The organism is Pseudidiomarina mangrovi (genome assembly GCF_003999375.1).
Classification (GTDB): domain Bacteria; phylum Pseudomonadota; class Gammaproteobacteria; order Enterobacterales; family Alteromonadaceae; genus Pseudidiomarina; species Pseudidiomarina mangrovi.
In genome coordinates this window covers 1-57,671 of the sequence record NZ_RJLC01000009.1, presented here as the reverse complement: position 1 = coordinate 57,671, position 57,671 = coordinate 1, and the positions used below count along the sequence as shown (strand labels likewise).

Sequence of the window (57,671 nt, the reverse complement as noted above, 5' to 3'; positions counted from 1 at the left end):
GCAATCATTGGGATCACCACCGTCACCACAAAGATATCCTTGTAAGCCTGTTTATGGGTTAAGCCCATTAAGGTGAACAAGGCAATCACTGCGCCTGAATGCGGCAGTGAATCTAAACCACCCGCGGCAATGTTAGCAACCCGGTGTAGCACCTCAGCAGATATGCCCGCCTCGAGATACGCCGGCGCCAGTGCCGACATAAAAATCTGTAAGCCACCCGAAGCTGAAGCCGTTACCCCAGAAATTAAGTTAGCGGAGAAAAACACCGACAGTAATGGCGGCATAGGTAATTCCAGCAACCATTGAGCAAAGCTATGAAAACCGGCGGTTTGAATGACCACGCCACCAAAGCCAATCACCGCTGCGGTGTTAATAAGCGGCAGCAACGAATCATCAGCACCCTGCCCCATAGTTTGCATAAAGTTTTGCCGCGCCGGTGCGAACAGCACATAACAGCTCGCCACCCCTGCCAATAATGCCATGCTGGCCCAGATCACCGGCTGACTGGCAGCGAATAGCAGCCATTGAGCTTGTACCTCAGCCAGTTGTAACAACCGCGGTAAAACGATGATCAACAGTACCACCGCAATGGGTAGCAACGATTTGCCGAGCCCCGGTAATTGCTGATCAGCACGCGGCGCTAAGGCGGCCATTTGATCGTCTTTGGCATGGCTCTGATAGCCTTCACCCTTGGCTTGGGCCTTGCGCCACTGCTGCTGCAAGTACCACATACCCAGCACCGCCATAATCGCACCAGCAAGCAAGCCATACCAGCCACCGGCAAATAGGTCGGTGCCTAGGCTGCGGGCGGCAATCACGTTGTGAATAGAAGGGGTACCGGGTAACGCAGTCATAGTGAAGGTACCGGCACCAAGGGCAATGGCGGCGGCGTATAAACGCCGTGGTAAATTAGCTTGGCGCATCAAGGTGACGCCAATCGGGTACATGGTAAACATCACCACAAACACCACCACCCCACCATAGGTCAATAGTGCGCACACCAGCATAGCAATCAGCAAGGTATGTCGGGCTCCGAGTCGAGCGGTGATGCCCATGGCGACGCCTTGTGCGGCATGACTGGCAGCCATCACGCGACCAAACAGCGCGCCACATAAGAACAGCAGTAAAAAATTGCCGGCGAAGGTAAATGCCCCAGATGGGCCAGTTGGAAAGTGTTTAAGCAACACATCGGCAATCGGTATGGCGTTGGTGAAGCCAATCAATAGCACCGAAATCAGTACCGCAAGGAGAATATTGACGCCTTTAAGCGCCAACCAAATCAGCAGGGCGACCCCTGCTATCAGTCCAATATCACCGAGCATAGGGTCGTATCCTTAAACTGTTGGGTTAGAAGGTATCATCGTTGTTATCGTCGTAATCCATATCGTCTTCGAGGTCGTCTTCTTCGCCCCAATAGGTGCCCCAACCGTCGTAATCCACCCCGGCCATATCCGCAATTTTAGCCACTTCTTGGGTTTGCATATCGAGCAGTTTGGCATCGAGGCGTACTTCACTCACAGCCACAAAAGCAAACCACCGTGAATTGTCGTCGAGCTCAAACTCATCGGCATCATCAACGTGATAACCGGCTTTGACTAATTCCACCGCAGCCTTTTCAAGCTTGGTGAAATCCGCACTGGCTAAATGATGTTCAATCACAAACAGTTCATCATCGGGCGCACCATCGGCTAACAGCGCTTCAATGGTTTCTTCACTTTGCGCACGTAGCGCAGCAATATCAACGGCCATAGTGGTTATCCTTGGGCTACCTGCTGATCGAGTTGTTGAATAGTCTGTTGCATGAGTTGATGGCAATGCGTCACCACCTGTTTCACTGCTTCATTATCATAGCCGCTAATCGCAATAGGTGGCAGAAATTCAATGATTAATTTGCCGTTATTCCAACGGTTCAGTTTCACTTTGCCATGCAAGTTAGAGACACAAATAGGCACAATGGCGACACCAGCCTGCGCCGCAGTGCGAAATGCGCCGGTTTTAAATGGCAGCAAGCCACGGCCATAACTGCGCGTACCCTCGGGGAACAACAAGATAGAAATACCGCGTTGCTTAATGGCATCGGCGGCTTGGTCAATAGTGCCGCGGGCTTTGCCGCTGTTTTTGCGGTCAATCAAAATATTACCGGCCAGCCAATACATTTGGCCGAAAAACGGGATCCAAATCAGGCTTTTTTTGCCGATACTCTGGGTGTGCGGTGGCATGGCCCGCGCTAGGGTGAAGATATCCCAGGTATTTTGGTGGTTAGCGATGTACACGTACGGGCCGCCAGCAAACAACCCATCAGGAATACGCACATCGAGTTCAAGCCCAATCAGCTTGTGCATGCGCCCATACCAATGCGCCGCAGTGGTGGTGTTATCGGCATGAAAAGGCCGCAATAAAAAGCGCAGAACCAAGGCGGTACTGGCGGCAATAACAAACAAACCCAGCAGTAAAATACGGACGACAGCTAACATTCAAATCCCTCACTTTAGATGTCGCCCATTATACCGATAAGGCGCGTTAAAGAACGTCCGATCAGTCCTGATTTTCTACCGTAATGGCATCGACCCGCTGCAAACCACGCGGTAGTTTATTGCCACGGCGGCCGCGTTCACCGCGGTAATGCTCCAAATCGGCTGCTTTTAAGGTCAATTTACGCTTACCAGCCAGTAAAGTAATAGGCACACCGTCAGCAACTACCGCCGCGGCTACCACATACTCTTCGCGTGATTGCGCTCGCAGAGTTGGAATACTGAGCATCTTGTTGCCCTTGCCTTTTGCCAGTTCCGGCAAATCTTTGACCGGGAATATCAGCATACGGCCTTCATTAGAGACCACCACCAGTTGGTCGGTATCATGATTGTGCACTAAACACGGCGGCAAAATTTTCGCGCCTGTCGGCAAATTCAGCACCGCTTTACCGTTCTTGTTACGGCTGACTAAATCGCCGAAGCGGCAAATAAAGCCATAACCGGCATCGGAGGCCAACAACATGGCTTGGTCATCTTTTGCCATTAATACCTGATCGACGGTTTCACCAGCCACTAAACTGAAGCGCCCGGTGAGCGGTTCGCCTTGGGTTCGCGCCGATGGCAATAAATGCGCCTCACAGGAGAAGCTACGCCCTGAGCTGTCAAGGAACACCACTTGCTGGTTACTCTTACCTTGGGCTGAGGCCAAGAAGCCATCACCAGCTTTGTAGGCTAATGTTGCGCCGTCTACGTCGTGCCCTTTGGCAGCACGTACCCAGCCTTTTTGCGATAGCACCACAGTGACCGCTTCAGCTGGAGTTAAATCACGCTCGCTTAAGGCTTTGGCTTCTTCACGTTCTACCAGTGGCGAACGTCGCGCATCACCGTATTTTTCTGCATCGGCCAAAATTTCTTTACGCATCAGCGTTTTCAAGCGTCGGTCAGAGCCCAACAACAACTCCAATTGGGCGCGCTCTTCGGCCAACTCATTTTGTTCCGCGGTCAGCTTCACTTCTTCGAGCTTGGCTAAGTGGCGTAATTTCAATTCTAAAATAGCTTCGGCCTGGGTATCGGTCAGCCCGAAGCGCGCCATTAACTCGGCCTTTGGCTCGTCTTCATAACGAATGATAGCAATCACTTCATCGATATTCAGATAGGCAATCAACAAACCTTCAAGAATGTGCAAGCGCGCCAACACTTTATCCAGGCGATACTGCAAACGACGGGTAACCGTCTGCTGACGGAACTGCAGCCATTCTTGCAAAATAGCCAGTAATGGCTTCACTTGCGGGCGCCCATCGAGCCCCAACATGTTGAGGTTAACGCGATAATTCTTCTCTAAATCGGTGGTGGCGAACAAATGTTGCATCATCTGTTCAATATCAATGCGATTCGAGCGCGGCACGATGATCAGACGGGTTGGGTTTTCATGGTCTGATTCATCGCGCAAGTCCGCCACCATCGGCAGCTTCTTGGCTTGCATTTGCGCGGCAATTTGCTCCAATACCTTGGCGCCAGAGGCTTGATGCGGTAATGCGGTAATCACCACTTCGCCATCTTCCAGTTGGTATTTGGCGCGCATACGAATAGTGCCGCGGCCACTTTCGTACATCTTAATGATGTCTTCGGGCGGAGTAATGACTTCGGCATCGGTTGGATAATCTGGCCCACGTAAATGCTCCATCACCTCGGCCAAGCTAGCACTTGGCTTATCCAGCAACAGTGCGCAGGCATGCGCCACTTCACGGGCATTGTGGGGTGGAATATCGGTGGCCATACCGACCGCAATACCGGTTACGCCATTGAGCAAAATATGCGGCAAACGGGCCGGCAACATGCGCGGCTCTTTCATGGTGCCGTCAAAGTTCGGTGACCAATCAACAGTGCCCTGACCTAACTCGCTCAACAGCACTTCACTGAAGCGCGACAAGCGTGATTCGGTATAACGCATGGCGGCAAAGGATTTCGGATCATCCGGTGAACCCCAGTTGCCCTGCCCGTCAATTAACGGATAGCGGTAAGAGAATGGCTGCGCCATCAGCACCATGGCTTCGTAACAGGCACTGTCACCGTGCGGATGGAACTTACCCAACACGTCACCCACAGTACGGGCGGACTTTTTATATTTTGCCAGCGCCGACAAGCCTAATTCAGACATGGCGTAAATAATACGCCGCTGCACCGGCTTCAGGCCGTCGCCAATATGTGGCAAGGCACGGTCCATGATCACGTACATGGAGTAATTGAGGTACGCATCCTCAGTGAAGCGGCGCAGTGGTAACTGTTCGATATTTTCTAAAGACATTGCAGCGCCTCCTTACAGCTCGGCCAAATCAACCAGATTGCCTTTGCTTTCCAGCCAATCACGGCGGTCGCTTGAGCGTTTCTTGTTGAGCAGCATATCCATTAATTCCTCGGTAGCAACCGCGTCATCGACGGTGAGTTGCACCAAGCGGCGGGTATTCGGGTCCATGGTGGTTTCGCGTAATTGCAGCGGATTCATCTCACCTAAACCTTTGAAGCGTTGCACGTTGACCTTGCCTTTGCGGTTTTCCGCTTCAATACGGTCTAACACACCCTGCTTTTCATCTTCATCAAGGGCATAAAATACTTCTTTACCCACATCGATACGATACAGCGGTGGCATTGCCACATAAATATGGCCGTGCTCAACCAATGGCCGGAAGTGCTTAATAAACAAGGCACACAGCAAGGTGGCAATGTGTAAGCCATCGGAGTCGGCATCGGCCAAAATACAAATTTTGCCGTAGCGTAGTTTGTCTAAATCCATGGAGTTGGGGTCAACGCCCACGGCCACGGAAATATCATGAATTTCTTGTGAGCCGAGAATTTGGTCCGACTCGACTTCCCAGGTATTGAGGATTTTTCCGCGCAGTGGCATCACCGCTTGAAAATCACGGTCACGGGCCTGTTTAGCAGAGCCACCGGCCGAGTCACCTTCCACTAAAAACAATTCGCTGCGAGCGTTATCTTGGGTGGCACAATCGGTGAGTTTGCCCGGTAACGGTGGGCCTTGAGTGACCTTTTTGCGCACCACGGTTTTGCTGGCTTTTAAGCGCCGCTGAGCGTTGTTAATACATAAATCAGCAATTTGTTCGGCTAAATCGGTGTGCTCGTTCAACCATAAACTAAAGGCATCTTTCACCACCCCAGAAACAAACGCGGCTGATTGGCGTGACGATAAACGTTCTTTGGTTTGCCCTGAGAACTGCGGATCTTGCATCTTTACCGACAAAATATAATTACAGCGTTCCCACACGTCTTCTGGAGTTAAGCGCACGCCGCGCGGCAATAAGTTGCGGAATTCACAAAACTCGCGCAAGGCATCAAGCAAGCCCTGCCGCAGACCATTTACGTGGGTACCGCCTTGTGCCGTCGGGATCAAGTTAACGTAGCTTTCCATCGCCCCTTCGCCGCCTTCTGGCAGCCAAGTCAGCGCCCAGTCAACGGTTTGCTCGTTGCTGCTAAACGCACCAATAAACGGCTCTTCCGGTAGGGTTGGATACTCGCGCACCGCTTCTACTAAGTAGTCGCGCAGACCGTCTTCGTAGTACCAGGTCTGCTCAGTGCTATCGACGTCGTTACGGAAAGTGATGCGTAGACCTGGGCATAACACCGCTTTGGCGCGCAGCACATGAGTCAGCTTCAACGCGGAAAATTTCGCCGAGTCAAAATATTTCGGATCAGGCCAAAAGCGAATGGTGGTACCGGTGTTACGCTTACCAACAGTGCCGGTCACACTCAATTCCGATACTTTTTCACCGTTTTCAAAGGCCATTTCATAGATGTTGCCATCGCGCTTTACCAATACATTCACGCGCGTGGATAAGGCGTTGACCACCGAGATACCGACGCCGTGTAAACCGCCAGAAAATTTGTAGCTCTTATTGGAAAATTTACCACCGGCATGCAACTTGGTCATGATCAGTTCCACCCCAGGTACACCTTCCTCTGGATGGATATCAACCGGCATACCACGGCCATCATCTTGTACTTCAAGCGACTGGTCAGCGTGTAAAATAATGGTCAGCTCGCGAGCATGGCCGGCAAGTGCTTCATCAACACTGTTATCGATGACTTCTTGACCTAAATGATTGGGACGGGTGGTGTCGGTGTACATCCCCGGGCGCCGGCGTACCGGCTCAAGTCCGTTTAGAACTTCAATGGAATCAGCTTTGTAATCTGACATGCGCTCTTCTTATTATTTTCAGGTGTGATTCACTATGCCCATATACTGTTACAGGACGTGAAGAAACTCAAGCGCAGCGGGTAAGTAGCGCACAAATCCCTGAAAACTATGATCGCCACCTTGCTCAATGATCATGCGCTGCTGCTGATAGTATTTTGCTGCCAAGCGATAGTCGAGTGTTTCATCACCGCTTTGCAGCAACACCAACAACTCAACACTGGGTAAAAACTGTTGTTCAGCCTGCTGTAACACTAAACTATCCGCCGGCCCTAAATGGTAATGCTCACCAGTGTATGGGTGCTGACGCTGCTGCAGCTCAGTGGGCATCCATTGATAAGGCTGCACCGCAGGGTTGATAAGCACCGCGCGGGCGTGAGTACGACCCAAAGCATGTAAACGGCTGACCGCATAATGGCTCCAAAAGCCACCGAGTGAGCTGCCCATCACCGCGCTGATTGGCTGTTCGCTGAGCACTTTATCGATAGCCGCCCGCTGTGCTGCCATGGTGGCTGGTTGTTGCTCGGCAATCACCGTCAGCGACAGCTGTTTAGTGGCCACAAAACGCTGTAGTTCTATGATTTTCGCCGATTGCGGCGAGCTTTCAAAACCGTGGATATACAACAACAAAACGCTTAGTTCTCCTGACTATAGCCAGCTTGTTGAATTGCCCGCAACCAATCATGTAAAAACTGATTAACCTGCTGCTTTTCGTCACTGTGATGCATCTGTGGATTAGGTTGTGGGTAGCGTGATTGCAAGCGCCCGACACCTTGGCTACGCACCACTTCGGCCAGTTGCGCGTCATGATACAAGCGCACATCCAGTTGCGTTTCGCGCAGCCCCGGTAGCTGTTGTTGCAGCGCTTGCTGCTGAATACGAATTTCAGTGGTATAGGGTGCATCGTCGACTAGGGCAATGGCAAAACGCAAGTGATGGCCTATTTTTATCACCCGTGGGCGCTGCTCTGATAAGCCCTGCACCAACCCTTCTAAGGCGGCATAGTTCACCGCTGCTAAGCGTTGCAAAGCAGCAAGGTCAAACTGATAACGCTGACGGCGCACATCTCGGGTCATGATGTAAATAAGCTCGTACGATGAAGTTGCAGCCATTGTAAGCCAATCACGCTGGCGGCGTTGTTAATTTTTCCTTGCGCCAGCATCTGTTCCACCTCAACCCGCGGCAACACATGCACGCGAATATCTTCGTGTTCAGTGGCAAGCCCGCCCAGGGTCGCAGCTTTACTGCTATCTACCTCGGCCAGAAAAATACTAATTTTTTCAGTACAACCACCTGGGCTGGAATAGTAGGTGAGCGCGTAGTGCATGGCTTGCGCCCGTAACCCCGCCTCTTCAAACAATTCGCGGTGCGCCACGGCCTCGGCGTCGGTATCGCCAGCATCAATCATGCCAGCGACAAATTCGAGTAGCCATGGGCTGGTTTCGTCACTCATTGCGCCTACTCGGAACTGTTCTAATAAAACCAGGGTGTCGCGCTTAGGGTCATACGGAATCACCACCGCAGCATGACCACGTTCCATCAATTCACGCTGGAACACTGCTGACCAGCCGCCCGCAAACAGCTTGTGCCGCAGCGTATAACGAAAGATACTGAGAAAGCCTTTACGCTCGGCGCGGCGCTCGATGATCTCGACATCCGCCAGATTGAATTTTTGCACAGGTAAGCCTTTTTTAGTCATTAGACGTTCTATGTACTCTGTTTACCGCGTCATAGATTATCAGGCATTGTAAATAAATAGGGTCTCATCACATAATTAGTTACACTTGAGCCCAAACTGTTGCAACTATCACACTGAATCAAACCCAAATGCAGAGTAAACTAGTATTCATTCAGTTGTGTATGTAAAATGATTGCACAGCGTTTTGCAATCCATTGCTTATTGATTATTCAGGAACCCTATTACCATGAAAAAGCACGTTTTATCAGCTCTTATAGGTTTGACCTTTGCTGCCAGCACCAATGTCGCATTCGCAGACGACCTGGCGCAGGTGTTTCAATTAGCCCTGCAAAACGACCCAACACTGCAGCGTGTCGACGCTGAGCGCCGCGCCGCCCAACGCGGCATTGACATTACCAAAGCAGGTTTTTGGCCGCAAATCGGCTTCTCTGCTGGCTATGAACGCAATCAATCAGAGCGTGGTCAATTTGTTGCTGCCGACCAGTTCACCATCATTGATTCCACCTCACGCGGCTGGAGTGCTGGGGTAAATCTCAGCCAAACCGTGTTTGATATGAACGTTTGGGACAACGCGGACATTTCTGAGAAACAAGCCTATCAAGCTGAAGTTAACTACTTAAGTGAACGTCAGCAGTTGATGCTACGCGTGGTTAATGCGTATTTCACCGTGCTTGAGCGTCAAGATGACCTTGAGTTTGCCGAAGCTGAGAAAAAGGCTATTGAGCGTCAGCTCGAGCAAACCAAACAACGTTTTTCAGTCGGTTTGACCGCTATTACCGATGTGCATGAAGCGCAAGCGCAATTTGATAATGCCGTAGCGCGTGAGATTCAAGCGCGCAACGCCATCGAAATCGCACAAGAGAGCTTACGCGAAATCACCGGTCGCTATCACCAAGATTTGTCACGCTTAGATACAGCTAAGTTTGCGCCGCAATCTCCGCAACCTAGCGAAGCACAAAGCTGGGTGACTACCGCTGAAGATAAGAATCTACAGTTGCTGGTGCAGCGTGTTGCTGTCGAAATCGCCGACCAACGTATCGACGTAGCGCGCAATGGTCACCTGCCGAAAGTATCACTGTCAGCCAGCTATAACACCAGCGACGGGCGCTCTGAGTCGGGCGGTATTGTGAACAATTCGCCACGTTTAGATGGTAACTCAATTGGCTTGGAACTCACCGTACCGATTTTCAGTGGTTTTCGTACCAGCTCACAAATCGACCAAGCGCGTGAGAACTTTGTTGCCAGCAGTCAGCAATTAGAATTTGTGCGCCGCAACGTTGAACGTAATGTGCGTAGCTCTTTTTACGACGTAGTAGCCTCAGTTGCCACCATTAAAGCCTTGGAGCAAGCGGTGATCTCAGCCGAAAGCGCGTTGAAAGCCACGCAAACTGGTTTTGAAGTGGGCACTCGGACCATCGTTGACGTGCTAGATAGCACGCGCAACCTGTTCAATGCGCGCCGTAATCTATCAACAGCTCGCTATGGCTACATTCGCCAGTATTTGAACCTCAAACAGGCTTCTGGGCAGATCACTGAACAAGACCTGGTAGCGATTAACGCAAGCCTGACCCGATGAATGTTATTGAAAAACCAAAGTTCGAGCCTAGGTTTTTACTGCCAAAATATTGGCTGACCTGGCTCGGCGCTGGCTTTTTATATCTGATATCGTGGTTACCCTACCGCTGGCAGTTGGCTCTTGGGCGAACTGTCGGTCGGCTGTTTTATCGCTTTGTTCCCAAGCGAGCGGCTATCGCTCGGCGCAACCTCGAATTATGCTTTCCAGATAAATCAGCCGAGAGCATCGAAGCCTTAGTTAAAACCAATATGGAAAATACCGGTATTGCTTTTTTCGAAACCGGTATGGCATGGTGGTGGCCGAACTGGCGCATCCGCCGCAAATTGCATGTACATGGTGCTGAACATATTCATGCGCCGCTGCAGCAAGGCCAAGGCGTACTGATGCTGTTGTTCCATTTTCTCAGTCTCGAGTTGCACGCCCGTATGCATGGTTTTGTGCAACCCGCGGTGGGCTTATATCGGCCGCACAACAATGCGGTGATGGAATTTCTGCAAACTCGTGGGCGTAATCGTTCGAACAAATACATGATCCCGCGCACCGATGTACGCAGTATGCTGCAAGCCCTGAATCAGGGCGATATTGCTGGTTATTTGCCTGACCAAGATTACGGTCGCAAACGCACCGTATTCGCACCATTCTTTGCCGTTGCTGAGGCGAGCACCACCACCGGTACCCTGTTATTTGCTGGCAACGCCAATTGCGCAGTGGTTCCTACCACCTGCTTACGACGTGCTGATGGTAGTGGCTACGACATTCACTTTTATCCGCAGTTTGACAACTTTCCCACCGGCGATGATGTCGCCGATGTTACGCGGGTGAATAAAATGGTGGAGTTTGCGATTAATCAAGCGCCAGAACAGTACATGTGGGTGCATCGTCGCTTTAAAACCCGTCCTAATCTTGATGATCCCGACTTGTATCGCTAAAAACTTGTATCGCTAAAAAACTGCTGCCATAACTGCTGCACCGCCGCACGCTCGGCGGTAAACGCTTTGCTGGTCAACGCCGCTTGGTTATCTAGCGCTAAGCGGTGCACCTCGCCACGATAGGCTAAATATGCCTGCATTAATTGCTGTGCCGCAGCGGCAGTCAATAGCTGGCATTGTGCCGCCTGCTCTAAAATGCGAATGTTATCGGTGTAGGTGGCCAATTGCGGGTACTGCGCACTGAAACGCAACACTAAATATTGCACCAAAAATTCAATATCGGTAATTCCGCCGACACCTTGCTTCAAATCAAACTGGTCCGCCCGACTCTGCAACAGGTGTTCACGCATTTTACTGCGCATCTGTAACACCTCAGTACGCAGAAGCTGCTGATCGCGTTGTTGTTGCAATAACTCACCGCGAATATCTCGTAAACGCTGTTGCATGCTCACCGAGCCATACACCGGACGGGCTCTCACCAATGCCTGCAATTCCCAGGTCCAAGCATCTTGCTGTAGGTAACTGGCGTAAGTCGATAGTCGCGTCACCATCAGCCCTGATTTACCATCGGGACGTAAGCGCAAATCGATATCGTACAAGGTACCAATCATGGTTTTGGTGGTAAAAATATGCAGAACCCGTTGCGCTAAGCGAAGGTAAAACTGCTGAACTTCTAGCGGACGAGCGCCATTGGTTTCCAATTCATAGTCAGCATCACTGATAAATACTAAATCCAGATCAGAGCCATAGCCTAACTCTAAGCCACCGAGTTTACCGTAGGCCATCACCGCAAACCCGGTATCGGTGACATCTCGTCCCGGCGGTGCACCATGCTTCTCGACCAATTGCTGCCAGGCTAATGACACGACCCGCGCAATCATTGCCTCGGCCAGATAACTCAAATGATCACTGACTTTCATCAGCGCCAATTGCCCGGTAATATCTGCCGCTGCCACCTTTAACTGCAAAACCTGCCGCGCTTGCCGCAGCGCATTCATTTGCGCTTCTAAGTCGTGCTCATGCTCAGGAATACGCAGCAGATATTCATCCAACAATTGCGGGTATTGCTGAAACTCAGGCAGCTGATACAGCTGTTGCGGCACAATCAATTCATCAAGTAGCAACGGGTAATTAGCCAAGTGATTGCTCAACCACTGACTGGCGCTGCACAGCTTGAGTAACTGCTCGCGGGCACCTTGGTTTTCTAACAGCAGCTCAATGTATGCGGTACGTGAACTAATCTTTTTCAATAATTGCAGTAGTCGCTCCAGCAACAACAGCGGCTGCTCGCTAACGAAGGTACGTTGCAGCAAGATCGGTAGCAGCTTAGCCATGGCTTTGCGACCACGCGGGCCACTGCCACGTTTGCGTAGCTCCTGACGTAGTTGCTGAATTTGCTGCCAAGCCGCCGCGGCGTCTGTTGCACTGAGACCATGTTCAACAATAATGGCTTGGCCCGTGTCATCATCGGTCATGTCTTGCCACAACAACTGCAGCGGACCAATCTCCTCGTCGTCGGTCACTTCGTTACCAATGACCTCACGGAACTGCACATGTACTCGTGCCATCACCTGCTCGACCTGCACCAGCAGTTGCGGCCAAGTGCTGCCCATTGCCTGCGCCACACGCTGCTGATTCAAACTATCGGTGGGTAAGGTTTGGGTTTGCTGGTCATCAATTTGTTGTAGCACGTGCTCAAGTTTACGCAGAAAACCGTAGCTCTCGAGTAACTCGTCGACGACTTGCGCACTTAATAACTCCAGTTCGCTAATGGCGGCATAGGCCTGATAAAGCGATTGGGTTTGCAGTTGGCGCTGCTGCCCACCACGGATCAACTGAAAAACTTGCGCAATGAATTCAATTTCACGAATACCGCCAGCACCCAGTTTAATATTGTAGCGTTGGCCGAGCCGTTTACTCTCTTGGGTAATCAGCTGTTTCATGGTGCGCAGTGAATCGATGGCGGAAAAATCGATATAGCGCCGATACACAAAAGGTCGTAATAAGCTATGCAGCTCCTGCTGTTGCTGACTGGTGGCGCCAATTAAGCGGGCTTTCACCATCGCATAGCGCTCCCAGTCGCGACCCTGCTCTTGGTAGTAGTACTCAAGCGCCGCCAGACTGGCTACTAAAGGGCCAGATTGACCAAACGGACGCAAGCGCAAATCAACTCGGAATACACGACCATCAGCAGTCACAGTATCTAATAGCGCGACCAATGCCTGTGCTAAACGTGTGAAGAACACGCTGTTTTCAATTGGCTTGCGGGCATGATCAGTCTCGCCCTGTTGCGCATAGCAGAAGATCAAATCAATATCCGAGGAGAAGTTAAGCTCGCCGCCACCGAGTTTGCCCATACCAATCACGGCCAGCTGTTGTGGCTCACCTTGCTCATCACGCGGGCAACCAAAGCGCTCAACAAAGCGCGGGAGTAGCCATTGCTGGGCGGCAATAATAAACGCATCAGCAGACTCTGTTAGATGCCTTAAGGCCTGCTCTAACGGCAACCAACCGAGCAAATCAGCCGCAGCAATTTCAGCATACCAGCGCTGTCGCCACCAGCGTAATTGCTGCTGCGCACTGGTGTCATCGTTGCAGCCAGCAAGCGCCGCGGTTAATTGCGGCAAGTAGCTATGGGTGTTAGTGATGGTGCCGTGTTGCTGCAATTGCTGCAGGGCGTCGGGCTGCTGTTGCAGCACCCGTTCAATAAACGGACTGACCTGACATAACCAGTCCTGTTGTGCCAGCGTCAAGGTCATTTAAGCTTCCCAGTATGGGTCTTGCTTTAAGGCTGCGCGGCGCGAATGTTCTAGGGCATACAGCAATGATTCTAATTGCACGGTCTGCCAATTCAAAAGGCGGTCGGTGTTCACTTCATCAGTGTCTTTGATGGCCTCACGCAATAATTTCAGCGCCATAATTTCGCGAATACCACGCACCATGTCCAACCACGGCGCACGAAAAGCTTCGCGGTCGTCGGCATCAAACAGATAGCCCAAACAGTAACCCAGTTGCAGTGAGCCTTGTAACACCGGTAAATGCTTCAAATAGTGCTCAGGGCGCAGTTCATCCTGACGGTTGAACAAAGTGATCACTTGCTGCCAATCGTCACGCAAGCGCTGCGTCGCCCACGGTTTCAGCGCTAGTTCCATGAGCTCTGGATGACGCGGCTGTTGCTGGCAGAGTTCGCCGAGTTCCAACAAGGTCAGCTGATAATCATCGCGTTTACTGAGATTTTGTACCAGTTCAAGCTGTACCGCATGTTGCTGCTGCTCGACAATGTAGTCATAGAGCTTTTGATGCTCAGATAAAGCACGATGATAAGCACCATCGTCAGCGGTCAGCTCGGTTAAGCCATCGTAGCGACTCAACCAACCGAGGTGGCCGAGCATTTGCTCTAGCCGCACAATGTGATCATTCACATCTAGTTCCAACGCTGCGAGTTGCTGCAGCACCACCTTGCATAAGCGAATGCCATCGGTGATCCCGGCGACGGCGCGCACCGAGGGCGTTTCATTGAGGCAGGCATCGTGGTGCTGCCAAAACTGTAAGCCATAGGTCAGGGCGCGATACAAGCCTTGACCGACGTTGTCGCCATGCAGTTGTTCAACGAATTCGGTTTGTGGCCACGGTTCCAAAGTGGTTTTACCAGCTAGTAGGTAACCCCGTGCCGCTTTACTGAGCGTACCGGTGCGGGCATGCACACGAGTGATAAAGCGCCGTGCCATTTTATAAGCATCAGTCAGTTCACCACCCTGCACTTCCAGTTCGATCTCGGCGATACCACGTTGCTGATCACCGACTTTGATCAGGCCTTGATCAAAGGCTAATTCAATGACCCCATCCTGACTCGGAATTCGCCAACAAGTGCGGGTAAAATCGGTACTGAATATTTCCTGTAAATCGGCTTGTAGTTCAAAAGCTGGAAAGTCATCCGGCCAAATATCTTGGCTGAACAGACTGAGGTCTGGACGCTCTTGTTCAATGGGCACATTAAATTCTGGCCGACTGTGCAAGCCACCCATCACCGCACCAGCTAATTTGACCGTTTGTTCTAACTGGTCACCACGGCGACGGATGCGTAAGCCAATACCGGCCTGACGCAAGCGCAGGTCGGCCGTATCAAAATAGCGATTGGACAGTTCCATCTGTTCACCATCAAGATCCTTGGCCAGCTGCTGGCAGAGTTTTAAAACCTGCTCAGCTTGGCTGCTATCAACCAGCAATTTCAATTCCGCTTCTTGGCTCACAACGGGTCCTTTTGAGGTGTAAATTTCATGTTCCATACGGTACTCGCAGGAACTCAACGGGTCAACTGAAATGGGCTTGACAGTGCTGCGCAAAAAATGCACCGTGGGCGCGTTGAATAGAACTGCGAAATTTTGTTCAAACGGGCTTTACGCGCGCTAAAAAAGCCCTATACTTGCGCGCAAAATCTATCCTCTGCAGCCTGCCGGCTGAGTCTTTCAGGAGATGCTATGTTCAATGCGAGTGACGTACTTGCAACGCAGTACACCGGAGCCGACCTAGCTCGACTTCAACGCGCCATCACCGATAATTATATGGTCGATGAAGACGCCTATCTAGAACAACTACTTACCCTAGTTCCTAGCGATGACGAGACGGTTAAAGCAGTGACTGCTGAGGCCGCCAACTTGGTCAACCAAGTGCGTGAGCGTGCCCACAACGGTGGTATTGAAGCATTCTTACAAGAATACAGCTTAGATACCAAAGAAGGCATCATCCTGATGTGTTTAGCTGAAGCGCTGCTGCGTATTCCCGATAGCGCCACGGCCGATGCCCTGATTCAAGATCGCTTGTCTGGTGGTGATTGGCAAAAGCACATGGGTCAAAGCTCATCGTGGTTGGTGAACTCAGGCTCGTGGAGCCTTGCGCTGACCAATGGCATGATTAACCCCGATGGCCAACCCATGGCGACACCACGCGGCGTATTTCGCCGTTTAGTGAAGCGCGTGGGTATGCCGGTGGTGCGTCAAGCAACCTATACCGCGATGAAAATCATGGGCTCCCAGTTTGTGCTCGGGCGCACCATTGAAGAAGCATTGAAAAATAGCATCAAAAACCGCGATAAGGGCTATACCCACTCTTACGATATGCTCGGTGAAGCAGCGTTAACCATGGCTGATGCCAAGCGTTACCATGCTGACTACGTCAACTCGATCCAGGTAGTCGCGAAGCAAAACTTCAATAACCCGAAAGCACCGCGGCCCACTATTTCTATCAAGCTATCGGCGCTGCATCCGCGCTATGACACCGCCAATAAAGCGCGGGTCATGGAAGAGCTCTACAGCAGTGTGTTAGAGCTGGTTAAATTAGCCAAGCAAGCTAACGTTGGCGTGAGTATCGATGCCGAAGAAGCCGACCGCTTAGAGCTATCGTTAGAACTGTTTGAAAAGATTTATCGGAGCGGCGTCACCAAAGGCTGGCCGTTATTTGGCTTAGTGGTACAAGCCTACTCAAAACGCGCGTTGCCGGTGCTGTGCTGGATCACCGCTTTGGCCCGTGACTGCGGTGATGAGATCCCGGTGCGTTTAGTGAAAGGTGCTTATTGGGATACTGAAATCAAGCATTCTCAGGTGCACGGTTTACCGGCTTATCCGGTATTCACCCGTAAAGCTAACACCGACTTATCGTATTTAGCCTGTGCGCATTTCTTACTGAGCAGTGCCACCGATGGCGCGATTTACCCGCAGTTTGCTACCCACAATGCGCAAACCGTAGTGGCTATTATGAATTTGAACAAGCAGCAACGGGCACTCGAGTTCCAGCGTCTGCACGGCATGGGTCATGACTTGTACGATACCCTGCTGGAGCAACAGCCGAATACCACGGTGCGCATTTACGCCCCGGTCGGTGCGCATAAAGACTTGCTACCCTACCTGGTGCGCCGCTTGCTTGAAAACGGTGCTAACACCTCGTTTGTGCATAAGTTAGTGGACCCGAATACGCCGGTAGACGAACTCATTCAGCACCCGCTCAGCACGGTTGCCAACTACCCTACTTTCTACAACAGCAAAATACCGCTGCCGTCGCAGATTTTCAGCGACCGTAAAAACTCGTTAGGATTGAACATGAACATTCACTCACAAGCAGATGATTTCTTTGCCGCGGTTCAACAATACACCGACAGCCAATGGCATGGTGGCCCCATCGTCAATGGTGATGTGATTGATGCGCATCACCAAGTAGCGATTCATAGCCCACAAAACATGAGCCGTCATATCGGAACTATGTGTTTTGCCGATAAAGCCTTGGCTGAACAAGCCTTGCAAAGCGCCAACGCGGCTTTCCGCCGCTGGCGTGATACCGATGTTGAAGTACGTGCAGCAGCACTCGACAAACTAGCTGACCTGCTCGAAGCGAATCGTAACGAGCTGATCGCTTTATGTACGCTTGAAGCCGGTAAAACCCTGCAAGACGGCATTGACGAAGTGCGTGAAGCAGTGGATTTCTGCCGCTACTACGCCGGTCAGGCACGTACCTTGATGGGCAAAGAAACCAAGTTACCAGGGCCAACCGGCGAAACCAACGAACTATTCTTGGAAGGCCGCGGTACCTTTATTTGTATCAGCCCATGGAACTTCCCATTAGCCATTTTCTTAGGCCAAGTGGCTGCAGCTCTTGTCACCGGTAACTGCGTAATCGCTAAACCAGCAGAACAGACTGGCTTTATCGCCTTCCGTGCTGTGCAGTTGGCTTTAGAGGCTGGTATCCCAGGCGATGTGTTGCATTTCATTCCAGGTAGCGGCGCTGAAGTTGGCTCGTTCTTGGTGTCACAAGAAGAAATCGGTGGCGTGTGCTTTACCGGTTCAACCTATACCGCACAGGCCATTAACCGCGCACTGGCCGCACGCACTCGTGCCATTGTGCCATTGATTGCCGAAACAGGCGGTCAAAACGCCATGTTGATCGATTCCACTGCACTACCTGAGCAGGCGGTTACGGACATTGTTGGCAGCGCCTTTAAGAGCGCCGGTCAGCGCTGTTCAGCGTTACGGGTACTGTTCGTGCAAGACGACATCGCCGACCGCGTTATCGACTTGCTAAAAGGTGCTATGGCGGAGTTGAGCGTTGGCGACCCGATGTTGCATGAAACCGATGTGGGCCCAGTGATTGACGGTGTCGCCAAAACCAACCTTGAGCGCCACGTTGCCGACATTACCCAAGCTGGCCGCTTAATTGCTCGCGCTAACATGCCTGAGTACACTGAAGGCGGTATTTTCGTGGCGCCAACCGCCATCGAAATTGACAGCATTCAGCAGTTGGTGAAAGAAAACTTTGGCCCAATTTTGCACGTGATCCGCTACAAAACCGACGAATTGGACCAGGTGATTGAGAGCATCAATAATACTGGCTACGGCTTAACCTTCGGTATTCACAGCCGTAACGAAACCTTCGCGATGGATATTGCGCGCCGCATGGAAGTCGGTAACGTCTATATCAACCGTAACCAAGTCGGTGCTGTGGTTGGCGTGCAGCCGTTCGGTGGCCGTGGTATGTCAGGTACTGGCCCGAAAGCTGGTGGCCCGCACTACCTAACCCGCTTTGTCACCGAGAAAACGCGCACCAACAACATTACTGCTGTTGGTGGCAACGCAACCTTGTTGTCACTGGGCGATTAAAACTCGCCCAGCTCGTGGTCGTACAGTGATGAGCTGCCATCAGCAATGGTGGCAGCCAAACTGTGAATACGCGGCATGATGCGGGCAAAATAGAACCGCGCCGTCTTCACCTTACTACTTAATTGTGGGCGCTCGCCCTGCAATGGCTCGGCAGCTGCAGCCATACGCAACCACATATAGCCATAGCAAACATAACCAACCAAATGTAGATACTCTACCGCCACGCTGTTGATGATGTTCTCATCACTGTGCACTTGGCTCAAAATCTGCTTGGTAACGCGCTCAAGCAATGTCACAGCATCGGCTAACTGCTGATATTCGGAGCTCAGCTGCTGGCTTGGTTGTGCCAACAACGCGGCGATATCGGCCAGTAACGGCTGCAGTAATTTGCCACCCGAACCGGCTATTTTACGCCCTAATAAGTCGAGCGATTGAATACCGTTAGTGCCTTCATAAATCTGCGCAATGCGGCAATCACGCACTAGTTGCTCTTGTCCCCACTCACGCACAAAGCCATGACCACCAAAAATCTGTTGGCCGATAATAGTGGTTTCGAGGCCGGTATCAGTGATAAAGGCCTTAGCCACTGGGGTTAATAGCTGCACTAAATCATCCGCACGCTGACGCTGGGCGTCGTTACCGCTGTATTTGGCAATATCGAGCTGCTGCCCAACATAGGTTGAGAACGCCCGACCGCCTTCCACAAAGGCTTTCATGGTTAACAACATGCGGCGAATATCGCCATGCACAATTAATGGATCCGCTTCTTTGCTGGTCGCTCGAGTAGCTTTTGCGCCGCGCCCTTGCAGACGGTCATTGGCATATTCTAAAGCATTCTGATATGACCGCGCGGCCGCACCAAGACCCTGGATACCCACCCCCAAGCGCTCGTAGTTCATCATAGTAAACATCGCTGCTAAGCCTTTGTGCGGCTCGCCAATCAACCAACCGGTGGCACCATCAAAGTTCATCACACAGGTAGCCGAGGCATGAATCCCCATTTTGTGCTCAATTGAGCCACAGCTCACCGCATTTCGCTGGCCTACGGTACCGTCGGCTTGTGGCAAAAACTTTGGTACCAAGAACAAACTAATGCCTTTAGAGCCAGCCGGGGCATCGGGTAACTTAGCCAACACCAAATGAATAATGTTATCGACTAGGTCGTGCTCGCCGCCGGTGATAAAAATCTTGGTACCGCTGATGTTGAAGCTGCCATCGGCGGCCGGAATCGCTTTACTACGAATAATGCCTAAGTCAGTCCCAGCGTGCGGCTCCGTCAAACACATGGTACCGGTCCACTCACCACTGATCAGTTTCGGTAAGTAAAGGTCTTTAAGGCTATCACTGGCGTGCAAATCGAGCGTCATGATGGCGCCGGCGGTCAAGCCCGGATACAGCGAGAAGGAGATGTCGGCCGAGCAGAGAATTTCTTCGTATTGCGCTGAGATAGACTTCGGCAGACCCATGCCACCGTACTCTGGATTGGCAGTAACGCCAACCCAACCGCCTTCAGCAAGTTGGCGGAAGTTTTCTTTGTAGCCTGCAGGAGTGGTGACCACGCCATCACGAAACTGCACCCCCTCTTCATCGGCAGCACGGGCATTAGGAGCAATTAACCCCTCGGCGAGTTTGGCACTTTCGTCAATGATAGCGACCGCGGTTTCCATATCCAAGTCGGCCAATTGGGCAAACTGGGCCCAATCGTCTTGCACACGAAACACCTCTTGCAGCACAAATTGCATATCTTCACGGGGAACACGATAGTCAGCCATCACAACACCTCTAGCAGTAAATCAAACAGAAGATTTAAACAGGTGTTTTAATAACAGATCTATTAGGGTCTTGTCCAGTCTTCCAAGGCGGGTTGTTGAAAAGCCACCATGTTTCGCGACAGTACCACATGGGTTGGGGTAATTTGCATGATAGTAAGCCCCTGCCAGACTTCGCCTTCTCGTAAGCGTTGACCTGAGAAGGTGACATTGCGGGCGCTATCGCGCGATGAATACTGGTGTGAGTCGTAACTAAAGGATGGGATCTGTTGGCGTAATTCACCGGCTAACTCAGCGATAGCAGGGAGCACCGATTGTTGTGTGGTAAGCGGCTGATCGCTTTTCTGTGCCGCCACAGCCTCTTCAAATGCAGCCAACAGCTCTGGCGATACCTGCTGTAAGTCAATACCTTGCTGCACATCGAGCTGCGGTTGACGCGGTTGTTGGCGTTGCTCGATGGGTTGGGTCACATCAGTACTGACTATTTCCCACTTAGGTGCCTTGATAACCGTGCCACGACCCAGTTCATAGCGCCCAACCGGCTCATCCACAGCCACCGGCAATTGACTGGCCGGCTCGATAGTGCGAGTTGCTCTCGACCACGAGTAATAACTGCTTACCGCCAACACCAACAGCACCAGCACCGCCACCCACCACCATCGTGCCGGTTTACTGGCTGGGGCAGAACTCAACCAAATTGGGGCTGGTTGTTGTAATAACGGTGATGATTGCTCACGCAGCGCTTTTAAAACCGATGACATAACAAGTTATTCCTCTACACGCGACTGAATACGCGGTCCAGTAGTGAGTAATTGGGCACTCAACCATGCCAAGGTTGGACCATCTAACTGCTCGGTGATGGGCAGCCCAGCTTGCACTTGAATGGTGCGTAACTGCAGTGCTAACGATGCACTACTATCGGCGCCAAAGCGCGCTAATCCGCGCGCCAGCCACTGCTGATAAATACTTTCATCAGCATTTAAATAACCCGGTGGTAACTGCCAAAACAACACGTACTCACCGTTCCAGTTGGCATCGGGGGTTGCCGCTGGGTTACTAACCAACTGCATGCTGCCATCGGCAAGCCGCAATAACACGGGGTAATTGATCCGTTGCAGCTGATCAAAGCGCAAGCGCCCTTCTAAACAGCCGAGTTGATAGTCTTCTACCCATTGGCACAGCGGTTGATCAAGCGGCGGCTTGGGTAATTGCCAGCTGCGCGTCAAGGCGAGCAGTGGATCAGTACTAGTCGGTTGTTCGATCTGATGACTTAGCGGCTGGCTCACACTGCTGGTGGAACTGTCACTGGTCGCCAACCATTGTGGTAATTGCCAGCCCACCACCGCTGTGACAGCAAGCAGCGCGGCGATGCCTGTATAGCGCCGCCAAGCTGCGTTTTGACCAGCTGGCGTAGGGCCATCTAATTCTTTACTGGCGAGGCGAATATGCCGTGCCGAGACCACCTGTTGCTGATCATTGTAAGCAGCCAATAGAGCTCTATCACAAAGCAGGTTCAGACGGCGTGGAATACCCTCACTGTATTGATGAACACAGGCGATGGCTTTGCTATCAAATAGTCCGCGTTGAGCTCCGGCCACCTGTAACCGGTAATTAATATAACGTTCAGTATCCGCGGCTTGCAGCGGCAGTAAGTGATAACGCGCGGTGATTCGTTGCGCCAACTGACGTAATTCGCGGCGTCGAAGCAAATCTTGCAGCTCTGGCTGACCAATCAGAATCACGCGTAGTAACTTATCCTGATTAGTCTCTAAGTTGGTTAATAGCCGCAATTGTTCCAGCACTTGCGGTTGTAGGTGCTGCGCCTCATCAATCAGCACCACACACTGCTCACCCTCAGCATGCGCTTTCAAGAGGAACTCGCTGAGCTTATCGGTGAGCTTTTTGTCGGTGATGTTACGCTTTGCGTAGCGAATACCAAACTCATCGCACAATGTCGCCAGCAATTCTTGCTGATTAAGCATGGGGTTAAGAATAAACGCGGTTTTGGTCTGTTCTGGCAGTTGCTCGAGCAAAGCACGAGACACCGTGGTTTTACCGGTACCCACTTCACCGGTAAGCAAAATAAACCCACCACTGCCACGTAAGCCGTAACTTAAGTGCGCCAGCGCCTCCTGATGCCGTTCGCTCAGATACAAAAACTGAGGATCAGGCGCAATCGAAAATGGCGTTGTATGTAAGCCAAAATAATTTAAATACATGCTCATAATAATAACGCGGCTCAATAATCAGATAACTCAGTGTAACGACTGACTTGCATCAGAGCCAGTGATTCGCGATCATCAACGAAATATTTAGGAGCATGCTGTGGAAATTTATCTGGTTGGCGGTGCTGTTCGTGACACCTTGTTGGGCTATCCCGTGCATGAGCGCGATTGGGTAGTTGTGGGTGCGAGCCCAGAAATGATGCTGAACTTGGGCTATCGTCAGGTCGGTAAAGATTTTCCGGTGTTTCTGCATCCGCACAATAACGAGGAATATGCCCTCGCCCGTACCGAGCGCAAAAATGGCCGTGGCTATACCGGGTTTAGCATTGATGCCGACGCCAACGTCACCTTGGAGCAAGATTTACAGCGCCGTGACTTGACCATTAATGCCATAGCACAAGCCCATGATGGCCAACTGATCGACCCCTATGGTGGTCTCGCTGATATCGCTCAGCGCCAACTGCGGCATATCTCACCGGCCTTCGCCGAAGATCCACTGCGCATTCTGCGGCTCGCTCGATTTGCCGCGCGCTTTGCTATTGATGGCTTCACTATTGCTGAGCAAACACTGACACTGATGCGGCAGTTAGCCGCGGCCGATGAATTGGCTGAGTTGAGTTGCGAACGGGTCTGGAAAGAAACTGAACGGGCGCTAGCGACCAGCTCTCCAGTTGTCTATTTTGAAACACTCATTAGCGTTGCTGCGCTTACGCCTTGGTTTGCCGAGTTACAAACTGGCCACGCACAACCCGCATTTATCCGCGCCTTAGTCGCTGCCACGACGCTAACTGACAGCGTGGCTATCCGTTGGGTCGCCGCGGTAAGCACCTTGAACTCAGCAGCAGCGCATGCTCTCAACCAACGCCTGCGGGTGCCCACCGAACTTCAGATACTCACCGAACAAGCCCAACTCATTAGCGTACAGCAACTCGAGCAAGCACCAGCGGAATTGATTTTACAGCATATGAATGGTGCTGATTGCTGGCGTCGACCGCAGCGTTGGCCTCAGTTACTGATGATTTGGCAAGCACAAGGCTTATCAACCAGTCGTGTCCAGGTGTTAAGCCGTGCCATGCAGCAATTACAGACGGTGAAAGCCAGTGATTTGATCGCCTCTGCAGCAGCGGCTGGCCAAGTATTACAAGGCACAGAGGTGGGTCTGCGGGTCAATCAAGAGCGCTTGCGGTTACTGCAACAAGCACTCTAGCGGTTGGCGTTAGATCAGGCCGTAAGCCAACAGCGCAAATAATCCTGCGCCGAGCAATAAGCGGTAGATAACGAACGGTAACATACCCATACGGGCAATAATTTTTAAGAAATAGAAGATACAAACATAGGCTGCTACAAACGACACCAGCACGCCAACCAAAATCGGCTGCCAGCTGACTGGCTCAGCTTGCAGCACGAGTTTTACGCCATTATAGCCGCCCGCCATAATGATCACCGGAATCGATAGTAAAAAGGAAAAACGCGCGGCATCAACTCGCGTTAAGCCCAGTAGCAGGCCAGCAGTCATGGTAATGCCCGAGCGTGACGTACCAGGAATCAGCGCCACAGCTTGTGCTATGCCAATCAATAGCGCCTGTTTCACCGTCAAGGCATGAATACCAGAACGTTCACTGGCCCGCGCATCGGCATACCACAACAGTAAACCAAAGCTGATGGTGGTGGTGGCAATAACCGCCGCTGAACGGCCATAGTTTTCCACCAGCCCACTGCCGAGCAAACCAGCTAAACCGGCAGGAATAGTTGCCCAAATCAACAACCAAGCGAGCCGACTGTAGGCATTATGCTGACCACGAAATGAACCGACCCAGCCAACCAGTAACTCGCCAATGTCACGGCGATAATACATCATCACTGCTAACAAGGTGCCAACATGAACTGCCACATCAAACGCCAAGCCTTGATCAGCCCAACCGAGTAACTGTGACGGCAAAATTAAATGTGCCGAACTAGAGATCGGCAAAAATTCGGTCAAACCTTGAATAAGCGCCAATACAATGGTTTCGAATAAACTCACGGGCCTACGATCCTTAAATGCGGGAGTACCAAAAATTCAAACTCAAGCGGCTGTATGCGTTGCTGCAATGGGTAATGTGCCCACAACTCGGCATAACGAGTACCTGTTAGCGGGTGTTTTTCTGCCGGCAGAATTTCAGCCAACGGCCACAACACAAAGGCGTTGGTGAGAATTTCATCACGCGGTAAATTTACCGGCTGTTGGCAGACCAAATCATCATACAGCAACATGTCGATATCCAGTGTCCGTGGGCTAAATTTTGCCGCCTCACTGCTATGGCCATGCGCAAGCTCAGTGGCTTTACAAAATTCATGAATCGCTGTGACTGGCTCGTCACAGCTAAATTCGACCACGCAATTATAAAAGTCGTGTCCAACAAAACCGACCGCAGCACTTTCAAATACCCGTGAACAGGTAATAGGCCGTTGTGCCGATGCATAACGATCATGCAGCGCGCGTAGGCCTGCATTAATATGCTGCTGGCGCTGACGGTTACTGCCTAAGCCAAGTACCACTCGTGCCATATTAACGATGACGCTCTATCATCACCGCCACTTGGCGTGCTGCCGCAACAGCTTGGGGCTTGGCGACTTTAACTGATACTTGGGCTACCTTAAAATCGTTCAGCACAATAGCTGCGATGCGCTCTGCCACTGTCTCAATCAACTGCCAGGGTTGACTGGTAATTAACTGCGCGACCGCAGTGCTAACGCGATCATAATCTAACGCATCGCTAATTTGCTCGCTGGCTGCGGCGGGGCGATTATCCCATGCCATGACCAGATCAATGATCAGTGGTTGTGGCTGCTCATGCTCAAAAGCATAAATACCAACCATCGCATCAACCTGTAGCCCTTCAATTATTACCTTATCCATACAAAGACTCGTTGGTGTAATCATGGAAAAAAAAGCGTAATGCACGTATGCTAAGTGGCAGCATAGTAACGGAAACTTAGCTGGAAACAAACTAAATGGGCGCGCTTATCATCCTTGCCATTATTGTCGCTTACCTTATCGGCTCGATTAGCAGTGCGGTATTGGTTTGTCGGCTATTTGGCTTGCCCGACCCGCGGCGCAATGGCTCGAATAATCCAGGCGCTACCAATGTCTACCGATTAGGGGGGCGCTGGCCAGCTTTTCTCACCTTAGCCGGTGATGTTTTAAAAGGCATGGTGCCAGTATGGGCCTCATACTTTCTTGGTATCGAGCCATTTTTCCTCGGCATCATTGGGGTGGCGGCCTGTCTCGGCCACATTTTCCCACTCTACTTCGGCTTTCGTGGCGGTAAAGCAGTGGCAACCGCACTCGGCGCTATGTTTCCGGTCGCGACCGAAATGGCTATCTTGTTGATCATCACCTGGCTGGTGGTGTTCCGACTGAGCCGAGTATCTTCGTTAGCAGCCATCACCACAGTATGCTTTGCACCGTTTTATGCGTATTGGATTAAGCCGCAATATACCGTGCCAACCATTATGATCGCCCTACTCATTCTCTGGCGTCATCAGGCTAATATCGCCCGCCTGCGCAGTGGTGAAGAGCAGTCGTTTAGCAAGAAACGCTAGCGAGTTGATCCAATGGCCAACGTGGCCGCGTGATAATACTTAAGTCGTTTAGCTCACCAGCGCGCAAGCGCTGCGCTCCAGCATAGGCAATCATGGCACCATTATCGGTACAAAACGCTGGGCGCGGGAAATAAACCTTACCACCAATTTTTGCCGCAAACTGCTGCAGTTTTTCTCGCAGTTCGACATTCGCGCTAACTCCACCTGCTACCACTAGACGCTTCAAGCCAGTTTGCTCGAGCGCTCGACGACATTTGATCACTAAGGTATCTACTACCGCATCTTGGAAAGCACGAGCAATATCAGCGCGGGTTTGTGGGTCAGATGGATTTGCCGCAATGGTATTAGCGGCATGGGTTTTCAGCCCACTGAAGGAAAAATCAAGGCCCGGACGATCAGTCATTGGCCGCGGGAATTGATACTGTTGCGGCCGGCCCGTAGCAGCCATAGCCGCTAGGCGTGGCCCGCCTGGATAATCTAAACCCATCAACTTAGCGGTTTTATCAAAGGCTTCACCAGCGGCATCATCAATAGATTCGCCGAGCATCTCATAGCGACCAATACCGTCTACCCGAACCAATTGGGTGTGACCACCCGATACCAATAGCGCGATAAACGGAAATTCTGGTACATCATCTTCTAGCATGGGGGCCAATAAGTGGCCTTCCATATGATGCACACCCAGTGCCGGAATGCCTAAGCCAAAGGCCATGCTGCGGCCGACACAAGCGCCAACCAATAAGGCGCCCACCAAGCCCGGCCCGGCGGTGTAGGCGATGCCATCTAAGTCGGTCGTTTTGAGCTCGGCTTGTTTGAGCGCAGCAGCGATAAGTGGCAGAATTTTGCGGACATGGTCACGCGATGCCAGCTCTGGCACCACGCCACCGTAATCGGCATGCAGCTTCACTTGAGAATACAGCTGATGGGCCAATAAGCCGCGCTCTGTATGATAAATCGCGATGCCGGTTTCATCGCACGAGGTTTCAATGCCTAACACATGCATGCCGCTCTCCTTCAATTCGAGCGGCTATTCTACTGAGTTTTATTCCAGATCAACAGTAGCACTGCTCAATGCACTGGGGCCATCATCGACGGCATCGCCACTCAGTTTGATCCGCAAGCGTAAATCGTTGGGTGAATCGGCGTGTCGTAATGCATTTTCAAGGGTAATTTGTTCGGCTTTGTACAAGTCGAACAGCGCTTGGTCAAAGGTTTGCATACCCAGCTCGCGGGAGCGCGACATGATATCTTTGATTTCACCCATGTCATGGGTGGCAATTTTTTCAGCAATAATAGGGCTATTCAACAGTACTTCAAATGCAGCGGCACGACCGCCATTTTTCTTCGGCACCAATTGCTGCGCCACAATGCCACGTAAATTCAATGACAGGTCAAACATCAACTTATGGACTTTGTCGGCCGGTACTAACTGCGCAATACGCTCAATCGCCTGGTTGGCGTTGTTGGCGTGCAATGTCGCAACACAGAAGTGACCGGTTTCGGCAAAGGTTAGGGCGTACTCCATGACTTCTTGTGAGCGAATTTCACCCACCAGAATCACATCAGGTGCTTGCCGTAGCGAACTTTTCAGGGCGGCTTCGAAAGACTCCGTATCAGTGCCTACTTCGCGCTGCGTGACCATACACTGGCCATGTTCATGAACAAATTCAACCGGGTCCTCAATGGTTAAGATGTGCCCCTTGCTATTGTGGTTGCGATGGCCAATCAGTGCCGCCAAGCTGGTCGACTTACCGGTGCCTGTGCCACCGACGACCAGCATCAAACCACGTTTGCTCATGATCAAGTCGACTAAGATTTTCGGCAGTTTGAGCTGCTCTACGGTGGGGATTTCGGTGACAATTCGACGCACCACCATACCGGCGCGTTCACGTTGCCAAAAGGCACTCACACGGAAGCGCCCGATGCCCTCACGAAAAATCGCAAAGTTCGCCTCTTTATGCGTCATGTACTCATCTAAATGCGCTTCACCAAGTGCTTCCTTGACCACTGCCAATGCGGCGCTGTCACTCAGTTTTTGATCAATCAGCGGAATTAATTCGCCGTCAATTTTTGCACTGGGTGCCAAGCGAGCCGACACAAATAGGTCGGAGCCATTGCGCTCCACCATGGTTTTCAAAAGTTTATCTAAAATCATTGTGATTTCCTCGGCTCTTAGCCTGAGTTACGCAAATGTGTCTTTGTTGGCGGCTTTCCCTTTCGCGTCCAGTTTGGACACCAAGCCCTGATTCACCAAGTTTTGCAAACACTGATCCAGGGTTTGCATACCATGTGCCGCACCGGTCTGAATTGATGAGTACATTTGTGCAATTTTATCTTCGCGAATTAAGTTTTTGATAGCTGGTGTTGCAATCATAATTTCATGCGCTGCAACACGACCGCCACCGACTTTTTTCAACAGTGTTTGTGAGATAACCGCCCGCAATGATTCAGACAACATCGAGCGCACCATCGGCTTCTCATCACCAGGAAACACGTCAACAATACGGTCAATGGTTTTTGGTGCCGAGGTGGTGTGCAAGGTGCCGAACACTAAGTGACCTGTTTCTGCTGCAGTCATCGCTAAGCGAATAGTTTCTAAGTCACGCATCTCGCCCACCAGAATCACATCAGGGTCTTCCCGTAGTGCTGAGCGCAAGGCGTTACTGAAACTATGCGTGTCGCGATGCACTTCGCGCTGGTTGATTAGGCTGCGCTTGTTCTGATGAACAAATTCAATCGGGTCCTCAATGGTCAAAATATGGTGATGCTTGTTCTCATTAATATAATCAATCATCGCCGCCAAGGTAGTTGATTTACCCGAACCAGTTGGCCCGGTTACCAACACCAAACCACGCGGGTTGTCAGAAATAGTGCGGAAGATATCGGGTGCGTTGAGCTGTTCAAGCGTCAACACCGTACTTGGAATAGTCCGTAATACAGCACCAGCACCGCGGTTTTGTACAAATACGTTAACCCGGAAGCGGGCTAAGTCGGGAACTTCAAAGGAGAAGTCAGCCTCTAAGTTCTGCTCATACTCTTTGCGCTGGCGATCGTTCATGATGTCATAAACCAGCTCTTGCACTTGCTTGTGGCTGAGCGCCGGAATATTAATTTTACGGATGTCACCATCAACCCGTATCATAGGTGGCGAATCGGCTGACAAATGCAAATCGGATGATTTGTGTTTGACGGCAAAACTGAGTAATTCGGTAATATCCATACGACTGCCCCGTTTGTGGTTGTAGTAATCAGTGAAGTCTCTTACATGATAAATAGCATAGCTGAACGTTTAACAGAAGTCCGTAGTTCAATCTCAGCGGCCTGTTTGCAGTGTCAACGCGACAGCAATGAGGTTACTTTAATTGCCGTCAGTAAGACCAAACCCAGCGCGGCTATTGCCGCGGCAGTGGCTGCCGGACAGCGCCACTTCGGTGAAAACTATGTGCAGGAAGCACTACAAAAAATTCAGCACTTTGCCAACCATGATGATTTGGTCTGGCATTTTATTGGGCCTATTCAAAGTAATAAGACCCGTGATATTGCCGAGCATTTTAACTGGGTACACAGTGTTGATCGCAGCAAAATAGCGCAGCGCCTGAATCAACAACGGCCAGCACAGCTGCATCCGTTGAACGTGCTGATTCAGGTCAATATCGACGATGAGGATAGCAAAGCTGGGGTGGCACCTGAGCAGGTTGCGGCACTAGCCGCCGAAATAATGCAATTACCTAACCTGGTGCTACGGGGCTTAATGGCTATCCCTCGCCCGCAACCTGACCGTGCGGCACAAACACAGAGCTTAGCGGCTATGCAACGGTTGTTTTTGCGCTTACAGGCCCAATATAGTCAATTAGATACCTTATCGATGGGCATGAGCGACGACCTTGATGTCGCTATTGGGCACGGCGCCACTATGGTACGCATTGGTACCGCTATTTTTGGCCGTCGCGACAGTAATGAACCGAATAGGAGTAGTGAATGACCGCACAACCACGCAATATAGCCTTCATTGGCGCTGGTAATATGACCCAAAGTATTGTCGGCGGCATGGTCCAAAATGGTTATCCAGCCAACTATATCACCGTTAGCAACCCAAGTATGGGCAAGCTTGAGCACCTGCAACAACAATGCGGCGTTTCAATTACCCAAGATAACAATCAAGCTGTGGCAAATGCCGAGGTGGTGGTGCTAGCAGTAAAACCGCAATTAATGGCAGCGGTATGTGAGCAACTAAAGCAGTCAGTGACCAACCTCGGTGACAAATTAATTATTAGTATTGCCGCTGGCATTCGCTTAGCTAAGTATCAACAGTACTTAGCCGCCGATCGAATTATTCGGGTGATGCCTAATACCCCCAGTTTGGTCGGTCAGGGCATGACCGGCTTGGTTACCCAAGCGGCAACCAGCGCTGCTGATCGTGAATTTGCCAGTAGTATTTTCGACCGCGTAGGCAAAACCTTATGGGTTGATGATGAAGACCAAATGGACATTTTGTCAGCATTAGCCGGCAGCGGCCCGGCGTATTTTTTTGAGTTCATGGCCAGCCTACAAAAAGCTGCGGTAGCATTGGGCTTCAACCACCAACAGGCACGTATACTGGTCAATCAGACCGCGCTTGGTGCTGCAACCATGGCGACCGATAGCGAGCTTGAACTACCCGATTTGCGGGCACAAGTAACCAGTAAAGGCGGTTCTACCGCCAAAGGTATTGAAGTTTACCAAGCTGCAGATGTTGATTTTATCTCGGAACAAGCACTGCGAGCGGCCGTTAAACGTAATCAAGAAATGGCGCAACTTTTTTAAGGAATCACCATGGATGCCATGAACTTTCTCATTAACATCGTCTTTGATCTGATGATCATCGTGGTGATTTTACGGCTTTGGTTACAGCTCGTTCGAGCTGATTTCTATAACCCGGTCAGTCAATTTGTGGCGCGCGCCAGCAACCCGCTAGTTCAACCTTTGCGGCGCATTGTACCGATGCTGGGATCATTCGACTTCGCCAGCTTAGTACTTGCTCTACTGTTGGGTGCGGCGAAAATATTGACCTTGAGTGCCGTCAATAGCTTTGCTATGGCGCCATTGCAAATAGCCCTATTCGCTGGGCTTAGTGTTCTAGCGCAGGCGCTTGATTTGATCTTCTGGTTGGTTGTTATACGCGCATTGTTGAGTTGGTTTAGTCGCGGCTACAACCCTATGGAAGCGATTTTACATCAATTAACGGAACCTTTGATGGCACCTATTCGGCGTCTTCTTCCGCCCATGGGAGGTCTCGACTTATCTGCCATGCTGCTGATTATCGCCATTATTTTTGTGCAACGGTTACTGGGATTATAAGCCATGAAGAATCTACTCAGCACGCTGTTATTGCTTAGCTCGCTGCTGTTTACACAGAGTGCCAGCGCGCAACAGGCTATGCGTTTAGGTCCCTGGGAAGTGCATTACAATGCCTTTAACTCGACGCTGTTGCGCGCAGAAATGGCACAGCAATATGATTTACAGCGCAGCAGCACCTTGGCGACCCTAAACATTACCGTGCTCGCCGCTGATGAGCCCGGTAAACCGGCGCAAAAAGTCACAGTAACAGGCTATAGTATGAATCCACTTAGCCAACAGCAGCGGCTCGATTTTAATCAAGTTATTGAAGGCGACGCCGTTTACTATTTGGCGCAAGTGCGCTTTACCAATCTCGAGACACTGCGTTTTTTTATCACCATTGATGACGGTAAACAGCAACAGACGTTACGCTTCCACAAGGAATTTTGGGCCAATTAATGACTGAGCTGCTGGTATTAGTTATTGCTGGTGCTCAGCAGCTTAACCCCAACCGTAGCTATAGCGCCGCTTTGCTCATCTAATTCACGAACAGTTAATTGCACGCCACCTAGTTTCAACTGGTCACCAACCACCACGCGACGATAAAACTTCTGGTCGAAATAACTGGTGATGGTGTGATGAGCGCTTTCTGCAGGTAACTGACCCACCGGATAAAACGCGGCGACCGCCTCGAGCGTCACATCACCACGCAAACTAAAATCACCAAAAAAGCTGGTGCTATTGAGGGTTTGTCGTTGACCTCCAGCTGCCAGAACTCGGCTCACATCATCAACATGTTGGGCTTTTGCCACCACCATCAGCGTATCACCATCACTAAAACGCAATGAGCTATGGTTGGGATACCATTCACCCGCTCGCAGTACGCCGACGCACTCAACCGGAACCGACCAACGCAGTTCATTCCAGCTATGGTCACAGGCCGGCGAACGCTCAGTCATATTGAAGGCGAACAGTTCCAATGGGTCCTTACTGCTGACACGGTCTAATGGCATACGACCGTCGGGCTCAGCACTTGGCGGCACTTCGAGCCCCAACCATCGCGCTAAACCAGCAAGGGTCCAGCCCTGCAAAATTAACGAAATGAGCACTACAACAAAGGCGATGTCGAAAAATAACTGCTGATTTTCGATGTTCATCAACCACGGATACAGCGCCAAAATAATTGGCACCGCGCCGCGCAGACCAACCCAACTAATAAACACCTGATCACGCCAAGGAAAGGTAAATGGTAGCAAACTCACCCAAACCGCAATGGGTCGCGCAATAAAAATCATCAGCAGCGCAACAGTCAAGGATAGCTGCCAATGCTCCATTAAGTGAGATGGTGTTACTAATAAGCCAAGGATCAGGAACATCATGATTTGACTTAACCAGGCCAGGCCATCCTGAACCTGCAGAATGTGCATCAATTGCGGTAGCCGCGAATTACCAATGACAAAACCCATCAAGTAAACTGCCAGATACCCGCTACCGCCGGCGCCGCTGGTTAAGGCAAACACCACAACTGCCGAGGCTGCCGCCAATAGCGGGAAGAAACTAAATTGCACCGTTAATTTGCGGGCCATATATACGAAGGTACGGCCACCAAACCAACCTACCACTAAGCCCAGCAATAACTGTTGCAGCACATCAACAGTGATCACCCACCAAGAGAACTCTTGGGCGGTAGCTATCATTGCCGTCACTGTCATGGTCAAGATAATCGCCATGGGATCGTTGGTGCCCGACTCTATTTCTAAGGTGGCGGCTACGCGCTGCTTAATGCGCATGTTTTGTGATTGAAAGATACCAAATACCGCGGCAGCATCGGTCGAACTGAGAATCGCACCAATCAATAAAGCAATCGGCCAGGGTAAGTCAAACAGCCACACCACTGCCGCAGCGGTGATAGCACAAGTGAGCGCCACCCCTACAGTAGCCAGACTGATGGCCGGCCATAGTGCCACCCGAAAGCGCTCTTTGTGGGTGCGCATACCACCATCGAAGAGGATAATAACGAGTGCTAACGAGCCGATGAAAAAGGCCACAGTGGGGTTATTAAATTGAATACGCAGCACACCTTCTTCGCCGGCAAGCATGCCAATGATGAGGAAGCTTAACAATAACGGCGCCCCCAGCCGATTCGATACGGCGGCAGCAAGAATACTGATGAGCAAGAGTGCGCCCATTAACAACATGATGCCGTTGATTTCAGTCATGACTGAACTCCCTTGGTGGTGCGCGCTAATAACCGTATAATACCAGCCAAACCAAAGCTCCGGTAAAACCTCATGAATAAAATTGTACTGGCAACGGGTAATAAGGGCAAAGTCACTGAATTGCAGCAGCTATTAGAACCTTTCTCGTGGCAACTTATTGCGCAAACCGAGCTCGCCGCTAGCGACGCTGACGAAACCGGGCTGACCTTTATCGAGAATGCTTTGATCAAGGCACGCCATGCCGCACAACAAACTGGCCTCCCAGCATTAGCGGATGATTCAGGCTTGGCCGTAGCCGCCTTAGGCGGTGAGCCGGGTATTTATTCAGCACGTTATGCCGGACCGGGTGCCAATGATAGCGCCAATATCGATAAACTGCTCAAGCGCATGGCGGCTGTGCCAGCCAGCGAGCGCCAAGCCAGTTTTCATTGTGTACTGGCCTTTATGCGCCATGCCGAAGATCCATGCCCTATCGTTTGTCATGGTCAATGGCACGGCAGCATTGCCGAACAGCCACAGGGTGAGTATGGCTTTGGCTATGATCCGATTTTTTGGGTCGCGGACCACAATTGCACGGCGGCACAACTGCCGCCGCAGCAAAAGCGAATACTGAGTCATCGTGCGAAAGCGCTTCAGCAACTGCTCGCGCAGCTAATGCAGGACGCCTGATGCTGCCACCGCTAGCGCTTTATATTCATGTGCCTTGGTGCATTCAGAAATGCCCCTACTGCGATTTTAACTCGCATGCACTGAAACAGGATATTCCGGAACAAGCCTACATCAACCGCTTACTGGATGACCTGCGCGCCGATTTAGCTGATGTGCAACAGCGCCCGCTCAACAGTATTTTTATTGGTGGCGGTACACCGAGTTTATTGAGCGCTGATGCTATCAACCGATTATTACAAGGTGTGCAACAACTGATCCCTTTGGCACCAAACTGTGAAATCACCTTAGAGGCAAACCCCGGCACTTTTGAGATTGAGCGCTTTGCTGGTTATGTGCGGGCTGGCGTAACACGGCTGTCTATTGGTGTGCAAAGTTTATCAGCGTCACAGTTGCAACGACTCGGACGTATTCATGATCCTGAGCAGGCGCGACTGGCGGCCAAGCATGCTGGGCAATTGGGTTTGAACAGTTTCAATTTGGACCTAATGCATGGTTTACCCGAGCAAACCTTAGCTGATGCCATGGCTGACTTAGACGGTATTATTGCCCTGCAACCGCCGCACATTTCTTGGTACCAACTGACGATTGAGCCCAACACCGCTTTCGCTAGCCGTCCACCGCAGCTACCCGACGATGATATTTTGTGGGACATTCAACAACAGGGGCACGATAAGCTCATTGCTGCAGGTTACCAGCAGTACGAAGTCAGCGCATATGCCAAGCCTGGCCATCAAAGCAAGCATAATCGTAATTATTGGGAGTTTGGCGACTACCTTGGCATTGGTTGCGGCGCGCACAGTAAAATCACCGTAATGACTGACAATGGTTTAAGCATTCGCCGCTGTGAAAAAATTAAGCATCCGCAAGGCTATCTCGACTTAACCCGACCACTGCGCTATCGCAGCTGGACAGTTGCCGAGGATGAATTGCCATTTGAGTTTTTTATGAATTATCTGCGGCTGTTTGAGGCAATCCCGAAGCAACTATTCGTTGAGCGCACAGGGCTTGAGTTGGCGCGGGCTGAACAAGCGCTTGCCAGCGCCAAAACCAAGCAATTAATTGATGATGACCAGCAATATTGGCATACCACAGAACTCGGTCGGCGGTATCTCAACAGTATTCTTGATGACATGGTCGGTAATGACTAAGCGGTACGCTCGAACTTGAGGTCCCACACACCGTGGCCTAAACGTTCACCACGCTTCTCAAACTTGGTTAACGGGCGCTCTTCAGGGCGCGGCACATAACCCTGCTCGCCAGCTAAGTTACGCCAATTGGGTGCCGCACTGAGTACCTCAAGCATGTGCTCTGCATAAGGCTGCCAGTCAGTGGCTAAATGCAGAATACCGCCGACTTTCAGGCGGCTGCGCAGTAGTTCGACAAATTCCGGTTGAATTAAACGGCGTTTATGATGGCGCTTTTTATGCCAAGGATCGGGAAAGAAAATCTGTACCGTCGCTAGACAATTTGGCGCTATGCTATCGCGCAATACTTCCACCGCATCATGCTGATACAAGCGCAAATTAGTGACTTGTTGTTGTTCAGCCTCAAGCAAGCAGGCTCCAATACCAGGGCCATGTACCTCAATACCGATAAAGTTCTTATCCGGCGCGGCGGCGGCCATAGTAACTAACGAATGCCCCATACCAAAGCCTATTTCTAACACCGTATCGGCGGCGCGACCAAAGACCTGCTCCAACGCTATGCTGCTGGTACTGTGGTGTAAGCCTAAGCGCGGCCATTGGCGCTCTAAAGCTGCGGCTTGGCCTTTGGTTAAACGCCCCTCACGACGCACAAAACTGCGTACCGGACGAATATATTTCCCTTCTGCTTGAGCATCTTCAAGAGCGTTGTGGCTACGAACAGTATTCGGTTTACTAGAATCAGTCATGGTATCACTTTAGTGCGGACGATTAACTTGGCGCATTATGCAAAAAGGCGCGTCAAACGCAAGTTTGACACGCCTTTTATCAGCAATTTTCTGCTTTTAGTTTTCGATTGGTACGCGAGTCGTTACTGACATACGCGCTTCAATGCGACGGTTTTTGGCACGATTGGCATCGCTGTCGTTTGGCACCAATGGATTGCCTTCGCCATAGCCAACAGTGCTTACGCGTGCAGCATCAATACCAAAATCAGTCACTAAGCTTTCACCAACGGCCTTGGCACGACGCTCTGACAAGCTCAGGTTGTAGCTCGCTGCACCACGGTCATCAGTATGACCTTCAATGACGATATCTAACTGCGGATAGTCTTTTAAGAACGCAGCAGTATCAGCGATATCAGCTTTACCGTCTGCGCTAATCACCGCCGAGTCAAAACCGAAGTTAACCACTAAACTCTTGGTCACGGTTTGGTTTTCGTACATCACACAACCATCGGCATCTACTTTATAGCCAGCGCGCGTGTTTGGACACTTATCTTTGCTATCTAGTACGCCATCGTTGTCAGAATCGATATCTGCAACAACTACCGGCTTCACCGGCTCTGCAGGCTTCTGCACTTGCTCAGCTTTTGCTGGAGCAGCTGTATAGCTGGCACCGCCACCAAAGTAGTAACGTAAACTGGTTTGGAACATAAACTCAGTTAAGTCTGTGTCGCTTTGTTGCAACGCTGCTTCAAAAGTCATCGCTACGTCGTTGGTTAAGTAAGTTTTATATCCACCACTTAAACGCAAGAAACGATTCGAAATATCGTCGATTTCAGTCGCGTTGATACCGATACCACCGTACAGATTATCGGTGAAGTTATATAAAATATCAGTACCAAAACGTTTACCACTTGCAGAGCCGCCATCTTGGGCGTTACTACGCATCAAATCGTAATAAACCCGATAGCCCCACTCTTTAGTAAAATTGTGGCCCAATTCAATACCACCAAAAGTGGTATCTAAACCGCCGTCATAGCTGCGCAGCTGATTGTTTTCAACACTCTGACGGTCTGAGTCAGTTCCCATGAGGCCAATACGCGGGCCAACAAACCATTGACCGGCTTCGTCAGAACGGACATCCTGTGCCAAGCTCGGAAGAGCTGTACAAGCTGCAATGATTGCAATTGAAATAACAGATAATTTTTTCATGAGATGCTCCTTGTGATTCTCAATCAGATTCTATGTCAACAATATACACTAAAATTGTAAAGATCGCCCACTTTCACTCGTTTTTAAGCACTCTTTACATTAAATTTGCGCACTTGTTATTAGTTTTTTCAAGATAAGGTATTGACTGGTGCAACAATCGCTAGAGACTTTTACCGCCGTATTAAGCGCAGAGCAGTTTGCAGACACAGTGATTCAATGGCAAAAGCAGCATGGTCGTAACGATTTACCATGGCAAACTGATGCTGACCCATACCATGTTTTGGTCAGTGAATTGATGTTACAGCAAACACAAGTTAGTACCGTTATTCCCTATTTTCAGCGCTGGCTCAGCCGCTTCCCAACCGTGCAGCAGTTAGCCGCAGCAAGCACTGATGAGGTCATGGCCTTATGGCAAGGATTGGGTTACTACAGTCGCGCCCGCAATCTGCACCGCGCAGCGCAACAGATTTGTCGTGATTATCATGGCAATATTCCGAGCGAAGCCAACGAATTAAGAGAAATTGCCGGTATTGGTGCCTACACCGCGGGTGCTATCCGAGCCTTCGCCTATGATCGTGATGGTGTCATTGTTGATGGTAATGTTAAACGCTTATTTAGCCGTTTCTTCGCCATTGCAGGTGACCTCTCAACAAGCGCTCAGCAGCGGCTGTTGTGGCAGCTTGCTGAGCATTACACTCCAAGCAGTAATAACCGGCGCTACGCACAAGGTTTGCTCGACTTAGGCGCAACAATCTGCACACCGCGCCAGCCGCAATGTTACAACTGCCCATTAAAACCAAATTGCCAAGCAGTCAAGTATGATCGGGTGGATGAGTTACCGCAGCGCAAGACTAAAGCAGCCATACCGACTCGACACGGCATTTTTCTCTGGCAGGTCGATCAACACGGTGTGCTCCTCGAGCAAAGGCCAACCACAGGCATATGGCCCAGTCTATGGTGTTTGCCGGAGCTGACCGCTGACTCAGTTAGTCACGCTGAAGCGTCATTTAGTCAACACGGTACCTTCAAACATACCTTTAGCCACTATAAATTAATCGCTCAAGTGGTTACCCACAAGCCAAATCAACCGCATGTGGCCCACGCTAGCGCCACAGCGATACAACGCCAGGTGCAATGGCATGAGTTAAGCAACATAGGGCTGCCAGCACCGATTGCAAAATACCTGCGTCAGCATTTGCCAAGCCCCCTGTCAAACACGTAGAATTGCGCCGATAAGCCAAGGAGAATCTGATGAGCCGTACTGTATTTTGTGACTATTATAAAAAAGAAGCTGAAGGGCTCGATTTTCAGCTCTATCCAGGTGAGATTGGCAGCCGTATTTTCAACCACATTAGCAAGCAAGCCTGGGCTGAATGGCAGAAAAAACAGACCATGCTCATCAACGAAAAACGCCTTAATATGATGGACCCCGCAGCGCGCGAATTTCTTGAACAGCAAATGATTGCCTTTTTGTTTGAGGGTAAAGACGTGCACGTAGAAGGTTACGTACCACCCAGTAAATAATCATCGAATATAACCTTTCATAGTGAAAATAAGCCTCGCTTATAACCATATACTCGAGGCCGACAGCTAATTTTGCTATACTGCTCGCCTTAATAATCAATAGGGAGTGGTTATGAACATGCCTTCCTGGCAACGTGCTGTGCTCAAAGTAGGCAGCGCGTTAATAGCGCCAGACAACGCAGGAACCAGCAGTAAATACTTATTAGCCATTGCTCGGTTCATCATCGAATGCCGCGAACGCGGTCAAGAAATCGTCTTAGTCTCATCAGGTAGTGCTGCTGCCGGTCGCAAACATATTCGCTTTGAAAGTGACCCGGTGCCGGCAACGATCAAGAAAGCCATGGCCGCCGTGGGCCAGAGCGATATGATGGCAAACTGGACCCGGTTTTTTGATTTCCCCTGTGCACAAGTGTTAATGACGCACGGTGACTTACGTGATCGCGCCCGTTACGTGAGTGTTCGTAATACCATCAAAACCTTGTTGGACAACGGCGTGCTCCCCATCGTCAATGAAAACGATGCGTTAGCGACTGACGATATGAAAGTGGGCGATAATGACAACTTAGCCGCCATGGTCGCGACCGTAGTTGATGCCGATGCATTATTCATTTGCTCGGACATTGACGGCTTATTTAATGCCGACCCGCGCGTCAATCCCGATGCCAAGAAAATCCCTTTGGTTAGCCAAATCGACGAGAGCATCTTCGCACTGGCTGGCGATACCACCAATGCGATTGCCACAGGCGGTATGCGGACTAAAATTGAGGCGGCTGAAAAAGCCACCTCGCACGGTATTGATACCTATATTGTCAATGGTCGCAAGGGCAATACCTTCGAACAACTGTTGCGTGGTGAAAACCCCGGCACCCTGTTCCAATGCCAGCAAGACCCAATGAGTAATAAAAAGCACTGGCTGCGTCACACCTTAGTAGCCCAAGGTGAACTGGTGGTCGATGCTGAAGCAGCGCAACAATTGCTGCAGGGCGAAGCCCTTGAGGCTATGGGCATCATTGATGTGCATGGCAGTTTTAATCGTGGTGATGCAGTGATGATACGACAACCCAATCAAGCCGCTGCGGTCGCTAAAGGTATCTCGCGTTACAGCTCCCACGAATTGCTCTACTTAAAAGAACAAAAGCTCTGCGAACTGGCGGCCAGTTTTGGTCATGAGCCGAGCAATGACGTGGTTGATAGCAATGACTTAACGATTTTGGAGGATCTATGAACAGCCCCACAGCAGAATTTTTAGCACAACAAGCCGCCCAAGCGGCAAAAGTCGTATCGCGCCTAACCACCGCAGAAAAAAACACCGCATTACAGGCCATGGCTGATGCCTTGCGCCAACAGCAAGCACAAATTCTGACGGTGAATGAGCAGGATTTGCAGGCCGCCCGCGAACAACAACTATCGGCTGCTATGATGGACCGCTTAGCGCTGAATCCGCAACGTATAGATGACATGGCTAGCGCCATCGAAGAAATTATTGCACTCCCTGATCCAGTCGGTGAAGTGAGCCCGTTTAGCCAACCCAGTAATGGTATTGATGTGAGCAAAATGCGCATTCCATTGGGGGTTATTTGTATGATCTATGAAGCCCGTCCGAACGTGACCGCCGATGCCGGCGCCTTGTGTTTCAAAGCCGGCAACGCGGTGATACTGCGCTGCGGTAAAGAGGCAATTGCCACCAGCAAAGCTATTGCCGAAGCGCTGCATAGCGCCCTTCGCAGTTGCGATTTGCCAGCCGAACTAATCACCGTGGTACCTACGCCAGATCGCGCCCTGATGCTCGATTTATTGCAGCAGCAGGATCATATCGATTTGGTTATCCCACGCGGTGGTGAAGGCTTGATCCGCTTTGTTAGTGAGCACAGCAAAATTCCTGTGATCCAACATTACAAAGGGGTGTGTCATCTGTATGTTGACCGCGATGCCGATATCGAACAGGCATTAGCACTCCTGCTCAATGGCAAAACCCAACGTACCGGTGTATGTAACGCCTTAGAGGGCTTATTGGTACATAAAGATATCGCTGGCGATTTTTTACCACGGGCGGCTAAAGCTCTAGCCGAACATGATGTCACCATTCACGCAGACCGCAACTCCGCGCATTATTTTGCAGCGGCAAATGTGATTGCCGATGATGCTTTCGGCGAAGAGTATCTAGCCCTGGAGATTGCCGTACGCACGGTGCCATCGTTAGCCGCAGCGATAGAGCATATCGACCAGTTTGGTAGTGGTCATACCGAGGTGATTGCCACTCGCAATCAAGCGGCTGCCGAGCAGTTTATTCAGCAGGTTGATTCCGCGGTCACCATGCACAATGCCTCATCACGCTTTAGTGATGGCGGGCAGCTAGGCTTAGGCGCTGAAATCGGTATTTCAACCAGTAAGCTGCATGCTTACGGGCCAATGGGGCTGAGCGCCCTGACCACGGAAAAGTTTGTGGTTCGCGGCCAAGGCCAAGTGCGCGCTTAAGCCTGTTCATAGCCTTGTAACAAATGGGGCCAGTCGGTTGTTTGCTGCCAATGAAACAGCTGCTGGCTCTGCTCGGCTTTGCCCTGCTCTTTCAGTAACGAACGCAGCAGCCGTTGTAAATTGGCTTGCTGCCACTCGCCCTCGGTGCGGAACCCACATTTATCAAAATCAACCAGCCAGACCTTACCGGCTTGGTCGAGCATAATGTTGTGGCAATTGAGGTCTGAGTGATACACCCCGGCTTGGTGCAACTGACGAATAGTCGCCCCCACCGATTGCCACTCAGCCGCTGTTAGCGAACGCTGCAATAACAGCTTAAAGACATCTTGCGAATCGGCAATCACCGCCACCAAAATATCTGCACGGTAACCCCAAATGGGTGCTCGCTGATAACGCGCAGCGATTGGTTGTGGCACTGGTAAACCCAGCTCACGCAACTGTAATAACAACGAAAACTCAGCCATAGCGCGTGATTTAACTATCGCCTCACGAGCAAATCGATCACGATTAAACTTGCCGACTAAACCACCACGATAATAATGTCTCAGCAGCATGTTCTGCGGTTGATGTTGAATAAACCAAGCACTCGCACGACCAGTAGCTGAGCCAATAATCTGCCCTTTCTGGCGCCAAAAACTCGGTGCAAAGTAGTCATCGCTGACTGCCGTGGCTAAGTTATCATCAAACCAAATTTCGGTAGCTGCGTTCGGGTTGCTCGTTAGAATCATTTTTAGTGTCCTTGCCTGGCCGTTAGGCGGCGGAAATAACCCCTGAATATCAGCTAATACGCGTGCTGTTGCGCCGTGCTCCGCGGCAAACTCTTCGCTTGCAACAGCCGCCATAGTTTGCCCTTGTACGGGTTGCTGTAGCAACTGCAAGCATTGTTCGGCTAACTGCTCAGCATCATCCACCAAGCGCACGCCGTTGACATCCGTTAAGCGGTCAAATAGGGGTTGGAAATTGAAGACATGACGGCCCGAAATAATCGGTGTTTTAGTCGCAATAGGTTCCAGCGGATTATGCCCACCACGTGGGATCAAACTACCACCGACAAAAGCGATGTCGGCCGCGGCATACCAAAATAGCAGCTCGCCCATGGTGTCACCAATAAGCACTTGGTCGCTGGCACTGACGGTCTGCCCTGAACTGCGAGTCAGCGTTGAAAAACGCTGCTGGGCCGCGCTGGTGACCTCACGAAATCGCTCTGGGTGACGTGGCACTATGATCAATAACAGCTCAGGAACAGCCTGAATCAAGCGGGCAAAAGCATCAAGAATAATCGCATCTTCACCCTGATGAGTGCTAGCCGCCACCAGTATTGGCCGCGCCAATTCAGTGCGCCATTGTTTTGCCGCGCGCGTTGTTGCCGCAGGCACTTGGCAATCAAACTTAAGATTTCCGCGCACCACAGTGCGTTCGCGGGCTACACCGAGCTGCTGAAAGCGGCGCTCGCTGTCGACATGCTGGCAAATGACTAAATCGAGGGCAGACCATATCGGCCCAAGCAACCAACTAAAACGCTGATAACTGCGTAGTGATTTTGCCGATAGCCGGGCATTAACCAGCATAACTTGGGCACCATGACGTTTGGCTTCAGCCAATAAGTTGGGCCACAACTCGGTTTCCAAAATCAGCACACAACGTGGCGCAAACTTTTCAATAAAGCGTGCCATCGCGCCACGGGTGTCGATAGGTAGGTAATAATGATAGACCCGGTCAGCGAACAATTTTTGCGCCAGCTCAGCGGCCGTGGGCGTCATTGCCGTGAGGGTAACCGGCAACTGTGGATAGCTGCGTAAAATGTCTTCAATGAGACCGCGCGCGGCTACGGTTTCCCCCACTGACACGCAGTGAATCACAATGCCATCACGGGCTTGCACCGGAACTGTCTGTAACGCTAAGCGTTCCGACCAGCGCTTACGGTATTCTGGGGCACGCGCACCACGTACCCACAGATAGATAAAAATCAGTGGCGTCAGTAACGCTATCAGCACGCGATAACTGAGGGTCATAAACGCTTAACGCCAGTATTCACTGATCCACGCGGTAGGTAATACTTTGCGGTACCATTTACCACTGCGGCCTGCGACGGCATCATCAGGGTGCGGGCGACCATGGAAAATAATGACTTTAGCACCAGCAGGAATGCGCGGTTGTTGAAACCAGCTGAGCGGGAACGGCCGCAAACAATGGCGTTTAAAGCTACGGCACCATTCTGCTGGCCAATATTTCAAACGCCCTTGGCGAGCAACAAATTGGGTAATAAATTCTTGCTCGTTGCGCACGTCTTTGCGCGAGCCAATTGGATCATTCTTTAAATGTTCGAGGGCATCAACATGGGCGCCAATGGTGAAGCGAAATACCGAGGTATTGCCGGTAGCATCTGATTTGTCCCACTCTTTGATCACTAAGAACTCGCCTTCTGGCTGGAAAAACTCATCCAGTGAGCCGACAATCACGATATCTAAGTCAAGAAATAGCGTGGGACCTGTTAAATCGTGCAGTGGCTCAGCAAAACAGGTTAACTTCAGCCAACCATGGGCAAAAGTCCACGGCTTACGCTGATCAAAATCTTCAAAGCCAATGGCTGGGATAGGCTTTACTTCGACTTCGTCACGAATGCCTTCACGATCATCGGTTAAGCAAACAAAACGAAATGGACGCGATAAATTACGGCTGACCATGGAGTATAGTGTGTTCACATACTCTGGGCCGTACTTAGCACCCCACTTGATACAAATGACATTTACTGGTTGCATGCGGTTACCTGCGCTGAGAGAGCAAAAGGAATATGCGCCATAATGCCAAATTTTCCTGATCATCGCCATGCAAAAAAGCGTAAAGAGCTATGACACAACGACAACTTCGAGCTGAGACTAGCCATGCAACACGCTGATATTTCACTAACCAACTGCGCCACGTCAGCCGCTGACCTGACCGGACCATGCGATACCCTGAGCTTGGTGCTCGGCGACCAACTAAACGCGAGTCACAGTTGGTTCAACCATATTGACCCAAAACGGGTCATCGTGTTGATGGAAGTCCGTCAAGAAACCGACTACGTGCGTCATCACCAGCAAAAATTGTTAGCGTTCTTCGCCGCCATGCGCGCCTTTGCAACCGCTCTAGCGAAGGTCGGGCACCAGGTACTGTATCTACGCCTTGATAGTGACCACAACCAGCAGTGCCTGACCAGCAACCTAAAACAACTAGGAAGCGCCCTGCAGGTTCAACAGATTCATTTGCAACAACCGGATGAGTATCGCGTTGACCAGCAATTACAGCAATTTGCCAGCAGCAGCGATATTGCGGTGCAGTGGTTTGACAGCGAACATTTCCTCACCGAGCGGGACACCCTACAACGCTGGTTTCCACAGGCGAAAAGCTATTTGATGGAGTACTTTTATCGGCGCGTACGTAAACAAACTGGCTATCTGATGACGGCTGAGGGCCAACCGATTGGTGGCCAGTGGAACTTTGACAAAGACAATCGCAATAAACTACCGAAGCAGCTCGATATTCCAGCTCCGCTGCTCTTTAGCAATGATCTCACTGAATTAGCTGACCTACTACAAAACCACCAGGTTGAGCACTTGGGAAACGTTGATGCAGCGCGCTTTTTGTGGCCCGTTAACCGCGCCCAAGCACGGCAATTACTAGGCTTTTTTGTCACCGAACTGCTGCCCGATTTCGGTCGTTATCAAGATGCCATGACCGAGCGTGGCTGGTCACTGTTTCATGCGCGCTTGTCGTTTGCACTGAATAGTAAAATTCTCAGCCCACGAGAAGTGGTCGAGGCCGCTATCAACGCCTGGCAGCAGCACCCTGAGCGTATCGATATGGCTCAAATAGAGGGTTTTGTGAGGCAAATCATTGGCTGGCGTGAGTTTGTACGCGCCATGTATTGGCAGCACATGCCAACTTACCGCAGCATGAATTACTTTGAGCACCAGCGGCCGTTGCCAGAATTCTATTGGCATGGCAATACTAAGATGCGCTGTTTGCAGCACAGTATTCAACAGTCGTTGGACTATGCCTACGCGCATCACATTCAACGGCTTATGATCACGGGTAATTTCGCGCTACTGGCTGGTGTGCATCCAGATGCTGTGGATGAGTGGTACTTGGGTATCTACATTGATGCATTGGAATGGGTTGAGTTGCCCAACACCCGTGGCATGAGTCAATTTGCTGATGGCGGTTTGCTGGCCACCAAGCCATATATTTCAAGTGGTGCTTATATCCACAAAATGTCCGATTACTGTGGCTCGTGTCATTATAACGTGCAACAAAAAACAGGCCCGCAGGCCTGTCCTTTTAATAGCTTGTATTGGCACTTTATAGACCAACACTTTGAGCGGCTGAAGCACAACCCGCGTATGGCGCTGATCACCAAGCAATGGCAGCAACGCAGTGACGCTGATCGTAACAGCCTGCTGGAGCAAGCGCGCGATTATCTCACCCGCTTGGACCAGCTATAAGGCTTATGACTGGAAGCGACGACCACCGCGTGGTTTATCACCACCACGACCACCGGCTTTAAACGGCGGACGCTCACCAGCGCGTGCTGGACGGTCACTGCGCTCAGCGCGTTCACCACGGTCAGCGCGTGGCGGTTTACGGCTAATCACTTCGTTGTTGGCGAGGGTTAAATCCATCTGCATTTGACGCACTCGCGCACGCTGCAGAATTTTCACCACACCGGCCGGCATGCCTTTTGGTAACTGCACTAAGCTATGGGTGTCAAACAACTGGATTTGACCAATATAACGGCTGTCCATCTCGGCTTCATTGGCAATAGCGCCAACGATATCCTGTGGACGCGCGCCATGCTCACGGCCCACTTGAATGCGATAGGTATCAAATTCAATTTGTGCTTCACGGCTTTCACGACCAGCACGTACTGGGCGGTCACCACGTTTGTCAGGGCGTGCATTACTGCGCTCGCCACGATCAGCACGCGGGTTACGCTCAGCGCGCTCAGCAAATTTGCGCGGCGCTGGATCATCAGCCACGATCAGCGGACGACGATTATTCTGCTGTGCCAACAAGGCCGCAGCAATTTGTACCGGTGACAATTCAGTCTGGGCTTGAATTTGCGCCAAAATTTCAGTCAATGCAGTCAAGTCTTGCTCAGCGACAGTGTGCTGAATCACTTGCTGCAATTTCTGTTGACGGTGTAAACCTAAATCACGAGCAGTCGGCACCTCAAAGAATTCAATAGTACCGTTGGTCAAACGCTCATAATGACGCAGTAAATGACGCTCACGGGTACGGAAGAACAAGATGGCCTCGCCGCTACGACCAGCACGACCAGTACGGCCAATGCGGTGTACATAAGACTCCATATCGCCCGGTAAATCATAGTTCACCACGTGGGTGATTTCTGGCACGTCAAGACCACGAGCAACCACGTCGGTGGCAACCAAGATCTCAATATGACCGCTACGCAACTGGCTCACTGTTTGCTCACGCTGTGCTTGGTTCAAATCGCCACTCAATGGTGATGCTTTGAAACCAGAAGCCTGCAATTGCTCAGTCACTTCCATGGTATCTTGACGAGTACGCACGAAAATCAATACGCGCTGATAATCCATAGTTTCAAGAATACGGCACAGTGCTTGAATTTTGCTCAGGCCACGAACTTCCCAAGCGCGCTGACGGATGCTGGCTTTTTCTTTAGCAATAGCAGCAATTTGAATGTTCAACGGTTGCTCGCCCTGCTCGTTAACCAAGAAGGTTTTGGCTAATTTGCGGATAGCCGGCGGCATGGTAGCCGAAAACAATGCGCGCATAGACGTTGCTGGCACCGCTTTCATGATGGTTTCGATATCTTCAATAAAGCCCATGTTCAACATTTCGTCGGCTTCATCAAGCACCGCTAAACGTAGGGCATTCAGCTGTAACACGCCTTTGTTGAGCAAATCCAGTAAGCGACCTGGGGTACCGACAACCACTTGGGCGCCGCCACGTAAGGCTTTGATCTGTGGGCCAAAAGCTGAGCCACCGTACACGGTAGCCACTTCAAGGCCACGAATTTGGCTAGCAAACTCGGTGATGGCTTCAGCGACTTGCAAGGCTAATTCGCGGGTTGGTGCCACCACTAACATTTGCGTTTGGCGTAACTTGGCATCAATCAAGCTCAAACCAGGCAAACCAAAAGCAGCGGTTTTACCGGTACCAGTTTGCGCTTCACCCAAGACATTTTTGCCAGCCATTAATGCTGGAATAGCTTGAATTTGGATAGGCGTAGGGATAGTGAAATTCATTGCTTCGAGTTGTTTTAACACGACAGCAGGCAGGGCCAAATCGGCAAAGGTTTGGCCAGTCATTACTTCAGACATATTGTTCTCGCATAATTCTGTAGAGCATATAAAGGGGAAGATACGCCTGGCTACAGAACACGATGAACACTCTGGCAGGATTTAGGCGCCGTTTACCCCAGCGATTCAGGGGTAAGGCCGCTCCCATCAATAGCGGTAATGACCCTGAGGACGCGCAGTTTATAACAAATGTATATGGATGGCAAGCAGAGAGTCGCTCTGTTAGGCTAACTGTTCAACCATCAAGGAGGTGTTATGCCACAACATACAGTACGTTCATTACTTAAAGTTGATGCGTTTATCGATGGTAATTGGATCCCCAGCGAGCAGCGTTTCAGCGTTTACAACCCGGCTAATGGTGAGCTCATTGCCGAGGTCTGCGATGCTGATCCAGCGCTTGCTGAAAGAGCTATAGACGCCGCCTATAAAGCGTTGGGCCCATGGCAAGCGAAAACCGCTAAAGAGCGCGCCGAATTAATGCGCGCCTGGTATCAGGCCATCGTCGCCAACAAACAGGCGCTCGGCGAACTGATGAGCCGTGAGCAAGGTAAACCAATTGCCGAAGCGGTTGGCGAAATTGAATATGGTGCCAGTTTTATTGATTGGTTTGCTGGCGAAGCTGAGCGTCATCACGGTGAAGTTTTAGCGCGCAGCGCTGCCGACAAACGCAGTTGGATCAGTAAGCAAGGGATTGGTGTGTGCACCGCCATAACCCCGTGGAACTTCCCCAATGCCATGATCACCCGTAAAGTCGCTCCTGCACTAGCGGCTGGATGCACTATTGTGGTTAAACCCGCGCAACTGACGCCCTTGTCAGCCTTAGCACTGATGCAACTGGCAGCAGAGGTCGGTATCCCGCAGGGTGTCATCAATATGCTACCGAGCAGTCAAGCCAAAGCGATTGGCAAAGTACTTACCGAGCATCCACGGGTACGCAAATTTACCTTTACCGGCTCCACAGAGGTAGGTAAACAACTGATGGCCCAGTGCAGTAGCGGTATGAAGAAGGTCTCAATGGAATTGGGCGGTAATGCTCCTTTTATCATTTTTGACGACGCTGATTTAGATCTCGCTATAGAGCAATTGCTGGCGGCTAAATTTCGTAACGCCGGACAGACCTGTATTAGTGTCAATCGCGTATTAGTCCATGACAGTATCATCAGCGAAGTTGAACAGCGCCTGCTGCGGGCGCTCGCTGAGCTGCAAGTAGGCCCTGGCGATAAAGAGGGTATTGATTACGGCCCGCTGATTAACCAAGCGGCGATCGACAAAGCGCAGAAGTTACAGCAACAAGCTGTTGATGCTGGTGCTAAGGTGCTGTGTGGAGGCGATGTGCTGCACCAGTTGGGGCCTTTGTTCTATGCGCCAACCCTCATTACTGCAGTGACGCCCACTATGGCGATTAGCCAAGAGGAAATTTTCGCCCCAATACTTGCGTTACAGCAGTTTAATAGCGAAGCTGAAGCGCTAGAACTCGCTAATGCTACGCCATTTGGCCTAGCGGGCTATTTTTGTAGTAGCGATTATCGCCGTATCGCGCGCGTCGCAGAGCAATTACAATGCGGTATGTTAGGTATCAATGCCGGAGCGATATCACATGCGTATAACGCCTTTGGTGGCGTGAAAGAATCAGGTATCGGCGTTGAGGGTTCAAGCCTCGGCCTGGCTGAATACCAAGTGACCAAGACTATAACCTTAGGTGGATTTGAATGAACGCTATGATGCAACGCTTGCGCAGTAGCTATGCCAGTGGCCTGACCCGTCCATTGGCGTGGCGTATTAAGCAATTAACGCAACTATCGCAACTGGTCGACGATCATGAGCAAGCCCTGCTGACTGCCTTGGCAACAGACCTTGGTAAATCAGCCGCTGAAGGCTGGTTAACTGAGCTGGGCTTTTTGAAAAGCGATATCAAACACACCATCAAGCACTTGCCGCGCTGGAACAAGCCAAAACGTGTCTCACAACCGTTGCTGGCAGCTCCGGGTCGCAGTTATTTACACCCAGAGCCATTGGGCGTGGTCCTGATTATTGGTGCTTGGAACTACCCTATTCAATTACTGCTGAGCCCATTGGTTGCCGCTTTAGCGGCCGGCAACTGTGCGGTCGTCAAACCCTCAGAATTAGCGCCAGCCACAGCCGCTGAATTGGCGCGTTTATTACCTGACTACCTTGATTCCGCCGCGGTACAAGTAGTCACCGGCGGTGCCGATGTGGCGCAACAGCTGCTGGCTGAGCGCTTTGACCACATCATGTACACAGGTGGCGGCCGAGTCGGTAAAATTGTCATGAAAGCTGCAGCCGAGTATCTCACCCCGGTTACCCTTGAACTGGGTGGTAAAAGTCCCGCGGTCGTGCTGGCGGATGCTGATTTAGCGGTGACTGCGCGGCGTATCGCTTGGGGTAAATGGATCAATGCGGGGCAAACTTGTATTGCACCCGACTATGTTCTGGTTGATGAACGTGTGCATGATGCATTCATTGAGCAACTTCGTAGTGCTATCTCCGAGTTCTATGGTATGGATGCGGAAAATGCTACCGATTATGGCCGCATTGTTAACGTTCAGCACTGCCAGCGTTTAATCGATTACTTAGCTGACGGCACCATCGCCATTGGTGGTCGCGCCGACAAGGCGCTGCGTTATATCGAACCGACCGTGCTCACTAATGTGAGTGCCGACAGTAAGCTGATGCAAGATGAAATCTTTGGTCCGCTATTACCGATCATCAAAGTACCGCATTTGGCGGCCGCAATTGAATTTATTAATAGTCGAGAAAAACCATTAGCGCTTTACGGCTTCAGTAAATCAGCACGGAGTTTGCAGCAATTGACCGAGCAAACCCATGCCGGTAACCAGTGCAACAATGACACCCTGATGTTCATGCTCAATCCAGAACTGCCATTTGGTGGCGTGGGTCCAAGTGGTATGGGTCGCTATCACGGTAAATTTGGCTTTGATACGTTTAGCCATCACAAAGCAGTGATGGTACGGCCGTTTTGGTCCGATCCAAGCTTCCGCTATCCACCCTATACCTCGTTCAAACAGAAGTTACTGCGCTGGTTCTCATAACGTGCCGGAAACCGTTCAGCTGTTGCAGGCTTTTCAGCATGAGTTAATGCAGCACCAACAGCGAGCGGTGCTGCTATGTCCGCATGGTTATCGGCTACCGCTTGATCAGCAAACGCCATTAGTGCTTGATGATCAAGCCGACGACCGCTATGCCATGCATCGTTATCGTGATTATCTTGGCGCCAATAACAGCTTGGTAGTGCTCAATTTCCAGCACAGTATTCATGCTGACGCACTCGCTGCGTTAGCCGGCACAGTTACCGCTGGTGGGCTACTGATCATCAACTTACCGCAGCATGTCACAGCCTTTACTGAGCGCTTACTAAGGCTCGCCGAGCACTTTACCTTGGTGATCCAAGTTAGCCATGCATCGGCACTCAGACAAGCCTATCAGCGACTATCACAGCGCCCTATTTCAGTGCCGCTCGCGCCGACATTTCCGACCCCAATGCAACAGCAGATTATGACCGCAATGCTCAATCAACCCGAGTGCTTGCATCTGCTTATGGCAGATCGTGGGCGTGGTAAGAGCACCACCCTCGGCGCTGCATTAGCGCAATACTCTGGGCCCGAGCGGTTAATCGTCACCGCACCGAAACGGAGTCAGGTTAATGGCTTACTACAACAAGCCAATGGTCGCGCAGAATTTATCGCTTGGGAACGGCTGTTGGAGCTTCCGAGTACCGCTATTCGACTGGTCATTGATGAGGCGGCCGGGCTACCTATCCACATCTTACAGCAGCTATGTCAGCGCTTTAAGGTTTGGGGCCTTGCCACCACTGTCGAAGGCTACGAAGGTTGTGGTCGTGGTTTTGTGATTCGGTTTCTCACTTGGTTGGGCCAGCAACAGCAGTATGTCCAACATCAGCTTGAGCAACCGCTGCGCTGGCGTGCGCCCGATGACTGTGAAGAGTGGCTGGAACGACTGCTATGTATGCGCGACAAACCAACCAGTGAGCAATGGCAAGATGGCTACCATTGGCTGCATGCCTCTCAGTTACGTGATGAGCAACTTCAGCAGGTGATGCAGCTACTGCTAGAAGCACACTATCAGAGTAGCCCCAATGATTTACGGTTATTACTCGACGACGAGCGCCAAAAACTGCTGATTTTATGTCAACAGGGTGCGTTGGTCGGGTTAGTTTGGCTTGCACAAGAGGGCCCTGTACCAGCCCATCTGCACAGCGCCATTGTGGCCGGTAATAGGCGTCCAGCCGGTGATCTGTTACCACAGGCATTGGCCTATAACTGGCAGCAAAGCGAGCCGTTACAATGGCGGTGGTGGCGTATTGTACGTATCGCAATTACTGCTGGATGCCGGCGCAACGGCCATGGTAGTGCGCTATTGGCGCGTATCCGTGAGCTTGCCTGGCAACACCAGATTGACGCCTTGGGCAGTAGTTTTGGTGCTGCTCCCGATGTTTTATCGTTTTGGCAGACCAATCAATTCGAGTTGGTCCACCGCGGGCACAAACGACAAATGGCCAGCGGTTATATCAATGCCATGGTTGCCTTAGGTTGCTCAGAAATAGTCCAACAAAGCATTGCTCAGCGGGTTCTGCCGCTATCGTCACACGACTAGATTTTTTCGCCGCAGATCATGCGGAATAGTCAATTATATGCTATCGTTACGGTCTTAATTTAACCCCTCCATGGATCACAAAAAAGGGTTGTTCACATGTCTCGAGTGTTAATTATCGGTGCTGGCGGCGTCGCTGGTGTGGTAGTGAAAAAATGTGCCATGCTGCCTGAGTATTTTAGTGAAATTCACTTGGCCAGCCGCACTTTGTCTAAATGCGAAGCCCTGCAGCAAGAAGCCGGCAAAGATCGCGTGGTTGGTGTCTACAAGGTTGACGCTGACATTGCCGCTGAAGTTGCCGCGTTAATTCGCCAAGTGCAACCTGCATTGGTGATCAACGTTGCTCTGCCCTATCAAGACTTACCGATCATGGATGCCTGTCTAGAGACTGGCGTGCACTATTTAGATACTGCTAACTACGAGCCAAAAGACGAAGCGAAATTCGAATATTCATGGCAGTGGGCCTATCACGAGCGCTTTAAAGAGAAAGGCATCATGGCCTTACTTGGCGCTGGTTTTGATCCGGGCGTAACCAACGTGTTCACCGCCTATGCAGCGAAGCATTATTTCGACGAAATTCATTATCTCGACATCGTTGATTGTAACGGTGGCGATCACGGTCAGGCATTTGCAACCAACTTCAACCCAGAAATCAATATCCGCGAAATTACCCAACGCGGTAAGTACTGGGAAAACGGCGAGTGGCATGAAACCGACCCAATTAGTGTGCGCGAAGACCTCGATTATCCGGGTGTTGGCGTGCGCGCATCGTATTTGCTGTTCCATGAAGAGTTAGAATCCATCGTCAAGCACTTCCCGACCATTAAACGGGCGCGCTTCTGGATGACTTTCGGTGAGCAGTATTTAACGCACTTACGTGTACTTGAGAATGTCGGCATGACATCTATTCATCCGGTTGAATTCCAAGGCCACAAAATTGTGCCATTGGAGTTCTTAAAAGCGGTGCTGCCAAATCCAGGCTCACTGGCGGAAGGTTACACCGGCTTGACCTGTATCGGTACTTACGTAACCGGTTTAAAAGACGGCAAAGAAAAGACGATTTTCATTTACAACAACTGTGATCACGCCGCCTGTAACGCTGAAGTCGGTGCCCAAGCAGTGTCCTACACCACCGGCGTACCGGCTATGATCGGTGCATCAATGATGGTTCAAGGGCATTGGATGAAAGCAGGGGTATGGAACATGGAACAGTTCGATCCAGATGAGTTTATGAACCGTCTGAATCAATATGGCCTGCCCTGGCAGGTGGTTGAATGTGACTCTCCATTTAAGCGGTAACAGATGAGCAATCCTTATGTAAGTAGCGCCATTCCCTCGCCTTGTTATGTGCTTAACGAGGCGTTGTTGAAGCGTAACCTCGAACTGATGCAGTATGTGCAACAGCAAAGCGGTGCACAGATTATTCTAGCCTTGAAAGGCTTCTCTATGTGGAGCGCTTTCCCGCTGGTCCGTCAGTATTTAGTAGGCTGCACGGCCAGTTCAGTATGGGAAGCTAAATTAGCGTATGAGGAATTCGGGCGCGAGGTACACGCCTACGCACCGGGCTATAAGCAAGCCGATATCGATACCTTATTACCGTTGGTCAATCACATCTCGTTTAATAGTGTCGGCCAGTGGCAGCGCTATGCCGAGCAAACTATCGCCGCTGGGGTATCACCAGGCTTACGGGTAAATCCTGAACATCAAGAAGCCGCAACTGAGTTATATGACCCAAGTGCACCGGGCTCTCGCTTAGGTATTCGCGCCGTTGAATTAGAGGGTGTCGACTTAACTGGCGTTGAAGGTCTGCATGTTCACAACCTCTGTGAGTGTGACTCGATGGCGCTAGAACGCACATTAGCCGCGGTCGAAGAAAAATTTGGTCACCTGCTACATGACATGAAATGGCTCAATTTGGGCGGCGGTCATCTAATGACTCGCGCCGGCTATGACGTTGAGCACTTGATCAAGCAATTAAAGCGAGTGCGCGAGCAATACCAAATTGAGGTGATTTTAGAACCAGGTTCAGCCGTCGCTTGGCAAACTGGGCCTTTAGTCGCTGAAGTTGTTGATATTGTTGAGAATGCCGGAAAAATCGCCATCCTTGATGTATCTGCTACTGGGCATATGCCCGATGTTTTAGAAATGCCCTACCGTCCTGCTGTTACGGGTGCTGACTTACCGCATAAGTTAGCCTATACCTATAAGCTTGGTGGTAATTCATGCCTAGCCGGCGATGTTATTGGTGAATATAGCTTTGCTGAGCCATTGCAGCCTGGCTCACGGATTATCTTTGAAGATATGATGCATTACACCATGGTGAAATCAACATTCTTCAACGGTGTCGAGCACCCAAGTATCGGCATTCTGCGTGAAGATGGCAGCTTTGACTTGAAGCGGAAGTTTAGCTACGAAGATTTTCGTGCTCGCTTATCGTAACAGTACATCGGTATAAAAAAAGCGCCTCTAGGGCGCTTTTTTTGTATGAGCGAAGTTACGATTGTGCGGCGTAATAACTCAACCCTTGCAGCACTAATTCGGTGCGCAATTCACCCCGACGTTTAATATCGGCTGGCAATAACGGCGTTGAGCCACCACTAAACAGTACGCGATAATCAAACCAGTCCAACTCAGTTTCAGTCACGTGAATAGCCTGCCGAATTAAACCAACAAAACCATTCACCACCCCATTGGCGAGCCCTTCTGGGGTACTACACCCCAATTGATTGGCCTTTCCCCAAGCTAAATTAGGATCGCTAAAAACCCGTGGCGCTCTGCTGGTCACCGACTGCTGCATTAAATCAACGCCAGGCGCAATCCAACCGCCTAAATGTACCCCATCGGCATCAATCCAATCGGCCGTTATGGCGGTGCCCGCATCAATGATTAAAGTCGCTTTAGGCTGTTCATTATAGGCACCGATCATGGCTAACCAGCGATCAACACCTAAATGCTGTGGCTGCGCATAGGCGTTACGAACACCAAAAGCAGAAGCCTCAGAATGCACCTGATGTAGCTGCAACTGCGGCTGTTGCTCGAGCCATCGGGTAATCGCCTGATGACGTTCGCCGCCACTCACTACGGCTAACCAAACTGCACTCACCGGCAGGTTTAATGGCAACCCTTCCAGTTCGGTATAGCTGACATTAAATAATGGCTCTACGTGCCCTTCTTCATCCAGTAGAGCGCTTTTTACACGGGTATTTCCGGCATCAATCAATAATTTTTTTAGCATGACGTAAACTAACTTCCCCTGCGTGAAATGTTTCCAGTTTACCCTGACGACGGACCAATAACGCACCTTGTGCATCAATTCCCTCGGCGATTCCTTCGAGCACTTGACTACCCATCAGTACGTTAACCGGTTGTAGTGCTAAGCAATCAAACTGTAGCCAGCGATTAATAAACGGTGTTAACCCAAACTGCTCAAACTCATCAAGCCCCTGGCGGAATCGACGAATGAGTTCGGCGGCCCACCAATTACGATCAAAACGCGCTTCTAATACAGTACGTAAATCGGTCCAAGGTTGGTCAATCTGAGCGCTCAACCACGCTGGCATCGCTAAATTAACCCCAACCCCAATAATTGCGTTGGCATCACCGCTGGCTTGCCCCTCTAGTTCAACCAAAATACCGGCAATCTTGCGCCCATCGACTAATACATCGTTTGGCCATTTTACTTGCACGCCTAAGATGCCTGCAGCTTGCAACGCTTCAGCTAGAACAGTACCTACCACGAGGCTCAACCCCATTGCGGCTGACATACCTTTACTTAACGGCCAGTACATACTCAAATACAAGTTACAACCAAACGGTGATTGCCACTGCTTACCGCGCCGTCCCCGCCCGGCAGTTTGAGCTTCGGCTAACACAGTATAACCAGCAACCTTTTGCTGCAGCGGTAACTGTCTGACCACATCGTTACTAGAGCTGACAATGCGCTGCAGCTGCAGGTTTGCGGGGCCTAAATCAGCAAGTAACGCGCTAATTTTCGACGCCTCAAGTAGTTGTAATGGTTCAACCAATCGATAGCCGCGCCCCGTAACCCGAAATACGTCGAGCCCTAGCGCTTGAATACCAGAAACATATTGGCTCACGGCAGTTCGACTCACGCCAAGAACGCTGCCGATATCAGCACCCGAGTGAAATTCACCATCGGCCAATAACTCAATCAAGCGAATAATGTTGTGCTGTTTCTGCTTCATATCTGTATCAATTCCCGTTGATTAAATAACCGCACTTCCACCTCTAAGGCGATAGAAAAATGCTGTTCAATGTCCTTTTTAATAGCCTTTGCCATATCCAGCAAGTCGCTACCACAGCCATTATCTGTGTTGACCAACACCAAGGCTTGGTGCTGATGCACTTGAATGGTACCGCGCTTAACACCCTTCCAACCGCGCTGATCAATCAACCAACCGGCTGCCAGCTTCATACTACCATCTGCGTTAGCATAGCCCTTTAAGCCGGGGTACAGTTGTAATAGGGCCTGGTAATGCTGAGCACTAATGGTTGGGTTTTTAAAAAAGCTACCAGCGTTGGGTAGCACCTGTGGATCAGGTAATTTGGCTTGGCGAACCGCAACCACACGCTGATAGATTTGCTCAGCTGTGGGGTTCATTAAATCGTTTAATTCGGCATACCGCGTATTTGGCTGCCATTGCTTCGGTAGACGCAAACGTACCGCAGTAATTAGCCAGCGCTCGGGGTTTTGTTTGAATACGCTGTCACGGTAGGCGAATTGACAATCCTGATGGGTGATCTCAACAAAACAGCGTTGCTGGCGATCCCATGCTTCAACAGAGTCGATAAACTGTGCCACTTCACAACCGTAAGCCCCGATGTTTTGCACTGGTGCGGCGCCAACTGTACCAGGAATCAAAGCCAGATTTTCCAAGCCAAAAAAGCCCTTATTGAGGCAGTAAGTCACCAGCTGATGCCATGATTCACCAGCAGCCACATCAAGTAGCCAGTCACTGTCTGACTCACTCACATCGATCCCGCTTAATTCGACTCGCACCAATGGTCGCTCAAAATCTGCGGTAAAAATAGTATTGCTTCCATGGCCAACCACTAAGTAGTTTTCCGTTGGGAGTTCTGAACACTGTTTTTTATCACGTAAGAAATGAACCACCCGAGCAAAGCCTGGTAGCCGAAAGGTATGAAGCAGATTAAGCGGAGTGTTTTGTTCAGTCACGATCATAGCGTAATTGTATGTGAGGACCGATAGCAGTGCTAGCATTTGCACAAAAGAAAAAGCCCCAGCGGTTAGGCTGGGGCTTGTTCGGGATAGGTGCCTGGCGATGTCCTAC

Annotated in this window: 48 protein-coding genes and 1 pseudogene (1 of these 49 running past the window's edge); 21 read left to right on the top strand and 28 right to left on the bottom strand. The window is 50.9% G+C overall.

Annotated features, from left to right (window positions below; all coding sequences use genetic code 11):
* The 8 genes from EFO84_RS03180 to EFO84_RS03145 form a co-directional block, all read right to left on the bottom strand.
* A protein-coding gene (locus tag EFO84_RS03180) for a GntP family permease (protein WP_127346629.1) crosses the window boundary here: on the bottom strand, nt 1-1,322 show its 5' portion. 40 nt of this gene lie to the left of the window's left edge; the window shows 1,322 of its 1,362 coding nt (coding positions 1-1,322); the start codon lies at nt 1,320-1,322; the stop codon falls past the left edge of the window.
* Between the two features lie 25 nt (nt 1,323-1,347).
* Entirely contained in the window at nt 1,348-1,749 is a 402-nt protein-coding gene (gene rraB, locus EFO84_RS03175; protein WP_127346628.1) for a ribonuclease E inhibitor RraB, read from the bottom strand.
* 5 nt (nt 1,750-1,754) lie between these two features.
* Nucleotides 1,755-2,474, bottom strand: a complete 720-nt coding sequence (locus EFO84_RS03170; RefSeq protein WP_127346627.1) for a 1-acylglycerol-3-phosphate O-acyltransferase — start codon at nt 2,472-2,474, stop codon at nt 1,755-1,757.
* Between the two features lie 61 nt (nt 2,475-2,535).
* Nucleotides 2,536-4,776, bottom strand: coding sequence for a DNA topoisomerase IV subunit A (gene parC / locus EFO84_RS03165; RefSeq protein WP_127346626.1), 2,241 nt, complete (start codon nt 4,774-4,776; stop codon nt 2,536-2,538).
* 12 nt (nt 4,777-4,788) lie between these two features.
* A complete protein-coding gene (gene parE, locus EFO84_RS03160) occupies nt 4,789-6,681 on the bottom strand; it encodes a DNA topoisomerase IV subunit B (RefSeq protein ID WP_127346625.1) in 1,893 nt (630 codons plus the stop codon).
* A gap of 48 nt (nt 6,682-6,729) precedes the next feature.
* Nucleotides 6,730-7,308, bottom strand: a complete 579-nt coding sequence (locus EFO84_RS03155; protein ID WP_127346624.1) for a YqiA/YcfP family alpha/beta fold hydrolase — start codon at nt 7,306-7,308, stop codon at nt 6,730-6,732.
* Nucleotides 7,309-7,313: 5 nt separating this feature from the next.
* Entirely contained in the window at nt 7,314-7,754 is a 441-nt protein-coding gene (locus tag EFO84_RS03150) for a DUF1249 domain-containing protein (RefSeq protein ID WP_240642635.1), read from the bottom strand.
* Nucleotides 7,751-8,356 (bottom strand): NUDIX domain-containing protein, encoded by a 606-nt coding sequence (locus tag EFO84_RS03145; RefSeq protein ID WP_431355314.1) that lies wholly within the window; start codon nt 8,354-8,356, stop codon nt 7,751-7,753. Before EFO84_RS03145 ends, EFO84_RS03150 begins: the two co-directional genes overlap by 4 nt.
* Nucleotides 8,357-8,603: 247 nt before the next feature.
* Between EFO84_RS03145 and tolC the strand changes: the two genes are divergently transcribed.
* Nucleotides 8,604-9,953, top strand: a complete 1,350-nt coding sequence (gene tolC / locus EFO84_RS03140; RefSeq protein WP_127346622.1) for an outer membrane channel protein TolC — start codon at nt 8,604-8,606, stop codon at nt 9,951-9,953.
* Entirely contained in the window at nt 9,950-10,882 is a 933-nt protein-coding gene (lpxL, locus tag EFO84_RS03135; protein ID WP_127346621.1) for an LpxL/LpxP family Kdo(2)-lipid IV(A) lauroyl/palmitoleoyl acyltransferase, read from the top strand. Before tolC ends, lpxL begins: the two co-directional genes overlap by 4 nt.
* Here the strand turns inward: lpxL and glnE are convergent.
* Both glnE and EFO84_RS03125 read right to left on the bottom strand, forming a co-directional pair.
* Nucleotides 10,879-13,623: pseudogene (gene glnE / locus EFO84_RS03130) on the bottom strand (bifunctional [glutamate--ammonia ligase]-adenylyl-L-tyrosine phosphorylase/[glutamate--ammonia-ligase] adenylyltransferase); the annotation flags it as partial. The gene lpxL and the pseudogene glnE sit on opposite strands and share 4 nt — an antisense overlap.
* 18 nt (nt 13,624-13,641) lie before the next feature.
* Nucleotides 13,642-15,132: a CYTH domain-containing protein gene (locus EFO84_RS03125; RefSeq protein ID WP_127346619.1), complete on the bottom strand. Its 1,491-nt coding sequence runs from the start codon at nt 15,130-15,132 to the stop codon at nt 13,642-13,644.
* A 228-nt stretch (nt 15,133-15,360) separates the two neighbouring features.
* Here EFO84_RS03125 and putA point away from each other — a divergent pair, with 228 nt between their 5' ends.
* Complete coding sequence (gene putA, locus EFO84_RS03120; RefSeq protein WP_127346618.1) at nt 15,361-18,525, top strand: bifunctional proline dehydrogenase/L-glutamate gamma-semialdehyde dehydrogenase PutA; 3,165 nt, start codon at nt 15,361-15,363, stop codon at nt 18,523-18,525.
* On the opposite strand, the gene EFO84_RS03115 is transcribed toward putA, so the two are convergent.
* The 3 genes from EFO84_RS03115 to EFO84_RS03105 all read right to left on the bottom strand — a co-directional run bounded on the left by EFO84_RS03115 (nt 18,522) and on the right by EFO84_RS03105 (nt 22,519).
* Nucleotides 18,522-20,297, bottom strand: coding sequence for an acyl-CoA dehydrogenase C-terminal domain-containing protein (locus tag EFO84_RS03115; protein WP_127346617.1), 1,776 nt, complete (start codon nt 20,295-20,297; stop codon nt 18,522-18,524). The two genes, putA and EFO84_RS03115, sit on opposite strands and share 4 nt — an antisense overlap.
* A gap of 62 nt (nt 20,298-20,359) precedes the next feature.
* Nucleotides 20,360-21,055: a general secretion pathway protein GspB gene (locus EFO84_RS03110; RefSeq protein ID WP_127346616.1), complete on the bottom strand. Its 696-nt coding sequence runs from the start codon at nt 21,053-21,055 to the stop codon at nt 20,360-20,362.
* Nucleotides 21,056-21,061: 6 nt separating this feature from the next.
* Nucleotides 21,062-22,519 (bottom strand): ExeA family protein, encoded by a 1,458-nt coding sequence (locus EFO84_RS03105; protein WP_240642634.1) that lies wholly within the window; start codon nt 22,517-22,519, stop codon nt 21,062-21,064.
* A 100-nt stretch (nt 22,520-22,619) separates the two neighbouring features.
* Here EFO84_RS03105 and EFO84_RS11865 point away from each other — a divergent pair, with 100 nt between their 5' ends.
* A complete protein-coding gene (locus EFO84_RS11865; protein ID WP_127346615.1) occupies nt 22,620-23,726 on the top strand; it encodes a tRNA nucleotidyltransferase/poly(A) polymerase-related protein in 1,107 nt (368 codons plus the stop codon).
* 9 nt (nt 23,727-23,735) lie between these two features.
* Here the strand turns inward: EFO84_RS11865 and EFO84_RS03095 are convergent, their stop codons facing one another.
* From EFO84_RS03095 to folB, 3 genes are read right to left on the bottom strand one after another with little or no spacing between them, the layout of a single operon-like run.
* A complete protein-coding gene (locus EFO84_RS03095) occupies nt 23,736-24,542 on the bottom strand; it encodes an undecaprenyl-diphosphate phosphatase (RefSeq protein ID WP_127346614.1) in 807 nt (268 codons plus the stop codon).
* On the bottom strand, nt 24,539-25,066 hold the full coding sequence (gene folK, locus EFO84_RS03090) for a 2-amino-4-hydroxy-6-hydroxymethyldihydropteridine diphosphokinase (protein ID WP_127346613.1): 528 nt from the start codon (nt 25,064-25,066) through the stop codon (nt 24,539-24,541). Before folK ends, EFO84_RS03095 begins: the two co-directional genes overlap by 4 nt.
* 1 nt (nt 25,067) lies before the next feature.
* Entirely contained in the window at nt 25,068-25,418 is a 351-nt protein-coding gene (folB, locus tag EFO84_RS03085; protein ID WP_127346612.1) for a dihydroneopterin aldolase, read from the bottom strand.
* Nucleotides 25,419-25,513: 95 nt separating this feature from the next.
* Here folB and plsY point away from each other — a divergent pair, with 95 nt between their 5' ends.
* Nucleotides 25,514-26,104, top strand: coding sequence for a glycerol-3-phosphate 1-O-acyltransferase PlsY (gene plsY, locus EFO84_RS03080; RefSeq protein ID WP_127346611.1), 591 nt, complete (start codon nt 25,514-25,516; stop codon nt 26,102-26,104).
* Here plsY and tsaD read toward each other — a convergent pair.
* The 3 genes from tsaD to EFO84_RS03065 are packed head-to-tail and all read right to left on the bottom strand — an operon-like array spanning nt 26,088 to nt 29,324.
* A complete protein-coding gene (tsaD, locus tag EFO84_RS03075) occupies nt 26,088-27,107 on the bottom strand; it encodes a tRNA (adenosine(37)-N6)-threonylcarbamoyltransferase complex transferase subunit TsaD (protein ID WP_127346610.1) in 1,020 nt (339 codons plus the stop codon). The two genes, plsY and tsaD, sit on opposite strands and share 17 nt — an antisense overlap.
* Nucleotides 27,108-27,146: 39 nt before the next feature.
* Entirely contained in the window at nt 27,147-28,265 is a 1,119-nt protein-coding gene (locus EFO84_RS03070; protein WP_431355315.1) for a PilT/PilU family type 4a pilus ATPase, read from the bottom strand.
* A 21-nt stretch (nt 28,266-28,286) separates the two neighbouring features.
* On the bottom strand, nt 28,287-29,324 hold the full coding sequence (locus EFO84_RS03065) for a type IV pilus twitching motility protein PilT (protein ID WP_127346609.1): 1,038 nt from the start codon (nt 29,322-29,324) through the stop codon (nt 28,287-28,289).
* Between the two features lie 48 nt (nt 29,325-29,372).
* Here EFO84_RS03065 and EFO84_RS03060 point away from each other — a divergent pair, with 48 nt between their 5' ends.
* The 4 genes from EFO84_RS03060 to EFO84_RS03045 are packed head-to-tail and all read left to right on the top strand — an operon-like array spanning nt 29,373 to nt 31,879.
* A complete protein-coding gene (locus EFO84_RS03060) occupies nt 29,373-30,086 on the top strand; it encodes a YggS family pyridoxal phosphate-dependent enzyme (protein WP_127346643.1) in 714 nt (237 codons plus the stop codon).
* Nucleotides 30,083-30,907, top strand: a complete 825-nt coding sequence (gene proC, locus EFO84_RS03055; protein WP_127346608.1) for a pyrroline-5-carboxylate reductase — start codon at nt 30,083-30,085, stop codon at nt 30,905-30,907. Before EFO84_RS03060 ends, proC begins: the two co-directional genes overlap by 4 nt.
* Nucleotides 30,908-30,916: 9 nt before the next feature.
* On the top strand, nt 30,917-31,441 hold the full coding sequence (locus EFO84_RS03050) for a YggT family protein (RefSeq protein WP_127346607.1): 525 nt from the start codon (nt 30,917-30,919) through the stop codon (nt 31,439-31,441).
* Between the two features lie 3 nt (nt 31,442-31,444).
* Entirely contained in the window at nt 31,445-31,879 is a 435-nt protein-coding gene (locus EFO84_RS03045) for a DUF4426 domain-containing protein (protein ID WP_127346606.1), read from the top strand.
* Between the two features lie 17 nt (nt 31,880-31,896).
* Here the strand turns inward: EFO84_RS03045 and EFO84_RS03040 are convergent, their stop codons facing one another.
* The gene (locus tag EFO84_RS03040) at nt 31,897-33,639 is read right to left on the bottom strand and encodes a potassium/proton antiporter (RefSeq protein WP_127346605.1); all 1,743 of its coding nucleotides are present in this window, start codon (nt 33,637-33,639) and stop codon (nt 31,897-31,899) included.
* A 72-nt stretch (nt 33,640-33,711) separates the two neighbouring features.
* Between EFO84_RS03040 and rdgB the strand changes: the two genes are divergently transcribed.
* Nucleotides 33,712-34,308 carry an RdgB/HAM1 family non-canonical purine NTP pyrophosphatase gene (gene rdgB / locus EFO84_RS03035; protein WP_127346604.1) on the top strand — a complete coding sequence of 199 codons (597 nt, stop codon included), beginning with the start codon at nt 33,712-33,714 and terminating at the stop codon, nt 34,306-34,308.
* Nucleotides 34,308-35,456 (top strand): radical SAM family heme chaperone HemW, encoded by a 1,149-nt coding sequence (gene hemW, locus EFO84_RS03030; protein WP_127346603.1) that lies wholly within the window; start codon nt 34,308-34,310, stop codon nt 35,454-35,456. The genes rdgB and hemW overlap by 1 nt, the downstream gene beginning before the upstream one ends.
* On the opposite strand, the gene trmB is transcribed toward hemW, so the two are convergent.
* Together trmB and EFO84_RS03020 are read right to left on the bottom strand one after the other, a co-directional pair.
* Nucleotides 35,453-36,199 carry a tRNA (guanosine(46)-N7)-methyltransferase TrmB gene (gene trmB, locus EFO84_RS03025; protein ID WP_127346602.1) on the bottom strand — a complete coding sequence of 249 codons (747 nt, stop codon included), beginning with the start codon at nt 36,197-36,199 and terminating at the stop codon, nt 35,453-35,455. The genes hemW and trmB overlap by 4 nt on opposite strands.
* Nucleotides 36,200-36,295: 96 nt before the next feature.
* Nucleotides 36,296-37,387: an OmpA family protein gene (locus EFO84_RS03020; RefSeq protein WP_127346601.1), complete on the bottom strand. Its 1,092-nt coding sequence runs from the start codon at nt 37,385-37,387 to the stop codon at nt 36,296-36,298.
* A gap of 148 nt (nt 37,388-37,535) precedes the next feature.
* Here EFO84_RS03020 and mutY point away from each other — a divergent pair, with 148 nt between their 5' ends.
* The 4 genes from mutY (at nt 37,536) to EFO84_RS03000 (ending at nt 41,386) form a co-directional block, all read left to right on the top strand.
* On the top strand, nt 37,536-38,609 hold the full coding sequence (gene mutY, locus EFO84_RS03015; protein WP_127346600.1) for an A/G-specific adenine glycosylase: 1,074 nt from the start codon (nt 37,536-37,538) through the stop codon (nt 38,607-38,609).
* A gap of 29 nt (nt 38,610-38,638) precedes the next feature.
* A complete protein-coding gene (locus EFO84_RS03010; RefSeq protein ID WP_127346599.1) occupies nt 38,639-38,911 on the top strand; it encodes an oxidative damage protection protein in 273 nt (90 codons plus the stop codon).
* 112 nt (nt 38,912-39,023) lie between these two features.
* Nucleotides 39,024-40,136, top strand: a complete 1,113-nt coding sequence (gene proB / locus EFO84_RS03005) for a glutamate 5-kinase (RefSeq protein WP_127346598.1) — start codon at nt 39,024-39,026, stop codon at nt 40,134-40,136.
* Nucleotides 40,133-41,386, top strand: coding sequence for a glutamate-5-semialdehyde dehydrogenase (locus EFO84_RS03000; protein WP_127346597.1), 1,254 nt, complete (start codon nt 40,133-40,135; stop codon nt 41,384-41,386). The genes proB and EFO84_RS03000 overlap by 4 nt, the downstream gene beginning before the upstream one ends.
* On the opposite strand, the gene waaA is transcribed toward EFO84_RS03000, so the two are convergent.
* Nucleotides 41,383-43,398, bottom strand: a complete 2,016-nt coding sequence (gene waaA, locus EFO84_RS02995; RefSeq protein WP_127346596.1) for a lipid IV(A) 3-deoxy-D-manno-octulosonic acid transferase — start codon at nt 43,396-43,398, stop codon at nt 41,383-41,385. The genes EFO84_RS03000 and waaA overlap by 4 nt on opposite strands.
* Before the next feature lie 6 nt (nt 43,399-43,404).
* Nucleotides 43,405-44,145, bottom strand: a complete 741-nt coding sequence (locus EFO84_RS02990) for a glycosyltransferase (protein WP_127346595.1) — start codon at nt 44,143-44,145, stop codon at nt 43,405-43,407.
* Between the two features lie 123 nt (nt 44,146-44,268).
* Here EFO84_RS02990 and EFO84_RS02985 point away from each other — a divergent pair, with 123 nt between their 5' ends.
* Nucleotides 44,269-45,867 carry a cryptochrome/photolyase family protein gene (locus EFO84_RS02985; protein WP_127346594.1) on the top strand — a complete coding sequence of 533 codons (1,599 nt, stop codon included), beginning with the start codon at nt 44,269-44,271 and terminating at the stop codon, nt 45,865-45,867.
* 3 nt (nt 45,868-45,870) lie between these two features.
* On the opposite strand, the gene EFO84_RS02980 is transcribed toward EFO84_RS02985, so the two are convergent.
* The gene (locus EFO84_RS02980; protein WP_127346593.1) at nt 45,871-47,730 is read right to left on the bottom strand and encodes a DEAD/DEAH box helicase; all 1,860 of its coding nucleotides are present in this window, start codon (nt 47,728-47,730) and stop codon (nt 45,871-45,873) included.
* A gap of 234 nt (nt 47,731-47,964) precedes the next feature.
* Here EFO84_RS02980 and EFO84_RS02975 point away from each other — a divergent pair, with 234 nt between their 5' ends.
* The 5 genes from EFO84_RS02975 (at nt 47,965) to nspC (ending at nt 54,798) form a co-directional block, all read left to right on the top strand.
* A complete protein-coding gene (locus EFO84_RS02975) occupies nt 47,965-49,422 on the top strand; it encodes an NAD-dependent succinate-semialdehyde dehydrogenase (protein WP_127346592.1) in 1,458 nt (485 codons plus the stop codon).
* Entirely contained in the window at nt 49,419-50,780 is a 1,362-nt protein-coding gene (locus tag EFO84_RS02970) for an aldehyde dehydrogenase family protein (protein ID WP_127346591.1), read from the top strand. Before EFO84_RS02975 ends, EFO84_RS02970 begins: the two co-directional genes overlap by 4 nt.
* Before the next feature lies 1 nt (nt 50,781).
* On the top strand, nt 50,782-52,362 hold the full coding sequence (locus EFO84_RS02965) for a tRNA(Met) cytidine acetyltransferase TmcA domain-containing protein (RefSeq protein WP_127346590.1): 1,581 nt from the start codon (nt 50,782-50,784) through the stop codon (nt 52,360-52,362).
* A gap of 96 nt (nt 52,363-52,458) precedes the next feature.
* Nucleotides 52,459-53,658, top strand: coding sequence for a saccharopine dehydrogenase family protein (locus EFO84_RS02960; RefSeq protein WP_127346589.1), 1,200 nt, complete (start codon nt 52,459-52,461; stop codon nt 53,656-53,658).
* Nucleotides 53,659-53,661: 3 nt separating this feature from the next.
* A complete protein-coding gene (gene nspC / locus EFO84_RS02955) occupies nt 53,662-54,798 on the top strand; it encodes a carboxynorspermidine decarboxylase (RefSeq protein ID WP_127346588.1) in 1,137 nt (378 codons plus the stop codon).
* Between the two features lie 55 nt (nt 54,799-54,853).
* Here nspC and EFO84_RS02950 read toward each other — a convergent pair whose 3' ends face one another.
* From EFO84_RS02950 to murB, 3 genes are read right to left on the bottom strand one after another with little or no spacing between them, the layout of a single operon-like run.
* On the bottom strand, nt 54,854-55,594 hold the full coding sequence (locus tag EFO84_RS02950; RefSeq protein WP_164742365.1) for a type III pantothenate kinase: 741 nt from the start codon (nt 55,592-55,594) through the stop codon (nt 54,854-54,856).
* Nucleotides 55,572-56,564, bottom strand: a complete 993-nt coding sequence (birA, locus tag EFO84_RS02945; protein WP_127346586.1) for a bifunctional biotin--[acetyl-CoA-carboxylase] ligase/biotin operon repressor BirA — start codon at nt 56,562-56,564, stop codon at nt 55,572-55,574. Before birA ends, EFO84_RS02950 begins: the two co-directional genes overlap by 23 nt.
* Entirely contained in the window at nt 56,561-57,556 is a 996-nt protein-coding gene (gene murB, locus EFO84_RS02940) for a UDP-N-acetylmuramate dehydrogenase (protein ID WP_164742364.1), read from the bottom strand. The genes birA and murB overlap by 4 nt, the downstream gene beginning before the upstream one ends.
* Between the last annotated feature and the right edge of the window lie 115 nt (nt 57,557-57,671).

Coding starts and splice junctions, on each gene's coding strand:
- EFO84_RS02990 (WP_127346595.1), bottom strand. CDS start 44,145: ATGCAACCAGTAAATGTCATTTGTATCAAGTGGGGTGCTAAGTACGGC.
- folB (WP_127346612.1), bottom strand. CDS start 25,418: ATGGATAAGGTAATAATTGAAGGGCTACAGGTTGATGCGATGGTTGGT.
- proC (WP_127346608.1), top strand. CDS start 30,083: ATGACCGCACAACCACGCAATATAGCCTTCATTGGCGCTGGTAATATG.
- EFO84_RS02985 (WP_127346594.1), top strand. CDS start 44,269: ATGCAACACGCTGATATTTCACTAACCAACTGCGCCACGTCAGCCGCT.
- EFO84_RS03170 (WP_127346627.1), bottom strand. CDS start 2,474: ATGTTAGCTGTCGTCCGTATTTTACTGCTGGGTTTGTTTGTTATTGCC.
- proB (WP_127346598.1), top strand. CDS start 39,024: ATGAACATGCCTTCCTGGCAACGTGCTGTGCTCAAAGTAGGCAGCGCG.
- parC (WP_127346626.1), bottom strand. CDS start 4,776: ATGTCTTTAGAAAATATCGAACAGTTACCACTGCGCCGCTTCACTGAG.
- lpxL (WP_127346621.1), top strand. CDS start 9,950: ATGAATGTTATTGAAAAACCAAAGTTCGAGCCTAGGTTTTTACTGCCA.
- hemW (WP_127346603.1), top strand. CDS start 34,308: ATGCTGCCACCGCTAGCGCTTTATATTCATGTGCCTTGGTGCATTCAG.
- EFO84_RS03115 (WP_127346617.1), bottom strand. CDS start 20,297: ATGGCTGACTATCGTGTTCCCCGTGAAGATATGCAATTTGTGCTGCAA.
- EFO84_RS03110 (WP_127346616.1), bottom strand. CDS start 21,055: ATGTCATCGGTTTTAAAAGCGCTGCGTGAGCAATCATCACCGTTATTA.
- waaA (WP_127346596.1), bottom strand. CDS start 43,398: ATGACCCTCAGTTATCGCGTGCTGATAGCGTTACTGACGCCACTGATT.
- EFO84_RS02950 (WP_164742365.1), bottom strand. CDS start 55,594: ATGCTAAAAAAATTATTGATTGATGCCGGAAATACCCGTGTAAAAAGC.
- EFO84_RS03150 (WP_240642635.1), bottom strand. CDS start 7,754: ATGACCCGAGATGTGCGCCGTCAGCGTTATCAGTTTGACCTTGCTGCT.
- EFO84_RS03040 (WP_127346605.1), bottom strand. CDS start 33,639: ATGACTGAAATCAACGGCATCATGTTGTTAATGGGCGCACTCTTGCTC.
- plsY (WP_127346611.1), top strand. CDS start 25,514: ATGGGCGCGCTTATCATCCTTGCCATTATTGTCGCTTACCTTATCGGC.
- EFO84_RS02975 (WP_127346592.1), top strand. CDS start 47,965: ATGCCACAACATACAGTACGTTCATTACTTAAAGTTGATGCGTTTATC.
- tsaD (WP_127346610.1), bottom strand. CDS start 27,107: ATGCATGTGTTAGGCATTGAAACCTCGTGCGATGAAACCGGCATCGCG.
- EFO84_RS03050 (WP_127346607.1), top strand. CDS start 30,917: ATGGATGCCATGAACTTTCTCATTAACATCGTCTTTGATCTGATGATC.
- birA (WP_127346586.1), bottom strand. CDS start 56,564: ATGAAGCAGAAACAGCACAACATTATTCGCTTGATTGAGTTATTGGCC.
- EFO84_RS03000 (WP_127346597.1), top strand. CDS start 40,133: ATGAACAGCCCCACAGCAGAATTTTTAGCACAACAAGCCGCCCAAGCG.
- putA (WP_127346618.1), top strand. CDS start 15,361: ATGTTCAATGCGAGTGACGTACTTGCAACGCAGTACACCGGAGCCGAC.
- rdgB (WP_127346604.1), top strand. CDS start 33,712: ATGAATAAAATTGTACTGGCAACGGGTAATAAGGGCAAAGTCACTGAA.
- EFO84_RS03045 (WP_127346606.1), top strand. CDS start 31,445: ATGAAGAATCTACTCAGCACGCTGTTATTGCTTAGCTCGCTGCTGTTT.
- trmB (WP_127346602.1), bottom strand. CDS start 36,199: ATGACTGATTCTAGTAAACCGAATACTGTTCGTAGCCACAACGCTCTT.
- EFO84_RS03020 (WP_127346601.1), bottom strand. CDS start 37,387: ATGAAAAAATTATCTGTTATTTCAATTGCAATCATTGCAGCTTGTACA.
- EFO84_RS03065 (WP_127346609.1), bottom strand. CDS start 29,324: ATGGATATTACCGAATTACTCAGTTTTGCCGTCAAACACAAATCATCC.
- EFO84_RS03010 (WP_127346599.1), top strand. CDS start 38,639: ATGAGCCGTACTGTATTTTGTGACTATTATAAAAAAGAAGCTGAAGGG.
- EFO84_RS03105 (WP_240642634.1), bottom strand. CDS start 22,519: ATGAGCATGTATTTAAATTATTTTGGCTTACATACAACGCCATTTTCG.
- EFO84_RS02980 (WP_127346593.1), bottom strand. CDS start 47,730: ATGTCTGAAGTAATGACTGGCCAAACCTTTGCCGATTTGGCCCTGCCT.
- parE (WP_127346625.1), bottom strand. CDS start 6,681: ATGTCAGATTACAAAGCTGATTCCATTGAAGTTCTAAACGGACTTGAG.
- rraB (WP_127346628.1), bottom strand. CDS start 1,749: ATGGCCGTTGATATTGCTGCGCTACGTGCGCAAAGTGAAGAAACCATT.
- EFO84_RS02960 (WP_127346589.1), top strand. CDS start 52,459: ATGTCTCGAGTGTTAATTATCGGTGCTGGCGGCGTCGCTGGTGTGGTA.
- tolC (WP_127346622.1), top strand. CDS start 8,604: ATGAAAAAGCACGTTTTATCAGCTCTTATAGGTTTGACCTTTGCTGCC.
- folK (WP_127346613.1), bottom strand. CDS start 25,066: ATGGCACGAGTGGTACTTGGCTTAGGCAGTAACCGTCAGCGCCAGCAG.
- nspC (WP_127346588.1), top strand. CDS start 53,662: ATGAGCAATCCTTATGTAAGTAGCGCCATTCCCTCGCCTTGTTATGTG.
- EFO84_RS02970 (WP_127346591.1), top strand. CDS start 49,419: ATGAACGCTATGATGCAACGCTTGCGCAGTAGCTATGCCAGTGGCCTG.